Annotated in this window: 40 protein-coding genes, 1 tRNA gene and 1 pseudogene (1 of these 42 only partly in view); 30 read left to right on the top strand and 12 right to left on the bottom strand. The window is 40.8% G+C overall.

Going from position 1 to position 53,474, the window contains the following annotated elements; all coding sequences use genetic code 11:
• Positions 1 to 108, top strand: a pseudogene (locus H6G74_RS31905) (IS982 family transposase); the annotation flags it as partial.
• 420 nt (positions 109 to 528) lie between these two features.
• On the opposite strand, the gene H6G74_RS14875 reads toward H6G74_RS31905, so the two are convergent.
• Together H6G74_RS14875 and H6G74_RS14870 are read right to left on the bottom strand one after the other, a co-directional pair.
• Positions 529 to 601: transfer RNA gene (locus H6G74_RS14875), tRNA-Arg, on the bottom strand.
• 46 nt (positions 602 to 647) lie between these two features.
• Positions 648 to 1,826 (bottom strand): murein hydrolase activator EnvC family protein, encoded by a 1,179-nt coding sequence (locus H6G74_RS14870; protein WP_190968407.1) that lies wholly within the window; start codon positions 1,824 to 1,826, stop codon positions 648 to 650.
• Between the two features lie 248 nt (positions 1,827 to 2,074).
• Between H6G74_RS14870 and H6G74_RS14865 the strand changes: the two genes are divergently transcribed.
• From H6G74_RS14865 to H6G74_RS14830, 8 genes are all read left to right on the top strand, one after another.
• Positions 2,075 to 2,368, top strand: coding sequence for a hypothetical protein (locus H6G74_RS14865; protein WP_190968406.1), 294 nt, complete (start codon positions 2,075 to 2,077; stop codon positions 2,366 to 2,368).
• A 208-nt stretch (positions 2,369 to 2,576) separates the two neighbouring features.
• Complete coding sequence (locus tag H6G74_RS14860; RefSeq protein WP_190968405.1) at positions 2,577 to 3,773, top strand: class I SAM-dependent methyltransferase; 1,197 nt, start codon at positions 2,577 to 2,579, stop codon at positions 3,771 to 3,773.
• Positions 3,774 to 4,242: 469 nt separating this feature from the next.
• A complete protein-coding gene (locus H6G74_RS14855) occupies positions 4,243 to 5,121 on the top strand; it encodes an NAD(P)-dependent oxidoreductase (RefSeq protein ID WP_190968404.1) in 879 nt (292 codons plus the stop codon).
• A 152-nt stretch (positions 5,122 to 5,273) separates the two neighbouring features.
• Positions 5,274 to 6,038, top strand: coding sequence for a serine O-acetyltransferase (cysE, locus tag H6G74_RS14850; protein ID WP_190968403.1), 765 nt, complete (start codon positions 5,274 to 5,276; stop codon positions 6,036 to 6,038).
• A gap of 157 nt (positions 6,039 to 6,195) precedes the next feature.
• A complete protein-coding gene (locus H6G74_RS14845) occupies positions 6,196 to 6,894 on the top strand; it encodes a L,D-transpeptidase family protein (protein WP_190968402.1) in 699 nt (232 codons plus the stop codon).
• Positions 6,895 to 6,968: 74 nt separating this feature from the next.
• A complete protein-coding gene (cynS, locus tag H6G74_RS14840) occupies positions 6,969 to 7,409 on the top strand; it encodes a cyanase (protein WP_190968401.1) in 441 nt (146 codons plus the stop codon).
• A gap of 218 nt (positions 7,410 to 7,627) precedes the next feature.
• Positions 7,628 to 8,227 carry a dephospho-CoA kinase gene (coaE, locus tag H6G74_RS14835; protein ID WP_190968400.1) on the top strand — a complete coding sequence of 200 codons (600 nt, stop codon included), beginning with the start codon at positions 7,628 to 7,630 and terminating at the stop codon, positions 8,225 to 8,227.
• Positions 8,228 to 8,895: 668 nt separating this feature from the next.
• Positions 8,896 to 9,159 (top strand): hypothetical protein, encoded by a 264-nt coding sequence (locus tag H6G74_RS14830; RefSeq protein ID WP_242051235.1) that lies wholly within the window; start codon positions 8,896 to 8,898, stop codon positions 9,157 to 9,159.
• Between the two features lie 41 nt (positions 9,160 to 9,200).
• Here H6G74_RS14830 and H6G74_RS14825 read toward each other — a convergent pair whose 3' ends face one another.
• Together H6G74_RS14825 and H6G74_RS14820 are read right to left on the bottom strand one after the other, a co-directional pair.
• Complete coding sequence (locus H6G74_RS14825) at positions 9,201 to 10,595, bottom strand: TldD/PmbA family protein (protein WP_190968399.1); 1,395 nt, start codon at positions 10,593 to 10,595, stop codon at positions 9,201 to 9,203.
• A 114-nt stretch (positions 10,596 to 10,709) separates the two neighbouring features.
• A complete protein-coding gene (locus tag H6G74_RS14820) occupies positions 10,710 to 11,747 on the bottom strand; it encodes a GGDEF domain-containing response regulator (RefSeq protein WP_190968398.1) in 1,038 nt (345 codons plus the stop codon).
• 336 nt (positions 11,748 to 12,083) lie between these two features.
• Here H6G74_RS14820 and H6G74_RS14815 point away from each other — a divergent pair, with 336 nt between their 5' ends.
• From H6G74_RS14815 to H6G74_RS14795, 5 genes are all read left to right on the top strand, one after another.
• Complete coding sequence (locus H6G74_RS14815) at positions 12,084 to 12,620, top strand: EF-hand domain-containing protein (RefSeq protein ID WP_190968397.1); 537 nt, start codon at positions 12,084 to 12,086, stop codon at positions 12,618 to 12,620.
• Positions 12,621 to 12,965: 345 nt separating this feature from the next.
• Complete coding sequence (gene nifJ, locus H6G74_RS14810) at positions 12,966 to 16,502, top strand: pyruvate:ferredoxin (flavodoxin) oxidoreductase (protein ID WP_190968396.1); 3,537 nt, start codon at positions 12,966 to 12,968, stop codon at positions 16,500 to 16,502.
• A 136-nt stretch (positions 16,503 to 16,638) separates the two neighbouring features.
• Complete coding sequence (locus H6G74_RS14805) at positions 16,639 to 19,224, top strand: cation-translocating P-type ATPase (RefSeq protein WP_190968395.1); 2,586 nt, start codon at positions 16,639 to 16,641, stop codon at positions 19,222 to 19,224.
• A 21-nt stretch (positions 19,225 to 19,245) separates the two neighbouring features.
• A complete protein-coding gene (locus H6G74_RS14800; protein WP_190968394.1) occupies positions 19,246 to 20,277 on the top strand; it encodes a dihydroorotate dehydrogenase-like protein in 1,032 nt (343 codons plus the stop codon).
• 89 nt (positions 20,278 to 20,366) lie between these two features.
• Positions 20,367 to 21,449 carry an ATP-dependent 6-phosphofructokinase gene (locus H6G74_RS14795; RefSeq protein WP_190968393.1) on the top strand — a complete coding sequence of 361 codons (1,083 nt, stop codon included), beginning with the start codon at positions 20,367 to 20,369 and terminating at the stop codon, positions 21,447 to 21,449.
• A gap of 150 nt (positions 21,450 to 21,599) precedes the next feature.
• Here the strand turns inward: H6G74_RS14795 and H6G74_RS14790 are convergent, their stop codons facing one another.
• The 4 genes from H6G74_RS14790 to H6G74_RS14775 all read right to left on the bottom strand — a co-directional run bounded on the left by H6G74_RS14790 (position 21,600) and on the right by H6G74_RS14775 (position 24,982).
• Positions 21,600 to 21,995 carry a VOC family protein gene (locus H6G74_RS14790; protein WP_190968392.1) on the bottom strand — a complete coding sequence of 132 codons (396 nt, stop codon included), beginning with the start codon at positions 21,993 to 21,995 and terminating at the stop codon, positions 21,600 to 21,602.
• 119 nt (positions 21,996 to 22,114) lie between these two features.
• Positions 22,115 to 22,888, bottom strand: coding sequence for a ZIP family metal transporter (locus H6G74_RS14785; RefSeq protein ID WP_190968391.1), 774 nt, complete (start codon positions 22,886 to 22,888; stop codon positions 22,115 to 22,117).
• Between the two features lie 244 nt (positions 22,889 to 23,132).
• Complete coding sequence (locus H6G74_RS14780) at positions 23,133 to 23,906, bottom strand: SDR family oxidoreductase (protein WP_190968390.1); 774 nt, start codon at positions 23,904 to 23,906, stop codon at positions 23,133 to 23,135.
• Positions 23,907 to 24,172: 266 nt separating this feature from the next.
• Complete coding sequence (locus H6G74_RS14775; protein WP_190968389.1) at positions 24,173 to 24,982, bottom strand: nuclear transport factor 2 family protein; 810 nt, start codon at positions 24,980 to 24,982, stop codon at positions 24,173 to 24,175.
• 84 nt (positions 24,983 to 25,066) lie between these two features.
• Between H6G74_RS14775 and murG the strand changes: the two genes are divergently transcribed.
• A complete protein-coding gene (murG, locus tag H6G74_RS14770) occupies positions 25,067 to 26,137 on the top strand; it encodes an undecaprenyldiphospho-muramoylpentapeptide beta-N-acetylglucosaminyltransferase (protein WP_190968388.1) in 1,071 nt (356 codons plus the stop codon).
• Positions 26,138 to 26,208: 71 nt separating this feature from the next.
• Here murG and H6G74_RS14765 read toward each other — a convergent pair whose 3' ends face one another.
• On the bottom strand, positions 26,209 to 26,826 hold the full coding sequence (locus tag H6G74_RS14765) for a hypothetical protein (protein ID WP_190968387.1): 618 nt from the start codon (positions 26,824 to 26,826) through the stop codon (positions 26,209 to 26,211).
• A 496-nt stretch (positions 26,827 to 27,322) separates the two neighbouring features.
• Here H6G74_RS14765 and H6G74_RS14760 point away from each other — a divergent pair, with 496 nt between their 5' ends.
• Positions 27,323 to 31,216: an NACHT domain-containing protein gene (locus H6G74_RS14760; RefSeq protein ID WP_199341002.1), complete on the top strand. Its 3,894-nt coding sequence runs from the start codon at positions 27,323 to 27,325 to the stop codon at positions 31,214 to 31,216.
• A gap of 58 nt (positions 31,217 to 31,274) precedes the next feature.
• Here H6G74_RS14760 and H6G74_RS14755 read toward each other — a convergent pair whose 3' ends face one another.
• Positions 31,275 to 33,683, bottom strand: a complete 2,409-nt coding sequence (locus H6G74_RS14755) for a GH116 family glycosyl hydrolase (protein WP_190968385.1) — start codon at positions 33,681 to 33,683, stop codon at positions 31,275 to 31,277.
• Positions 33,684 to 34,385: 702 nt separating this feature from the next.
• Between H6G74_RS14755 and modA the strand changes: the two genes are divergently transcribed.
• The 13 genes from modA to H6G74_RS14690 all read left to right on the top strand — a co-directional run bounded on the left by modA (position 34,386) and on the right by H6G74_RS14690 (position 50,120).
• Complete coding sequence (modA, locus tag H6G74_RS14750; RefSeq protein ID WP_190968384.1) at positions 34,386 to 35,204, top strand: molybdate ABC transporter substrate-binding protein; 819 nt, start codon at positions 34,386 to 34,388, stop codon at positions 35,202 to 35,204.
• 323 nt (positions 35,205 to 35,527) lie between these two features.
• Positions 35,528 to 37,339 carry a molybdate ABC transporter permease subunit gene (gene modB, locus H6G74_RS14745; protein ID WP_190968383.1) on the top strand — a complete coding sequence of 604 codons (1,812 nt, stop codon included), beginning with the start codon at positions 35,528 to 35,530 and terminating at the stop codon, positions 37,337 to 37,339.
• A gap of 841 nt (positions 37,340 to 38,180) precedes the next feature.
• Positions 38,181 to 38,393: an NAD(P)H-quinone oxidoreductase subunit L gene (ndhL, locus tag H6G74_RS14740; RefSeq protein WP_190591695.1), complete on the top strand. Its 213-nt coding sequence runs from the start codon at positions 38,181 to 38,183 to the stop codon at positions 38,391 to 38,393.
• A 24-nt stretch (positions 38,394 to 38,417) separates the two neighbouring features.
• A complete protein-coding gene (locus H6G74_RS14735) occupies positions 38,418 to 38,732 on the top strand; it encodes a DUF3007 family protein (RefSeq protein ID WP_190968382.1) in 315 nt (104 codons plus the stop codon).
• A gap of 75 nt (positions 38,733 to 38,807) precedes the next feature.
• On the top strand, positions 38,808 to 39,605 hold the full coding sequence (gene trpA / locus H6G74_RS14730) for a tryptophan synthase subunit alpha (protein ID WP_190968381.1): 798 nt from the start codon (positions 38,808 to 38,810) through the stop codon (positions 39,603 to 39,605).
• Between the two features lie 370 nt (positions 39,606 to 39,975).
• A complete protein-coding gene (locus H6G74_RS14725; protein ID WP_190968380.1) occupies positions 39,976 to 40,614 on the top strand; it encodes a cell division protein ZapB in 639 nt (212 codons plus the stop codon).
• Positions 40,615 to 41,482: 868 nt separating this feature from the next.
• Positions 41,483 to 41,647 carry a hypothetical protein gene (locus H6G74_RS14720; protein WP_190968379.1) on the top strand — a complete coding sequence of 55 codons (165 nt, stop codon included), beginning with the start codon at positions 41,483 to 41,485 and terminating at the stop codon, positions 41,645 to 41,647.
• 195 nt (positions 41,648 to 41,842) lie between these two features.
• Complete coding sequence (locus tag H6G74_RS14715; RefSeq protein WP_190968378.1) at positions 41,843 to 43,171, top strand: tetratricopeptide repeat protein; 1,329 nt, start codon at positions 41,843 to 41,845, stop codon at positions 43,169 to 43,171.
• Positions 43,172 to 43,517: 346 nt separating this feature from the next.
• The gene (locus H6G74_RS14710) at positions 43,518 to 44,273 is read left to right on the top strand and encodes a peptidylprolyl isomerase (RefSeq protein ID WP_190968377.1); all 756 of its coding nucleotides are present in this window, start codon (positions 43,518 to 43,520) and stop codon (positions 44,271 to 44,273) included.
• Between the two features lie 677 nt (positions 44,274 to 44,950).
• On the top strand, positions 44,951 to 45,580 hold the full coding sequence (locus H6G74_RS14705) for a helix-turn-helix domain-containing protein (protein ID WP_190968376.1): 630 nt from the start codon (positions 44,951 to 44,953) through the stop codon (positions 45,578 to 45,580).
• A complete protein-coding gene (locus H6G74_RS14700; protein ID WP_190968375.1) occupies positions 45,570 to 48,299 on the top strand; it encodes a peptidase domain-containing ABC transporter in 2,730 nt (909 codons plus the stop codon). The genes H6G74_RS14705 and H6G74_RS14700 overlap by 11 nt, the downstream gene beginning before the upstream one ends.
• A gap of 172 nt (positions 48,300 to 48,471) precedes the next feature.
• Entirely contained in the window at positions 48,472 to 49,986 is a 1,515-nt protein-coding gene (locus H6G74_RS14695; RefSeq protein ID WP_190968374.1) for an HlyD family efflux transporter periplasmic adaptor subunit, read from the top strand.
• Positions 49,983 to 50,120, top strand: coding sequence for a hypothetical protein (locus H6G74_RS14690; RefSeq protein WP_190968373.1), 138 nt, complete (start codon positions 49,983 to 49,985; stop codon positions 50,118 to 50,120). The genes H6G74_RS14695 and H6G74_RS14690 overlap by 4 nt, the downstream gene beginning before the upstream one ends.
• Before the next feature lie 65 nt (positions 50,121 to 50,185).
• Here H6G74_RS14690 and trmB read toward each other — a convergent pair whose 3' ends face one another.
• Together trmB and ribBA are read right to left on the bottom strand one after the other, a co-directional pair.
• Complete coding sequence (gene trmB, locus H6G74_RS14685; protein WP_190968372.1) at positions 50,186 to 50,824, bottom strand: tRNA (guanosine(46)-N7)-methyltransferase TrmB; 639 nt, start codon at positions 50,822 to 50,824, stop codon at positions 50,186 to 50,188.
• A 323-nt stretch (positions 50,825 to 51,147) separates the two neighbouring features.
• Positions 51,148 to 52,923, bottom strand: coding sequence for a bifunctional 3,4-dihydroxy-2-butanone-4-phosphate synthase/GTP cyclohydrolase II (gene ribBA, locus H6G74_RS14680; protein ID WP_190968371.1), 1,776 nt, complete (start codon positions 52,921 to 52,923; stop codon positions 51,148 to 51,150).
• 394 nt (positions 52,924 to 53,317) lie between these two features.
• Between ribBA and argC the strand changes: the two genes are divergently transcribed.
• Positions 53,318 to 53,474 carry the 5' portion of an N-acetyl-gamma-glutamyl-phosphate reductase gene (gene argC / locus H6G74_RS14675; protein ID WP_190968370.1) on the top strand. The gene runs 902 nt beyond the window's last position, so the window shows 157 of its 1,059 coding nt (coding positions 1–157); its start codon is at positions 53,318 to 53,320; its stop codon lies off the right edge, out of view.

The raw sequence follows: 53,474 nt of genomic DNA, 5'->3' as shown, positions 1-53,474 counted from the left end.
CATGTTGCCGCTAAAATCACCAGTCATACTCTACGCCTTTTTCTGCGTCAGCGTTTTGGTATTGATGTGCTTACTTTTGAACAGCATCCTCTGGCTTCATTCACATAAGGCGTATAAAATATCAAACCTAAATATATTAATGAGCAGCAAAAATTTAAGTAATGATTGATATGCCAATATTCCCAAAAGCAACAATAGTTAAACTATAGACATTTTTAAATTGAATAATGATGTCTAAATAAACACTTCAGCAGGATTTAGGCAAAATTTTGAAAAAACTTAGCCGCGCAAGCGTTGAAGCAGTCAAGGCAAACGCATTTAATATTGATATGCTCACCATTGCAATCTGTGCTGGGTTGAAAGGATAAAACAACAGATTCTTTGTTTGAAGAGCTTAATTCTAACTCTAATATCGAAACTGATTAGTTACCCGATAAAATAAGAGTCCTACCATACTTTAAATATTGCTAAGTGTAGTCATGATACACAGTTTGCCAGCGCAGACAACTAATTTGATAATCTACAAAACGAGCGCGGAGGGATTTGAACCCCCGACCCACAGAACCGGAATCTGTTGCTCTATCCACTGAGCCACGCGCCCTTAGTCTTCTGGATTATAGCATAGTTGTGATCAAGTTTGCAGGTGATTAAAGAAAATCAGCCGGATTGATGGGTGTACCACGGCGACGTACTTCAAAATGCAGGTGTGGCCCGGTGGAAAAGCCTGTGGAACCGACAGCCGCGATCGCTTGTCCGCGTTGTACTCCCTGTCCTTCAGAAACAAACAATTCGCTACTATGTCCGTAGAGTGTGGTCAATCCGTTACCGTGGTCGATAATTACGGCTCTACCATAGCCACCATACCACCCGGCAAAAATGACTGTTCCCGAATCGGCGGCGCGAATTGTACTACCATAACTAGCCGCGAAATCCAAACCTGCGTGAAAGCGTCGATAGCCGAGAATTGGGTGTACTCGCCAGCCAAAGGGACTGCTAGTAGGTGCATTGCTGGGATAAGCAAACATGCCTGTTCCGCGAATGATAATACTATTGCGGCTGTTGGTTTTGCTGCGTCCTTCTAAGGCGGCGACTTTTTCTTGAATTAAGTTTTCTAAATTTTGGGAGTCTTTTTCTAATTGATTTTCGGCTGCTTCTAGGGCGAGGCGATCGCTATTTAAGCGTTGAAGTAATTCTGCTTGAGACTGCGCTTGAGCTTGATAATCGGCTTTTTGTAAGAGTAATTGCTGACGAATTAACGCAATTTCATTTTTTTGCTGTTCTACATCAGTTTTTTGCTGATTGATTTGCAGTGCTTGGACATTGAGTTTGGCTAAAATTTTCTGGTCTGCCTGATAAACTAACTTTAATTGATGACGACGGCTGATAAAGTCACTGATATTTTGACTTTGCATTAAAACTGCCCAGCCTTGACTAGCGTGCGATCGCTGGAGATATCGTAACCTAGCAACTGTGGCGACTTGTCTTTCTTCATAAGTACGTTGCGCTACAGCTAAATCAGCTTCTAGCTTTTGCAGGCGTTGAGTTGCTTGGGCTAACCGCGATTCACTATCTTGAATTTGATTATTTGTGGTGTTGATATTTTGATTGATACCTGTTAAACGCTTTTTTGCAGCATTGTGCAAATTTGTCAAGCGATCGCGTTCCTGAATCACATTCTGGCGTTCTTGATTAATTTGTTCTTGCTGTTGTCGCAAAGTATCCACGGAGGCTGATGTTGTTGCGTATCCCGCCGATACGGAGATTAATACCAAACCAACACACAAAACATAAGCAAATCCCAGAAAAATGATTTTTAATGCTCTCATAGCGTGAGCCTAACCAAGCCAATGCTGCGAAACACTATGAGTATTCCCAAAATTCTGGTGTTTTGCTCAAAGTCAGATTTCTAGTACAGGTCGGCGCAAATAAACAGACTATCTGGAATTGCTAAAAGGCTTGTGGTATCGTTATTCTTTCTTTTTCCTACTTTTGCCTTGTTGTACTAGTTTTGTCCCACAGTAGCGATCGCACTAAAGTTAAAGGTGGTGATCATAGTTAGTGTTCCGAAAGTTTTATGAAATCACGCATAGCAATTTTGTTAATTACCTTGGTTTTTCCAGGCTTGGCGGTAGTAGGAACATCACTTTATTGGTTTAACTTAGACTACGCTGCACTGGGTAAAGCTGAGAATTATGTGCAGAAACTAGTAGAAGAAAACAAAGTCAATGACAGACAACTAGAATACGCTTACCATCGCACTTTTATTCATCGCATCAACGTATTCGCCGATGGTACATGGGGGTTGCTGGGAGGTGTGATTACAGCACTGGGAATACATGGATTAGTAACAATTAAGGAAAAGCCATAAGGAAAATATCTACTGTAAATAAGAAGATACCAGACTTATTAATCCTGGATTTCTCACAAGAGAGAAATCCAGGGGGGTGGGAGGTGTGGGAGGATGGTGAAGAAATCTTTCCCCCCACACTCCCCTCTCTCCCCACACTCCCTACTCATACGTGAGAAATTCGGGTTAATGAAGTCGGGGATCTAAAGCCCACTGATCTAACTTGTTTATGAATTCTAACCCAGCGTTGTGTGCGGCCATTAGCGATCGCATTGCTAATAATCCGCAAAAGCGAATTACCTTTGCGGAATACATGGATATGGTGTTATATCACCCTGAATATGGCTACTATGCCAGCAAAGCAGTCAACATTGGGTTTAAAGGTGGTGATTTTTTCACATCTGTTAGTCTTGGCGCTGATTTTGGCGAGTTACTAGCAGAACAATTTGTGCAAATGTGGGAAATTTTAGGACAACCCAGACCTTATTCTTTGGTAGAAATGGGAGCAGGTCAAGGACTGTTGGCGTTACATATCCTCAACTATTATCAACTGCATTATCCTGATTTTTTACCAGCGTTAGATTATGTGATTGTCGAAAAATCTCCCGAATTGCAGCAGGAACAACAGCAACGTTTACAAAATTACCCTGTGCGGTGGTGCAATTTAGCAGATATACCTAGCAATTCCATCACTGGCTGCTTTTTTTCTAACGAACTAGTTGATGCTTTTTCAGTGCATCAAGTTATTTTACAAGCTGGGGAATTGCGAGAAATTTATGTCACCTTATCGTCTAATGTAGAGCAAGATGACAATTATCTGCTGTTAGAAGGGGAGTTTCAAGAAGTTATCGGGGAAATTTCTACACCGCAGCTGACAAAATATTTTGATTTGATAGGTATAGATATAACTGCAAAAATCTACCCCGATGGCTACCGCAGTGAAATTAATTTAGCGGCTTTAGACTGGTTGAGTATAGTAGCAGACCGCTTGCAACGCGGTTATGTGGTAACAGTTGATTATGGCTATCCTGCCCATCGCTACTATAACCCCAGGCGATCGCAAGGAACCCTCCAGTGCTACTACCAGCATCGCTACCATAACAACCCCTATATTAATCTTGGGCGACAAGACATCACCGCCCATGTTGACTTTACCGCCTTAGAATTGTGGGGAGAGCAATGTGGTTTAACTAAAATTGGCTTTACCCAACAAGGTTTATTTTTGATGGCGTTGGGTTTGGGAGACAGAATAGCCTCACTTTCTCATCAAGATATAGCGATCGCTCAGTTGTTGCAACGGCGCGAGTCACTCCACAAACTTATTGATCCCACAGGCGTAGGTGGCTTTGGAGTCCTCGTCCAAAGTAAAGGACTTCAAAATCTAGAAATTTCTCAACCCCTGAAAGGATTAATTGTGCCAAAGTAAAAGTAAGGGAAAAAATTAAAACTCTCTGTAAGTCGGCAGCATCACTGTTATATGGACTAGCATTACTATTGATTACTGCGAAATCCTGTATTTAAAAAAGCAACAAAAACCTATGAATACTCATGACTTGTTGATGCTAGTAATGTTACTTACACCCGGTATCTTACTATCTGTTGTCATTATGGCGACTTTTGCTGCTGGCGGTTGAATTTAAAGTGCTGAGTCACCGAAGTTTGCTCAACGCGGGGAACCCGCGCACGCAACTTCTCGCTGAGTGGCTGAGTTATCATTCTCTACTCCCCACTCCCTACTCCCCACTCCCTATTTACTCAGCAGTATTGGGTGAATTTGAGATTTAGGATGGCATCTTAAGTCTCAAATTACAAATCGCCAGCCAATTACAATCAAAAGATGAAAACGCGATTTCTGTCATAGACATCGCCTCAGCTTTATCAAAGGAACGTGAACAATGAAGGTGGCATTTCTGGGAACTGGACTGATGGGACAACCAATGGCTCAAAGGTTGTTAGCAGCCAATATACAAGTAGTTGCCTACAATCGCACCCCAGAAAAATTAGCCCCATTACAAGCAGCCGGCGCAGAAATCGCCACACAACCCCGTCAGGCCATTCGTGCGGCTGATTGCATTATTTTGATGCTGACTAACGCCGCAGCCATTTATCAAGTCTTACTTTCAGATACAGCTTGGCGCACCCTAGAAGGACGCACAATTATTCAAATGGGGACAATTACACCCACCGAAAGCCAAGAAATTCGAGATACCATAATTGGTGGTGGTGGTGAATATATAGAAGCACCAGTATTAGGCAGCATTCCCGAAGCCAAAAGCGGGCAATTAATTGTCATGGTAGGCGCAACTCCAGATCAATACCAAAGACATTTACAATTACTCCAAAACTTTGGCCCAGAACCTTTACTAATTGGCCCTGTAGGGACAGCCGCCGCCTTAAAATTATCTCTCAATCAATTAATTGCTTCTTTAACAACTAGCTTTGCCCTGAGTCTGGCTTTTTTACAGCGTCAAGGTGTCAATATTGAATCTTTTATGCAGGTTTTACGCCAAAGTTCTTTGTATGCACCGACTTTTGATAAAAAGCTGCAAAGAATGTTAGAAGAAGACTATGCTAACCCCAATTTTCCGACAAAACATTTGCTCAAAGATACAGACTTATTTATCTCCGAAGCCAAAGCTTTGGGTTTAGACCTCAGCAGCATTGAGTCTGTGCGACACATTTTAGCTACAGCCATGAAAATGTCATTTGCTAATGATGATTATTCATCCATCTTTTCCGCAATTAAAGAATGGGGAGATTCTGGGGCTGAGTGAGTGGGAGGGGACAAGGTGGACAAGGGAGACAAGGGAGTAATCTTTCTAGCGTGTCTACCCTCTCAGCACTCAGCACTCAGCACTTTATCAACCAAGCACTGAAAAAGATAATATGGTATGGTAGCTCGTTTGCTTTTCGAGGGTACTATTGCGTGTTATCTACTCTACGTGCCGATTTCCGCATCATTTTTGAACGTGACCCAGCCGCCCGTAACTGGTTAGAGGTTTTGGTTTGTTACCCTGGCTTGCAAGCCCTAATTTTTCACCGACTGGCTCACTGGCTACATCACCTTGGTCTTCCCTTTATTCCTCGCTTCATTTCTCACTTCTCTCGATTTTTGACTGGTATTGAAATTCACCCAGGTGCAACTATTGGGCAAGGGGTATTTATTGACCACGGTATGGGTGTGGTGATTGGTGAGACGGCAATTATAGGTGATTATGCTCTGATTTATCAAGGTGTCACTTTGGGCGGAACTGGTAAACAAAGTGGTAAACGCCATCCTACAGTCGGTGAAAATGTTGTAGTTGGTGCTGGCGCAAAGGTATTAGGCAATATTCACATTGGTAATAACGTCCGCATTGGTGCTGGGTCAGTTGTCCTGAGAGATGTGCCTTCTGATTGTACAGTCGTCGGTATTCCCGGCCGGATTGTCTACCGTTCTGGAGTCCGCGTTGCACCCTTGGAACACAACAACTTACCCGACTCGGAAGCGGAAGTAATTCGCGCTTTAGTCGATCGCATTGAAACTTTAGAACGACAAATTCAAACTCTACAGCAACTACAGACTGCTGCTAAAACTCCTGTATTAGTTGGTTGTGTTGCTGTTAACGAGCCTGAACCAAAACCAGAAGCGCCTTTGTGTAGTCTCAGAGATAAAGCCATACAACAATTTCTTGATGGCGCAGGTATTTAAATTATTTGTACCAAATCGATATGAAGAAGCATATAATTAGCCTGCATTCGGCGTTGCCTTTGCCGATAGGCTAGGCAGGCTTTGTTTGTCTAGACCCAGACTTCAAGTTTTTTGGGTTTATGTGCTGCCTCTTATGGAATTGGTATAACTTAAAGTTATGAAGCAAGAGCCTCTGAAAATAATTTCTCTGCATCGTCAGCAGATCATAATTATCATCTTATTACTAATCAGTGGCTCTTTATTTTATTTGCTTCTAGTTCGCTTGGGCTTTGTTGCTCCCATCCAAGAAATTCCGCAAATTTTGTGTCTGAAAAATTGCCAGTCTGAGCAGAATTTTCATCCCAATTTACCAAGAAATCAATTATTAAATTACGACAAGTCACTTGAACAGTTAATTAACAAAAATTACAACAAAAATAAAATATCTATCCTAATTGAAAAATCTCAGCACAGGCTGACATTGTATTATGACCTCAAACCAGTCAAATCTTACCCAGTGGTTTTTGGGAGTAACTCTGTGGGTGATAAATATGGTGAAGGCGACAGAAGAACACCAGAAGGAATTTTAAAAGTTAGAGATTTGTATCCTCATCCACAATGGTCAAAATTTATCTGGTTAGATTATCCCAATAGTCAATCTTGGCGCAAGCATTTGCAAGCAAAGGTTGATGGTAAGTTAGCTTGGTACATTCCGATTGGTGGGCAAGTTGGTATACATGGTGTCCCAGTCGGTACTGATAAAATGATTAGCGATCGCTACAATTGGACTTTAGGTTGTCCTTCCTTAAAAAATCAAGATGTCGATGAACTGTATCAATGGATAGACAAAGGTACAGTAGTTGAAATTTTACCTTAAACTCAACATACAGACTGTCTGGGCAAAGTATACTATCCCTGGTTCAAAATCTAAAATTAGTATCAGAGTGTACTATGTCAATTCCCGCATTAACTCAAAAGCTGCTTGCTGCAAAACAACTCAAAGGACTAACCTTTACAGATTTAGAACAAGTTTTAGGACGTGATGAAGTCTGGATTGCGGCGTTGTTTTATCGTCAAGCAACAGCTTCTCTAGAAGAAGCACAAAAACTGGCTGATGTGTTAGGGCTTGATTCTGAAGATATTGCAGAACTAATTAGCTATCCCACCAAAGGTTTAGGCCTTGTTGTCCCAACCGATCCCTTAATTTATCGGTTCTACGAAATTATGCAAGTTTACGGTTTCCCAATCAAAGAAGTTATTCAAGAAAAATTTGGTGATGGGATTATGAGTGCAATTGATTTTACTCTAGACATCGAAAAAGTCGAAGACCCCAAAGGCGATCGCGTTAAAGTCACAATGAATGGTAAATTCTTACCTTACAAGAAGTGGTGATACCAATTCACAATTCGCAATTCGCAATTCGCAATTGATAAATTCTGACTTGACAAGGGTTTCTGGGTTTGGATCTGTATCAGAATTTTAGTGAATTGGTATGAGTGCTGAGTATTGAGTGCTAAATTCTCCCTTATCTTCCTTGTCTCCCTTATCTCCCTTATCCCCCAACCCAGAGAATAGGGAGAAAATCATTAATGACCAATGACCATTGACTAATGACCAAACGCATCATCGGTTTAACTGGAGGAATTGCTACAGGTAAAAGCACTGTTGCTAATTATTTAGCCAGTGCTTATAACCTGCCGATTTTTGATGCTGATATTTATGCTAGGGATGCAGTATCTATTGGTTCACCTATTTTAAAGGCGATCGCTCAACGTTATGGTGAACAAATATTACTTCCTGATGGTAATCTCAACCGTCAAAAATTAGGCGAAATTATTTTTCAAAATCAACAAGAACGCCAATGGATAGAAGATTTGATTCACCCTTATGTGAGTCACTGTTTTCTGCAAGCAATTGCAACATCTACCGCAGAAACTTTGGTGTTTGTGATTCCACTGCTGTTTGAAGCAAAAATGACACATTTAGTTACAGAAATTTGGGTAGTAAGTTGTTCGGAAACACAACAGTTGCAAAGATTAATCCAGCGCAATCATCTTCATCCAGCACAAGCACAAGCAAGAATGCAAAGCCAACTACCTTTAGCCGCAAAAATATCCCGTGCAGATGTTGTTTTAGATAACTCTTCTACCCCAGAATCGTTGCTGCTTCAGGTGGATGTGGCTTTCCAAAAAAATCCAAATTTATCATAAACCCCTCAGACTGGAAGTCTAGGGCTATAAAAACAAAGCCTGTCTAGCCTATCAGCAACGGCAAAGCCGAACGCAGGCTAATTATATTCTTAGTTGATGAAGATTTGGAATGTGAATTTCTACCATAAGTAATGAAATAACTTGAAATTTTGGATTTTTGATAAAAATTCAGCTAAATAACACTCGGCTGTCATCCTGAATACACATATTTATATATAATCGAAAGTCAAGTAATCAAGACTTATATCTCAAACGTTCTTAATTGAAATTTTAGTAAATTTGATGTGAACACTACCTTTTATACTTCTATAATTTATGTACTAAACCCATCTTTGAGCAGTCCAAGACAAGAACCTGAATCATGGATAGATTTTATGGTTAGCATCATCAGCAACACGGATATTATCTTTAGATAAAAATTAAACAATTAAAATTCGGAATTAAGTCTACAAAAAATTTGCATCAATTCTGAATCCTGCTTATAAAATGATGAAATGGTTGCTAATTCAACCTATTGGTTCATCTACATAACAAGTTATCTATAGCAGTCGAAGTATACTGCTTTTTCGCTATTTGTTATTACTCAAGATATATCGGCCTATTAGTTTTTTATGAAAAAAGCTATGACTTTAAGTTTTAATTTTTTCAATTGGTTGCCACTATCAGTTATGTCAGTTAATGAACTAAAGCCAAAATATAAAACACATAATTACAGTAAATTTATTCCAGGTGAAGATTATGTATTTGAATGGCTCAATTATGGTTTAGAAGGAAGAATGACAGGCATAGGCCAAGGCATTCAGCCTTGTGATTACATTATTTTACGTTGCGGTTCTGAATTATTGCGATGTCAAGTTGCAGAAATAGATTACTATGCTGATCCGCCAGATATGTGGATGGCTTCACTCAAAAAAGTCATAGATAATGCGTAATGCGTAATTTGTAATTATGAAATTACGCATTACGCATTTAACTAAACTTCTCCGCCTACAACTACATCTCTAATGCGGAGGCTGGGGCCACCACAACCTACAGGTAAACCGTTTTGTCCTCCTTTACCGCAGCCACCAGACTCATCCCAGTAGAAGTCATCGCCAATTGCTTCAATATCAGCCAGGGTTTGGAAAACATTACCCGACAGTGTGACATCTCTGACAGGTTCAGCAATTTTACCGTTTCTAATCATCCATGCTTCCCCGGCGCTAAAAGTGAACATTTCACCATTAGTCATCCCACCGAGCCAGTTACGGGCGTAGACTCCTTCTTTGATGTCTGTAAATAAATCGGCGACTGGCGTTTTTCCTGGTTCTATCCAGGTATTAGTCATTCGGACAATGGGGCTGAAGTGATAATTAAGACAACGTGCGTTACCAGTGGGGGCTTCGTCTAATTTGCCGGCGGTTTCTCGTGAGTGCAACCTTCCGACTAAAACCCCATCTTGGATAAGTTGGGTGGTTGTGGCGGGTGTACCTTCATCATCATAAAAATAACTACCACGGTGTCCGGTTGGGGCTGCACCATCAAAAATTTGCAGTTCTTCTGGCCCAAACCGCCGCCCGATGGTCATAACTTCGAGTAAGTCGGGGTTTTCGTAAGCCATATCGGCTTCGGAAAGATGACCAAAGGCTTCATGAACAAATAAACCTGTGAGGATGGGGTCAATAACTACGGTGTAGGTATTACCTTTAACTGGTGGGAGAGATAAAGCTGCAACTGCTCTTTGAGCTGCACTTTTGACTTGTTCATCTAAATTAATTAAATCTTCGTAGGCTTTGCGAGAACCTGTAGTTTCTCTTCCGGTTTGGAGGGTTTCGCCGTTTCTGGCGGTGGCGGCGAAGCGCATTTCCATATCTACCCAAGATTGGTCAATTAGTGTACCTTCTGAGGTAGCAATGATGATTCGTTGGGCGCTATCACCATAGCGAACGGAGGTTGTAGTAATTTGAGGGTCAACACTTTTTAATAGTTGAGTGTAGCGATCGCACAATTGTTTTTTCTGCGATAGGCTAATTTTACGCGGATCTGTACCCATCAAAGGTAATTGACAGACTGCTTGCACTGGTTCAATGGGTGCTAGTAAAGTTTCTTCATCACCTACCATGCGAGCAGCTGCGATCGCTTCTTCAATTCGTTCTTTAATAGTAGAAAGCTGGTTAAAACTGCTCAAACCCCAGCCACCTTTATAACAAGCGCGAATATGTCCACCAATAGATATACCTTCACTGAGGGTTTCTACCTTGTCGCCACGCAACAAGATATCAGTCCCTTCTGCTTCCTCTAGGCGAATCATCAAATAATCTACACGGGATGAGTAGCGGGAGATGAGGTCAGCAACTAAATTTTGTGCGTCAGCAAGTGTAGTTGGCATTTGTTGGTAGTCACCACAACGAACTACATTTATTGTGCAGTATCTTGTAGGGTAGAGGGTGGAAAGTTTTTTGGAATGCGGCTTTGTTCTGCAATTGCATTGAAAATTTAAATTTTAGACTACCATTTTCATATTTGAAAAAACTCGATTCCGTCCGGCTTCTTTTGCTTGGTAAAGTACCTTGTCTGCATCCATAATTAAATCTAGAGGTGAAGCATCCCAAGTCGGAATTACAGTTGCTACTCCTAAGCTCAAAGTCACGTACTGACTCACTAAAGAACCATCATGAATAATTTGTAAATTTCTGATTTCTGATTGAATTAAATGAGCAATATGGACAGCACCAGCCGCATGGGTATTGGGCATAATCACTGCAAATTCTTCTCCGCCATAACGAGCCACTAAATCTTGATATTTTTGAACTGTAGAGTTTAGGGCATTACCAACTTTTTTTAAACAAACGTCCCCCATCGGATGACCATATTGGTCGTTATACAATTTGAAAAAGTCAATGTCACAAAGAATTAGCGATAAAGGCAATCCTTGCTGGGCTAAATTAATCCACTGAGTATTGAGATAATCATCAAAGCGACGACGATTCGCCAAACCAGTTAAACTGTCTTCGTTTGCTAGTTCTTGCAAAGCCTGATTGGCTGCCTCTAATTGTTTATAAACTTGTGCTTGTTTGAGTAATTGCCGCAACTGCCGACGTAAGACTGTGAGTTGAATTGGTTTAGTAATAAAGTTGATTGCACCTGCATCAAAAGCACGATTGATAGAATCTTCATCATCTAAATTTGTAATCATCAATATTGGTGTATGTTTCCAAAATTTAGAAATCAACAATTCATGTATTTCCAACTCAGAATTAAACTTGTTCATTGCTGATTTTAAACTATTTCTATTAATTTGCAATAACTCTTGACAACATGTAAACCCATCCATTATAGGCATGACAGCATCTAGCAAAATGATATCTGGCTTCACAGTTTCATAAGCATCTAAACATTGCTTACCATTAGCAACCTCAACTACTTGATAGCCTTCATTTTCCATAATTCGTCGCAATGTCATACGGATGACGGGATCATCATCAGCTACGAGAATGACGGGAGATTTTTTGGTAAGAGAAAGTGAGCTTATACTTTTCATGAGCAGAGTTCTACAAGTTGTATCTGGATGCTTTGTCTTGTGATATTGTGTTTGCTGAAAGATTTATCATTCAGACCCCAGGGGTAGAGAGAGGTTCAAGGGAAAGGATTTTAAGGATTCTGCACAGATGTACAGAATCATAACGGGTTACCCGGACATGAGATGAACATCTGGAAATACAGTTGAGTATGCTTAAATTATTCCCAAAATACTGAAAAGACTTTATGTCTATTTCTTATTTTTTATTCTATTTATAAAGTAAATCTTAATTAGTGGCGTGACATGAGAGCATCTATATGCTAAATAATTGCAAATAGTAAGCAAAGGTAAAAAACATTGTTAAGCGAATATCATAGAAAAAAGTTACTACATCACTTTCAATGTCTAGATGCCAATAATTCAGGCTTCATTGGCAAAGAAGATGCTGAAATTTTTGCTGAAAGGTTTACCAAGATCCTTAGTGCAGAGCTTGGTTCAGAGATTCATAAGGATTTGTTGTTGAAGTGGCTTGATATTTGGGAGAAATTTTGGTCGAAAGCGGATTTGGATGGAGATGGTAAGGTCAGTGCTGAAGAATTTTGTCAGGGCATAGAGCAAGCGGTTTCAAATCCAGATTACAATGACCCTGTAATAGAGACTTTGTTTGACATTGTTGATTTAGATAGTGATGGTCACATATCACAACCAGAACATCGACTTTTCTTCAGTGTGTTTGACCTAGATGCTGAAAAATCAGCTTTCGTATTCTCCAAGCTGGATATCGACCAGGACGGTATTCTCTCTAAAGAAGAGTTTGTTTGTGCTAAGAGACAATTTCTCACTGAAAAGGAACCTGGTGCTGTAGGCAACTGGTTTTGGGGTTCTGTGGAGTAATGCAGACTATATTTTTGATAGATTACCTTGATGAATCTTTTAAAAGTAGTTTCTGCTACGAATACACCCTTGTATATTTTCCTCACAAGTTCCTCAAGTTTTTACTCTAATTTTGAGTTAGAAACAGCAAAGTCTTGACGAAAGAGAAGCTAGTACAAAAAGGCAAAAGTAAAAAGGCAAAAGGAAAAAGAAATAATAACAATACCACAAGCCTTGTAGCAATTTCTTATGGTCTGTTCATTTCACGGTAGTGAAAAGCTTGTGATATATGCCTTCTAATTTTTGACTTTTGACTTCCGTGTAGCGGTACTAGCCTCTCTTCTCAACTCAGGGGAACGGAGCAAAATGAACAACAGAACCTTTGCAACCATTGATGGTAACGAAGCTGTTGCCCAAGTTGTCTATAAATTGAACGAAGTTATCGCAATTTATCCCATTACGCCTTCATCACCGATGGCTGAATGGGCGGATGCTTGGGCGAGTGAAAGTAAACCCAATATTTGGGGAACTGTACCAACAGTAGTGCAGATGCAGAGTGAAGGCGGCGTAGCAGGTGCAGTGCATGGTGCTTTACAAACAGGTTCTTTAACAACCACATTCACCGCATCTCAGGGATTATTGTTGATGATCCCGAATATGTACAAAATAGCGGGAGAACTCACACCTACAGTATTTCATATTGCGGCGCGATCGCTCGCTGCCCAAGGTCTATCGATTTTTGGCGATCATAGTGATGTCATGGCTTGTCGTGGTACTGGTTTTGCTATGTTGTGCGCCGCCTCTGTGCAAGAAGCTCATGATTTTGCTTTAATTTCTACCAGAGCAAGTTTAGAATCTCGCCTTCCTTTTTTACATTTCTTTGATGGTTTTCGTACATCCCACGAAGTTGATAAATTAGAACTTTTAGATGAAGAAGATTTACGCGCTTTTATACCCAATGAATTAGTATTTGCTCATCGTTCCCGCGCCTTAACTCCCGATAAACCAGTGTTACGGGGTACAGCCCAAAACCCTGATGTTTATTTTCAAGCCAGAGAAACAGTTAATTCTTACTATGATGCTTGTTCTGAAATCACCCAAAAAATTATGGATGAGTTCGCCCAAATGACAGGGCGACAATATCAATTATTTGAATATTATGGCGATCGCACCGCCGAAAGAATCATTGTTATCATGGGTTCTGGTTGCGAAGCCGTCCAAGAAACCGTAGATTATCTCAACGCCCGTGGTGAAAAAGTTGGTGTAGTCAAAGTGCGGTTGTATCGTCCCTTTGATAGTCAAAGATTTGTTGATGCTTTACCCGCCACTACTCGCACTATCGCCGTATTAGACAGAACTAAAGAACCCGGCGCATCCGGTGAACCATTATATTTAGATGTCATTACAGCCATAACTGAACACCTACTCAGCACTCCCAAAGTTGTTGGCGGAAGATATGGTTTATCTTCCAAAGAATTTACACCAGCGATGATTAAAGCGGTGTTTGATAATTTGGCACAGACTACACCCAAAAATCATTTCACCATTGGGATTAACGATGATGTCACCCATACCAGCTTAGATTATGACCCAGAATTTCACATCGAACCAGATAATATAGTCCGCGCGATTTTTTACGGCTTGGGTTCCGATGGAACTGTGGGTGCAAATAAAAACTCCATTAAAATTATTGGCGAGGAAACTGATAATTACGCCCAAGGTTATTTTGTCTACGACTCGAAAAAATCTGGTTCGGTGACGGTTTCCCATCTCCGCTTCGGTTCTCAACCTATCCACTCTACTTATTTAATTAGCCAAGCCAACTTTGTCGCCTGTCACCAATGGGGATTTTTAGAACAGTTTGATATGTTGGCGCATATTATCCCTGGTGGAACTTTCTTATTAAATAGTCCTTATAGCTTAGAGGATGTTTGGCAGAAATTACCGAGATTAGTCCAAACACAAATTATCGAGAAACAACTCAAATTTTATGTAATTAACGCTTATAAAGTTGCCCGCGAAGCCGGGATGGGTGGCAGAATAAATACGGTAATGCAAGTATGCTTTTTTGCATTGTCTGGTGTATTGCCACGGGAAGAAGCGATCGCCCAAATCAAGCAATCTATCACTAAATCCTACGGCAAAAAGGGCAATGAAATTGTGCAAATGAACCTCAACGCCGTAGACCGCACCTTAGATAATCTCCACGAAGTCCCAGTTCCCAAAGGTGTAGATAGTTACATCGAACTGTGCCCACCTGTACCCGATACTGCACCAGCTTTTGTGCGGGAAGTGTTGGGTAAAATGATTGCTAAATGTGGTGATGATTTACCTGTGAGTGCGTTACCTGTGGATGGAACTTATCCCACTGGAACAGCGAAATGGGAAAAACGCAACATCACCCAAGAAATTCCTGTATGGGACACGGATGTCTGCGTACAGTGTGGCAAATGTGTAATGGTATGTCCCCACAGCGTTATCCGCAGCAAGGTTTACGAACCCCAAGAACTAGAAAATGCACCGCCAACTTTTAAGAGTACCAATGCAAAAGACCATGATTGGCACGGTTTGAAATACACTATCCAAGTAGCGGCTGAAGATTGTACAGGGTGCGGTATTTGTGTTGATGTGTGTCCGGCGAAGAATAAAAGCGAAACGCGCAAAAAAGCCATCAATATGGAACCACAACCCCCATTGCGAGAAGCTGAACGGCAAAATTGGGATTTCTTCTTGAATCTTCCTAACCCTGATAGACGCAACTTGAAGCTAAATCATATTAACCAACAGCAAATGCAAGAACCGCTATTTGAATTTTCTGGTGCTTGCGGCGGTTGCGGGGAAACTCCCTATATTAAATTAGCAACACAGTTGTTTGGCGATCGCATGATTGTTGCTAACGCCACTGGTTGTTCTTCAATTTATGGCGGTAACTTACCCACCACACCGTGGACACAAAACGCCGCAGGACGTGGCCCCGCTTGGTCTAACAGTTTATTTGAAGATAACGCCGAATTTGGATTGGGTTTTCGCATCTCTATTGATAAACAAGCCCAATTCGCCGCCGAATTGCTAACTTTACTCGCGCCAGTGGTAGGAGAGGAACTTGCAAATAGTATTCTGAATGCGGTGCAGAAAGATGAAGCTGATATTTGCGAACAACGCGATCGCATTGCTATCCTCAAACAAAAGCTAGAAATTATTAATCATCCCAAAGCCAAGGAACTGCTGAGTATTGCTGACTACCTCGTGAAAAAGAGCGTTTGGATGATTGGTGGTGATGGTTGGGCGTATGACATCGGCTTTGGCGGACTAGATCACGTCTTCGCCAGTGGTCGGAATGTGAATATTTTAGTGCTGGATACCGAAGTGTATTCCAACACAGGTGGGCAGATGTCCAAATCCACCCCCAAAGCCGCCGTCGCCAAATTTGCGGCTGGCGGTAAAGCTGCACCTAAAAAAGACTTAGGTTTAATTGCCATGACTTACGGTAATGTCTACGTTGCGAGTGTAGCGATGGGTGCGAGAGATGAACATACACTCAAAGCCTTTTTAGAAGCCGAGGCTTATCCTGGAACATCGTTGATTATCGCCTACAGTCATTGCATTGCCCACGGCATAGATTTGAGTCGAGGTATGCAAAATCAAAAAGCCGCAGTAGATTCAGGCCGATGGCTACTGTATCGCTATAACCCCGAACTCCGCAACCTCGGCGAAAATCCCCTACAACTTGATTCGCGTACACCAAAACTCTCGATAGAAGAATCGATGTATCTCGAAAACCGCTTCAAAATGCTGACCAAAATTAACCCCGCAGCAGCAAAGCAGTTACTCCAAGAAGCGCAAGCCGATGTCAATACTCGATGGCAAACCTATCAATATTTAGCAAAAAAGTCTGAAGTGTGAAGTCTGAAATATGAAAGTTCGTTCATCTTTTAACCTTTTGCCTTTTGCCTTTTGCCTTTTGCCTTTTGCCTTTTGCCTTTTGCCTTTTGCCTTCTACCTCCTGTCTTCTGTTGATAGACCACTAAGAGAGATATGTATGCTGAATCAACTCAATCTCGATACTATCACTGGGCTTTCAGAACAGGAAGCAACTTATAAGTTGAAGCGAGAAGGGTTTAATGAACTACCTTCTAGTAAACAGCGTAATATTTTAGCGATCGCGGCGGAGGTATTACAAGAACCAATCTTTTTGTTACTCGTTGGTTGTGGCGCGATTTATATCTTTTTGGGCGAGTTGCAAGATGCGTTGATTTTGCTTGGTTTTGTCTTTTTTATCATGGGCATCACTCTCTATCAAGAGCAGAAAACAGAACACGCCTTAGAAGCATTGCGAGATTTATCTAGTCCGCGTGCTTCGGTAATTCGAGACGGTCAACAAAAACGCATTGCAGGGCGAGAAGTTGTGCGCGGAGACATGATTATTTTAGCTGAAGGCGATCGCGTCCCGGCTGATGCCACCCTGTTATCTTGCACTCACTTCACAGTTGATGAATCTCTCCTTACAGGTGAATCTGTTCCAGTCCGCAAAGTTGTCCAACATGGCAATACTTTTATACAACGTCCTGGTGGTGATGATTTGCCTTTTGTCTACTCTGGAACCTTGATAGTTGCAGGGCAAGGTGTAGCTGAAGTTACCTCCACTGGTATTCATACAGAAATCGGCAAAATTGGTAAAGCTTTGCAAACAGTCACACCAGAAGAAACCTTATTACAAAAAGAAACGGGACAACTGGTAAAAAAATTGGCAATTGTAGCGATCGCAATTTGTGTGGCGATTATAGTTATCTACGGTCTGACTAGAGGCAATTGGCTAAACGGGTTTTTGGCGGGTTTAGCTTTAGCAATGGCGATTCTGCCCAATGAATTTCCCGTTGTCGTAACTATCTTTCTAGCCTTGGGTGCATGGCGAATTTCCCAAAAACGGGTTTTAGCAAGACGAATGCCTGCTGTAGAAACCCTCGGTTCGGCAACGGTACTGTGTGTTGATAAAACCGGGACACTCACCTTTAATCAAATGTCTGTCAATCAGATGTTTGCCCAAGGCGAGGTTTATCACCTGAACCAACATGAACGAGAACCACTACCAGAAACCTTTCATCAACTGGTAGAGTTCAGCATCCTCGCCAGTCAAAAAGACCCCTTTGACCCGATGGAAAAAGCTTTCAAAAACTTGGGAAATGATTACTTAGCTAATACCGAACATCTGCACAATGACTGGAACTTAATCCACGAATATCCCCTATCGCCGCATTTGCTGGCCATGTCCCATGTTTGGCAATCACCAACAGGTGCAGATTACATTATTGCCGCCAAAGGCGCACCAGAAGCGATCGCAGATTTATGCCATTTCGATTCCACCCAAATGCAGCAACTAGCTCAAAAAATCACTCAAATGGCAAATGCAGGCTTACGTATCTTAGGTGTAGCCAAAGCTTACTTTCAACATACTGCCTTGCCTGGTGAACAACACGACTTTAATTTTGAGTTTTTGGGATTGGTGGGATTAGCTGACCCAGTTCGCCCCACTGTCAAAGCTGCTATCCAGGAATGTTACACCGCAGGTATTCAAGTAGTCATGATTACTGGTGACTATCCTGGTACTGCCCAAAATATTGCCCGTCAAATCAGTTTAGAACCATCCAATCAAGTAATTACCGGGTCAGAACTAGAACAGATGGATGATAGCGAATTATCGCGCCGCATCAAGACTGTCAATATTTTTGCGCGTGTTGTACCGGAACAGAAGCTACGTCTAGTCAACGCCCTGAAAAATAATGGTGAAATTGTTGCTATGACAGGAGATGGTGTGAATGATGCCCCCGCACTAAAATCAGCCCACATCGGTATAGCAATGGGGGGAAGGGGAACTGATGTAGCCCGTGAAGCCGCCGACTTGGTATTACTGGATGATGATTTTTCTTCTATTGTTGAGGCTGTTAAATTAGGTCGCCGCATCTTCGACAACCTCAAAAAAGCAATGGCTTATACCTTAGCCGTTCACGTACCTATTGCGGGAATGTCGTTGATTCCGGTGTTATTCAAGTGGCCACTAGTATTATTACCGATTCACATCGCCTTTCTGCACTTAATTATTGACCCGGCTTGTTCAGTAGTATTTGAGGCAGAACCACCCGAAATTAATATCATGCGCCGTCCACCCCGCAACCCAAAAGAGCCATTATTCAGTCAGAGAACTTTGGGTTTGGCTGTGCTGCAAGGTGTAGGAATTTTACTAGTGTTGTTAATAGTTTTTGCAACTGCATTATGTCGCGGTCAAGGAGAACTAGATGCACGCGCCCTCACCTTTACAACTCTAATTATTGCTAACCTCAGTCTGATATTAACTAATCGTTCTTGGTCACGCACAATTTGGGAAATGTTGCGTTCCCGTTCCCGCCGTGTATCTCCAGAACCATCACAAAACGTAGTTTTATGGTGGGTGTTAGGAGGGGCGTTAGTTTTCCTAGCTTTTGTACTTTACTTACCTTTATTGCGTCATCTTTTCCGCTTTTCTATACTGCACCCGATTGATTTAGCCATCTGTTTCACAGCCGGAATTATGAGTATTTTGTGGTTTGAGCAAATGAAGATTTTATACAGAAACAAACGAGCTTCTATTTAATAACTTTAAAGGAGAATAATTATGGATTTAACTACAAATTATCTGGGGATGAAATTGCGATCGCCCCTTGTCCCCTCATCATCTCCATTAACGGAAAATATTGATAACATTCAACGGATGGAAGATGCTGGTGCTGGTGCTGTAGTGATGCACTCACTGTTTGAAGAACAGTTAAGCTTAGAAAGCTACGAACTGCATCATCACTTAACTTATGGGACAGAAAGTTTTGCTGAATCTCTCACTTATTTTCCTGAACCAGAAAGATTTCGCATCGGCCCAGACGAGTATTTAGAACTAATTCACAAAGCCAAAGAAAAAGTCGATATCCCCATTATTGGCAGCTTGAATGGTTCTTCTTTAGATGGCTGGACTGACTACGCTAGGCTTTTAGAACAGGCAGGTATTTCAGCACTAGAATTAAATACTTACTACGTCCAAACTGACACGGAACTTCCAGGAGAAGATATCGAGCAAAGTTACGTCAATATGGTGCAGAATGTCAAAGCCTCTGTGAATATTCCCATTGCAGTCAAGCTGAGTCCCTATTTTACCAATATGGCCAATTTCGCCCAGCGTTTAGATCATGCTGGGGCTGATGCTTTAGTGTTGTTCAATCGGTTTTATCAACCAGATATCAACCTCGAAACCTTGGAAGTGGAACCAAACGTATTGTTAAGCACTCCCCAAGATATCCGCTTACCTCTGCGTTGGATTGCTATTCTTTACGATCGCATCAATGCCAACTTAGCTGCAACTAGTGGTATTCATAACGCTCACGATGTCTTAAAAATGCTCATGGTTGGCGCAAATATTACTATGTTGTGTTCTGTACTGCTGCGTCAAGGCATTAATCACATCCGTTGCATCGAGGAAGAAATGCGCCAATGGATGGAAAAACACGAATATGAATCCGTCCGACAGTTGCAAGGTAGCATGAGTCAGAAAAATTGCCCAAATCCTAGCGCCTTTGAACGCGCCCAATATATGAAAGCTTTGCGGACTTACAAACCTGAATGGGGGCGGATTTATGAACCATCTTATTATCATGGCTAAAGCTGGGAGTGGGGAGTGAGGGTGTTAAGGGAGAACATCTAATAACAAAGGACAAATGACCAATGACCAATGACTATTGACAAATAACTATGAAAAAACGTATTGGTATTCTGACTAGTGGCGGCGACTGTCCGGGTTTGAATTGTGTGATTCGTGCAGTTGTGAGTCATGCCACACTCACCTACGATTGGGAAGTTGTTGGTATTCCTTATGCTACACAAGGTTTATTAGAGCGACAAGCGATCGCACTAAGTGTTCACGGTTGGGATTTGCGCGGTATCGATCCCCTGCTGAATATGGGCGGTACTATTTTAGGGACAATCAATAAAGGCGATACCCTAGCCCGTGCTAGTGAGATGATTGCTGGTTATGCAGAGTTAAAATTAGATGCCTTAATTGCCATTGGTGGTGATGGCAGTATGAATATCATCCATCAACTAGCGACCCTTGGCAATTGGAATTTAATTACGATTCCCAAAACTATAGACAATGATGTTGCTTTAACAGAAAGAGCGATCGGATTTGATACTGCTGTCAATACAATTGTTGATGCTCTCAATCGTCTCACATTTACCGCCGCCAGCCACGATCGCGTCATGATTGTGGAAGTGATGGGACGCACCGCCGGACATTTAGCTTTACATTCCGGTATTGCCGGCGGCGCAGATGTAATTTTAATCCCCGAAGTAACTTACACAATTCCCGGTTTATGCCAACATCTGGACGAACTGCGAAATACTTGGCGGCGAAAATTTGCCATTGTTGTCGTTGCGGAAGGTATTTCACCTTGCGTAGCCGATTTTGGTAACAGTTGCGGTTTAGAACTCAATAACAAATCCCCATCATTAAAATGTGGCATGGGACAATACATTGCAGACCAAATCACTCAATGTACTAACCACGAAGTAGATACACGAGTTTCAGTTTTAGGACATATTCAACGTGGTGGAATTCCTTCTGCATTAGACAGACTCACAGCTACAGTTTTTGGCAAAGCTGCTGTAGATTTAATTGCTCAAGAAAAATACGACCAGATGGTAGCTTGGCAAAATGGGCAAGTTGTCTCTGTTCCCATTGCTGATGTAGTCGCTAAAAGCCCATCACCCGTAGATCCTGGCAGTTATTTGATACATAGCGCCCGTGCTTTAGGTACTTATGTCGGTGAATGGTAAAATTCTGATACCGTAATTTCGTGAATTAGTATCAGAATAAGAGCGTGAGGTAAAACACCACTACTCGCACAGAATTAAATTAGAGAATTCTGGCGAAGTAGCGGATGTATTCTGTTTTGTTAATTCACAAGTAATGCCTAGGAATTATATTTACCTCAGCGCATAATCTAGTTGATATTCTACTAACTCAATTTCATTACCATCGGGGTCATTGACATAGATTCTGTGCTTGGTTTCTGGTGCTGTCAGTGTGTAATATTCAATCCCCGCGTTTTCTAGTAATTTTTGCATTGCTTCACCGTCTTTAATGACAAAGCCGACGTGATTAATACCAATGCTTTCGTAGGGTTGTGACACTCGATTCTGCTCTGAATCATCATTCAAAGTTAAATAAAATTGGTCATTACCAAAATGTAACCAACGACTACCGTTATACACACCTTCAGCACGTACATACCAATCAGGAAATAGAGTTTGATAAAATTTTTGGCTGGCTGCAATGTCTTTGCAAGCAAGGTTAAGATGTTCAAAGCGAGTGAAGTTCATAATTCGCTCCTTTTTAGGAATAGGAAACTGTATTTTTAGCTGTACTGTTTGTTTAGAAATAAAATCAAATTTTTACCAATGACAAATTAACTAGTTATTTAACTTTCTCACTAGCTAAATTATCCCAGGGCAATATCTAAAAACATCATCACTACAAAGCCAAACATGACACCGAATGTTCCTTCTTTTTCTAAGCCTTTGCGATGTGATTCGGGGATGATTTCATCACTAATGACAAATAACATTGCTCCGGCTGCAAATGCCATTGCCCAAGGTAAAACAAAACTAGCAATACTCACTACACCAGCACCAATTAGACCACCAATGGGTTCGACTAAACCTGTGAGTAAAGAAATCCATAAAGCATAAGTGGCTGAATATTTCTCAGCAACTAATGATAAGGCAACTACTAAACCTTCGGGAATATTTTGTAAGCCAATTCCCAAGGCTACGGGAATGCCATCACTAATATTATTAGTGCCAAAATTCACGCCGACGGCTAGTCCTTCGGGGAAGTTGTGAATAGTAATTGCGGCAATAAAAAGCCAAATTCGCTTCAGATTATTGCCACGACAGTTTTCTTTGCCTTTAAAAAAGTGTTCATGGGGTAAAAAACGATGAGCTAGTTGGAGGAATGCTCCTCCTAACAACATCCCTGCAACAATAATTAATGCTGCATTTGTTTGGGATAAACCTTGAGCCATCGCGGCTTCTGTTCCTGGAATAATTAATGAAAAGGATGTGGCCGCTAACATCACTCCCCCACCAAACCCCAGCATGATTCCCTGTACTCGTTGCGTCAAGTTAATTGGGAGTAAAACAGGTAAGGCTCCGATGGCTGTAGCTAGTCCGGCTCCTAGACTAGCAAATACACCGATAACAAGGCTCTCCATAGCTGGGATGATTTATTTGATTTATTTAAATAAATCATAGTCGAAATGAGTATGAGTTGCAAGTAGTTACTAAAATTTTAAGTATAATGTTAATAAATATACTGATTTTAAATAATACAAATGTAGGTTGATAAACAAAAGCCAAAAGTTTAAACAATGTATTTGTTATGTTCGGCTTCGTTTCAAGCAACCTACATATCTAGTAAATTTCTAAGTATAAAATTTTGGCTGTATTATAAATTACTTAACTATGACGATGAACGAGAGTGGCGCTGGCTTGATCTACTGGCATAAGGATGACTTCGTTAATGTTAACGTGGGGCGATCGCGTGGTGCAGAAAAATATCACATCAGCAATATCATCAGCCGTTAAGGGATTTACGCCTTGATAAACTCGCTTGGCGCGTTCTGCGTCGCCATGAAACCGCACTTCACTAAATTCTGTTTCTACCATCCCAGGATCAACAGAAGTGATGCGGACTGGAGTACCTAACAAGTCTTGTTTTAAACCTTCGGAAATTGCCTTAACCGCAGCTTTGGTTGCACAGTAAACATTACCACCGGGATAAGTTTGATGTCCGGCGATGGAACCAAGATTGACCACATGACCACGACCACGGCTGACCATTCCGGGAACAACGTAGCGGGTGAGGTAAAGCAAACCTTTGATATTGGTATCAATCATTTCTTCCCAGTCTTGAAAGTCGCCTTCATGCAGCTTATCTAAACTGCGACTCAAACCAGCATTGTTGATGAGAATATCTATATTCGACCATTCAGCAGGCAGATGATTAATTGCTGATTCTACCGCAGAGCGATCGCGCACATCTAGCTGTAACAAATGAGTTGCTGTCCCCAATTCTTGGTTTAAGTTATCTGCTAACTGCTGCAAACGTTCCAGCCGCCGCGCCGCTAAAATCAACTTTGCACCAGCACCAGCAAAAACTTTGGCACAAGCAGTACCAATTCCACTGCTTGCGCCAGTAATTAACACAATTTGATTTTGTAGAGAAATCATTGTTAGTCAAAAGTCAATAGTCCAGTGTCCATTGTCCAATAATTCTGAACTATTGACCAAGGTGAAGATTGAAGGATATCAAACCCGCGCAGGCGGGTTTAGTTTGTATAGCCCCAGACTTCATACCAATTCACAATTCGCAATTCGCAATTTGCAATTGATAAATCCTAACCTGACAAGGGTTTCTGGGTTTGGATCTGTATCAGAATTTTAGTGAATTGGTATCAGTCTGAGGGCTATGTGCTTCAGACTTCAGACTTCAGACTTTATTTCACCACTCTTAAACGCTGACTTACCATTGTGATTCCTTCACCGCGAACAACTACGGCGGAAATCCAATGATTACCGGGTGTTGCTGGGGCGCGTCCAACTTTAAAGATGCCGCCGGATGTGAGTAATTGCAAATCTAAAGGTGCGGGATTGAGATATTTTTCGATTTTGACTGGTTCTTCCATTGCTGCCCCTAGCAGAAAATCCTCTCCCAATGGTTCTTTCACAATGGCATCAAAACTATACTGCTGCCCAACTTTTACCTGCTGGGGTAATTTAATGTCTAGTTGGGGTGGCTGATTACCTCTAGTAATCAAAGTCCGTTCGCCTAAGATTTCTTGACTGACAATTTTGCCGCCTGCAATTCTTTGACGAGATGTAATTGTGGCATTTAGCGACAAGTTATTAGCGTTAGTGGATGGGGCGCTAGAAATGTTAGTGACTGTTTCGGCAATAATGGCATTACCTTCAGATTTCCACGATTGCAGTTTGGTGGTGTAGCGTAATTGGGGGTATTGTTTCCACAGACTCACCAGGGCTTTTTCCAAGTTTGTACGGTTTAAGCCATCTCCATTGGTAAAATTGGGACTATAAAATTGAAGTACGGCTTGAGCATTGCTTTTACTAGCGGCTGTATCAATTTGCGTTAGTAAATTATTTATTTCTGCTGGTGCAGCTTGGGGAGTAGCGGCTTGCACACTGTGTAAACTGCTAGTTAAACCAAGTGTGAGTAGCGATAATAACAGCCAACTTGGAGTTAAAAATCGGGGTTGGCGTTTGCAGAATATAGGAATAATGTTAGTCATTGGTAACAGTTTACTGATTTTATTCATGAAGGTCGGGAAATTGTTTTATCTTAGTTAAGCTAGGCGCTAAACGGTAGAGGTTTGATGACAAACGCACCGATAAGATTACTCATAGCTGCCAGTGGGACTGGTGGACATTTGTTTCCGGCGATCGCACTGGCAGAAAAACTGCCAAACTATGAAATTGAATGGTTGGGTGTGCCGAATCGACTAGAAACGCAACTTGTTCCCAAACAGTATCCCTTGAATATTATTGAAGTTGAAGGGTTCCAGCAAGGGTTCGGACTTGCATCTCTAAAGATTTTGGGTAAACTCACTGGTTCGATTATAGAAGTTCGACGAATTCTCAAACAGGGGAAATTTCAAGGGGTGTTTACTACAGGCGGTTATATTGCTGGGCCTGCGGTAATTGCGGCGCGTTCTTTGGGTTTACCTGTAATTTTTCACGAATCTAACGCTTTACCAGGAAAGGTAACAAGGTTTTTTGGCCCTTGGTGCAATGCAATGGCGCTGGGGTTTGAAGCGGCTGCTAAGTATTTACCCAAGGCTAAAAATGTGTGTGTTGGTACACCAGTGCGATCGCAATTTTTAGCAGCAGAAGTTCCCCCGCTAGATTTAGCTATCCCGGAGAATGCGCCGTTAATTGTGGTTTTTGGGGGTAGTCAAGGCGCTGTGGCTGTAAATAAATTCGTCCGTCAAGCGGCGAGTGCTTGGTTAGATAAGGGTGCTTATATTGTGCATTTAACGGGCGATCGCGATCCCGACGCAGGGATTTTTAAACATCCGCAATATATAGAGTTACCCTTTTATGACAATATGGCGGCGCTGTTGCGACGTGCAACTTTAGCAATTAGTCGTTCTGGTGCTGGTAGCTTAACAGAATTAGCCGTGTGTGGCACACCCGCAATTTTGATTCCTTACCCCTTTGCGGCAGAAGATCATCAATCTTATAACGCCGAGGTATTTACCAAAGCTGGCGCAGCAATTACTGATAAACAATCAGAGTTAACCGCCGAAAAATTGCAAACTCAAGTTTTACAGTTATTGCAAAATCCCGCCGAGTTAACGAAAATGGGGGAAAATGCCAAAGCGATCGCAGTTCCTGATAGTGCGGATAAATTAGCTTCTTTATTGCGAGAAGTCTTGGAAACTTAAACAATTCCGTCGAGAAGGTTTGCTGTAAAGACACGAAATTTCGTGTCTTTTTTTGTTTTATATTGTCTTTATTATACAGCAGGTTTCCCCAGCAACCCTAGTAATATTTTGAACAATATTTCTAGCTGATCTGGTACTATGTAAAAATTTAAATCCTCATAAATTAAATTATTTTGCTGCTCTAGAAAACCAAACTTCCAGATATTACCAATTGTTACCGCACCATAAATCTTGGTTGATTCCGACTCATTAATTTTTGCCAATGCTATCAACTCTACAGCTAGTTGAGTAAAACCCCTGGTCAAGTCAGCATTTTTAGCTTCCACCACTAACAATTCTTTGCTGTTTTTGATGTAATAATCTAATGTGCCTTTTAAGTATTCACCGGCATTCACCGGATACTCAATGTTCAGCTTAGTTTGATAATAATCGCACACCTCGAATAATATCGGAGCGATCGCCGCTTGTTTTCTGGCATCCTCTGTCAACAAACTAGTCAGCCGCAGATTTCTGTTGATAGTTGTATTTAACTGCTCAAAGCTACTGGGAAGATTCTCGACAACAGGTAAGTCTAATTTTTGACTAGTATAATTGTAGTCAAGCTCTTTTAATATATCTTCTACTGGAAAGGACATTTGGAAGTAATTACTAAAAGTGTAGCTTTGTCCTGGTTGTAATATTTTAGTCATATTCCAACTCCTCAATATGTGGATTTTAACCCAGGAATCGACTTTAGACGGCGGGCGTAGTATGAATGAGTGATTTTGGGTGGTACGGATTTTTTTCAGAAATTCAATATTAGTCCAATAGCATTGCTATAAACATATCTTGCACCTAGCCCTTGGGTCTTGGAGTAAATTGCTCGACATTCCGAGTTCAAAAGGCGAAATTCCTAGTAAAAAACTTGGTGTTCCGAGTTCAAAGGTTAAAAGCTGAAGTTAAATAGGCGATCGCAGCGCAGCAGTATTTTATACAAAAAATCTGATTACTAAACCGTAAACACTGAAAACTTAGTGAAGTTAGTATAGTAAAAATGTTCTCATTCTCTTAACGGTAAAAATGCCAAGTCAAGATTACGGATGGAAACGGTTTTGGTGTCCTCGGTCAAGTCAGATAAATTTGTCTTGTGGTGGTTATCTGTGTGACCCCGAAACTGAATGGGGAAAACTCCATAATCCAGACCTAGTGACTTTTGAAGCTATATCAGGCTTACCATGTTTAGCACTGCTGGGTGAGCCAGGAATTGGCAAAAGCCATGCTTTAGAAGCAGAACAAAAAGGAATTTTCAGTAAAATTCAACAACAAGGTGGTCAGGTACTTGCCCTAGATATCAATGCTTTTGGAAATGAAATCACACTAAACGAAGAATTATTTAAAAGTCTAGAATTTAATGAATGGTTAAAAGGTAATCATCAATTACATATCTTTTTAGACAGTTTTGATGAGTGTAGGCTACGTATAGATAACTTAGCAACTTTCTTGGTTTATAAATTTAAACGCTATCGTAATGAAATTAACCGATTAAATCTGCGTATTGCCTGCCGAACGGCGGTTTGGCCAGCCGTTTTGGAAGAAGGACTAAAAGAAATTTGGGGTCAAGATAATGTAGGAATTTATGAACTAGCTCCGCTTCGCCGTGTGGATGTTAGTCAAGCAGCAAAAATTGCAGGTATCCAAGACTCTGAAGCATTTCTAGAAGAAATTAACCAGAAAAATGTTGTACCTTTAGCCATTAAGCCTATTACATTAGAGTTTATTATCAAAACTTATCATCGCAACGGCGGTCAATTTCTTCCTAATCAAAGGCTACATGAACTTTATTTTGAAGGATGTCTCTGGCTTTGTGAAGAACGCAATAAAAGCCGCATTTCTTCAAAATTAATAGGTAATATTGAGCGACAAAAACGTTTAATTGTTGCCGCCAGGATTGCAGCAATAACAATTTTTGGTAATAAATTCGCTATTTGGACTGATGTAGATTGGGGTGATGTTTCAGATGATGACGTGCTGATTGAGAAGATATGCAAGGGAACAGAAAGTTTTGAGGGTAGAGAGTTTGAAATTTGTCGAAAAACTATTGAAGAAGTTTTAGACACTGGTTTATTTTCATCTCGTGGTGAATTAAACCGTATAGGATGGGCGCATCAAACTTATGCTGAGTTTCTAGCTGCATGGTACTTGATTCAGCACAACACACCTTTAAATCAAGTTCTGAAATTGATTAGTTCTCCTGAAGATTCTGGAAATAGGCTTATTCCTCAACTTCATGAAACAGCAGCATGGCTGTCTAGCATGAGAAAGGATGTGCTTGAGGAAATTATGAAAACAGATCCTGATGTATTATTGCAAAGCGATATACCCGCAGATGATGAGATTCGATCTGCAATCGTTGAGAATTTACTCAAAAAATATGAACAGGAAAAGCTAAATTTATACGGAAAAAGTTATCCAAGATATGATAAGCTTCAACATTCTGGACTGGCTACGCAATTACTTCCTTATATTTATGATTCCAGTAAACCAAATGATGCAAGAGATGTAGCGATAGATATTGCTGAAGCTTGTAATGTAAATGAACTTCAAGATGAACTAGTCAACCTAGCCCTTGATTCATCTCAATATATAAATATTAGAGCTAGTGCAGCAAACGCAATTGTCACACTTGGCAATGCAAGTATAAAATTGCGATTAAAACCTCTAGCTATTGGTCAAATTCCAGAAGATGAGGATGATCAGCTTAAAGGATATGCTTTGAGAGCAACTTGGCCAGAACATCTTACAGCAGAAGAATTGTTTAATATTCTCACTCCACCTAAACGGAGAAATTTCGCAGGAGCATATTGCGTATTTCTTGACTTTGAACTTGCAGAAAAACTCCAGCCAACTGACTTACTAGTTGCTCTTAGCTGGGTTGTAAAACAAGACATAAGGTGCTTTGAAGACCCATTTGAAAGACTGGCTGATGTGATTATGCTAAAAGCTTGGGAACATTTTGAGCTACCTGGCATAGCAGAATACTTTGTTCAAGCATCCCTAATACAATGGAAAGAATATCAAGAAATAATGACTAGCGATAATGAACTTAAAAATATATTTAAAGCTTGTATTATTAATGATGTTGATAAGCGCCGCAATTTTATTAATCAGGCGGTTATACAAATTTTATTATCTGGAGAGGATTCCTATTTTGTCCTGAGTGGATTAACAGACAATATTCTTCAAAGTGAAGATGTATTATGGATGCTAGGCAAACTTCAAAATATTGATTCTCAAGAAGAGCGCATTTGGTCAAGGCTAATGCAGTGGTCATTTAACCGTAAAGATGAAGACCAAGTATATGCTATCTACATAGCAACTCAAACTAATAACATATTATGTGAAGAGTTTGCTTTTTATTTCAGTGCTATTGATTTGGATTCAGAGGTAGCTCAAATCGAGAAGGCTGAGTATCAAAGGAGGCAGCAATTATCAGAAGACCGACAAAATTCTCCTCTCAGTCCACCACCTAAAGAGCGAATAATTCTGCTGTTAGAGCAAATGGATTTAGGCAATCTATCAGCTTGGTGGCAACTTCATCTAGAAATGTCTCTGAAACCAGATAGTAGATTTTATAATCATGAGTTTGAATCAGATTTAACTAAACTTCCAGGATGGGAAGAAGCCGATGTCAAAACCCGTAAAAGAATTATTAACGGGGCTAAAAAATATATTAAAGAATATAACCAAGTTGTTTATAACTGGATAGGAACAAATACTTTTGATCGACCAGCATTATCAGGCTGTAGAGCTTTACAGTTACTTTTAAAGGAAACTCCCGAATTTCTCGATACTCTGTCATCTGAAGTTTGGCAAAGATGGGCATCCGTTATAGTTGCTTTTCCGAACAACTCCCAAAGAGAACAATATTATATCGAGCTAGTCAAACTTGCATATATTAATGCGCCAACTGAAACCTTGAATACGCTGATGTTGATTATTGATAAAGAGAATGAAGAACATGACTATATATCTATTATTTATAGATTTGAAAAATGCTGGGATGAACGTTTTAAAGCTGCTGTTTTGGAGAAAGCAAAGGATGTAGTACTTAAGCCTAAATGCTTGACTCAGTTACTTGAAGAACTGTTAAAACATGAATCAACTGAGGCTAGAAAATTTGCTCAATCGCTAGTTTATATTCCCCTCCCGTTAGAAGAAGAAGCATATCAGAAAGCGGTGTTGGCAGCTAAGGAATTAGTAGGATGTGCAGAACCTGTCAGTTGGGAGATTGTTTGGTCAGCTATTCAGCAAGATACAAATTTTGGAAGAGAAGTGTTTGAAGCAGTTGCTAACCGCTACTCGCATGGTGTTTATTTGCCCATAACAGAAAAGCAGTTAGCTGATCTATATATTTGGCTAGTACAGCAATATCCTCATGCTGAAGATCCCAGACATGATGGTGTTCATTTGGTAGGAGTCCGAGAAAGCATAGCTGGTTTTAGAGACAACGTTCTGACACAACTTAGAGAAACTGGTACATCTCAAGCTTGTAGTGAAATTGAGCGTATTTCTGAGCAGTTCCATGAATTAACATGGCTGAAAAGAACTTTGTTCAATGCAAAAAATGTTATGCGACGCAAAAATTGGCAACAACTTCAACCAGAAGAAATTCTCCAGATTGTCAGTAATAAAATAGAATCTCAACCTACACACATTCAGGCAATTAATTTAATTATGCAAGACGCAAACAACCCAATTATCAACTTTAATAATCTTGTAAACGCTGCTAATATTAACAGCACTATCAATGGAGATCAGATTCAACACAATTACGCTCCAAAACAAAATCTCGTAGACGCTTTTGATGAAATTCAACAAATCTTCAACCGTCTCACGGAGAATCATCAACCTTCAACTGAAATTGAAAAACAAAAAGTCGTCACAGCAGCCATAGAACAAGTAAATCAAAACCCAACTCTGAAAAACCGCTTAAAAGCTGGAGGACAAGCATTTATATTTGAGGCACTTCAGAAAGCTTCAGATCAGTGGTGGGTCAGTCCATTTGTAAAAGCAATCGAAGCTGGGATTAAAGGAGAATAACAAGATATGTGGTAGAGACGTTATATATAACGTCTCTACATTGATCTTCACCAGATGTCTATTTAACCATCACTAAATAAACACCCCAAATCGCCATCGCGCGGAGGTAAGTACTAGCGCGGAAAGTCCCGGCGGCGGTAATTGCTTCTGGTGTGCGGAATTGCAAGCCGTTGGTGTAAATTTGCTGAACAACAGCTTGTGTGACTCGCAAAGCTTCATCCTGCATTCCCATTTGTACCAGAAACGCCGCTAGTCCAAAATTGATTCCTGTCCACACTTCTAAAGGATGGGTGGCTTTAGGATTCTCTGGAGAACCATCGGGAAGTACACCATTCGCCGCACCAAATTCACCGTTTTGGAACTTCAAGAAGCAAGCATCATAAACAGTCTTGAGAGCAGAAAGGGCGCGATCGCTCGGTACAATATCTGGTAGTTCTAGTAATCTGGCATAAAATTGCCCACATAATTGATCTGCCATCACCACAGCAGAACCACTGCCACTATCTAACCTGTAATACTGTCCGTTCCACAACTTTTCTTCATAGATAGGACGAGATTGCGCTAACCAACCCTCATAGATAGACTTTTGTTTCTCTGCGCTCTCTACTACTTTTTGGTTCGTTATTAAAATATCACTAATTGCGATCACCGCCTCCAAAGCCGCCAACCACAACCCGCCACAATAAGCACTCACGCCCTGTAACCGCCAATCATCAAAAGTTTGATCTGGTGCGCCAGAATTTTCTGGAATACCATCGCCATCTTTGTCGAAAGTTTTCAGATAATCCAGAGTTTGGACAATTGCATCCCAACAATCTGCCAAAAATTCTACATCATCAGCACCAGTCAACAAATAATCGCGGTAAACTTGCAAAACAAAATCAGACCCTAAATCTTTCCACAAATTACAGTCTTGATAACAGGTGTAATTCGTCTTCTCCCAGACGTGTTCATTGGGTGCGCCTAAATCGTGGGGTGTTGCACCTGCAACTTTCCGGGCGGCGGTGGTTGTATCTGCACCAATGGTATAGTAATAGCCAATAATCCGTTGATGGTCATCACTTTGAGGAATTGCCCTAGCAAAAGCCCGCATCACCGACTTTTCTAGTTCTGGGAACAGCAACAGCAACCCAAAGGAACCGTATAACCGTACATCTAAACTTTCATACCAACGGTAATCTAAACATTCCAGCACAGCAAATTGGCCGATAGGGTCGAGTTCTGAAGCTGCACTCCAGAGAGTACCACCGCTAGTTAAGTCGTATAATTCGTTAAATAACGCCATTTTGAACCAATCTGGCAAATCTTCGCGGTTGAGAATTGGCGCTTGCCAACTTTGAATTTGCGATCGCCATATTTGATAATTGTCTAAAGCAGTAGTCGCAATTTCCCAAGCATGATTGCCATTTTTACCAAAGAAATCTGTATATCTGCGGTAATAATTTACTCCCGCCGCAAATTCTGTTACCGGGAGATCCCAAGCCAACACAAAAGGAATTTCTAAAGTTTCCCCTGGTTGGAGAGTAAAACGAACTGCGATCGCACTTCCTAACTGTTGATTTTCTACCGTCGGATTTGTATCCAGATAATTAGGCAAAGAACCATCACTCGCAAAACTTTGCCATACCTCCTCACCTGTACCTCCAGGATGCCATTTACTGTGGTGAAAAACTTCTACCTGTGGATGTTTCACCGTTGCAATACACCAACTCCCGTCACCTTCCTGCACAGGTTCCGTAATTCCCACCCTGCCTAAAAAACAACCAAAGTATTGAGAATTTTCCACTACTTGATTGTAATTACCCTGACTTTCACCCCAGCGCGGCTGATACTCATAAACTGGACTACCATCATCACGAATCTTGACTTCCGGCGACTTCAACGCATTAGTAAACCAACCCACCATATTTTCCCAAGTCAACATAATGCTGAGAGTGATTGGTGCATTGCTGGGGTTATGCGCCTTCCAAACAAACACCGCCACAGGATAGCTAGTTTCTTGATAATTATTTGCCCAAATCGGCGAAAACTGCTCACAAGTTAATTCTGCTTGAAAGACATTTTCATACACAAACCAACTACGCGGGTATAAAGCATGATAACTCCCGGTGGAAGTTGACTCACTACTAGCTGGATACCATTGCCAAGCCTGGAGACTACCATCTTCCGGTGATTGAGTCGATAAAGCATAAACTTGAGAAGATGTGCCATTCGACTCAAACACACTGAATTGACAAGCCGGCACATTTTTAAAGATATGTTCACCGCCATCGATGTGCCACAGGTTAAAATCTCCCCTCGAAGAACGCCCAATGCAACCTGCACCAAAACCACCCAAAGGCATTCCATGCCAAGGGCCGTCATCAATATTACTGGCATAGCGGACGGTATAAGGTTTGTCCCAGCCTAAACCGATGGGACGATTCCAAGTACAAGGGGGAATTTCGCGGGAGTTTTGATTTGTCATTACCTGATGTCACAGCGTGCAGTTACGCTAAGGAAGCTTAACGCGATGTGTAATTTTTCTCAAGTTTTTTCTCTAAGTCCAAATGACTTCCTTTAGAGGGATGAACTGTCAAGCTAATATTTCTACATTAATCACGGATGTCTGCTTAAGCACTAGGACATTTTAAGGCTTAACAAAACGTTAAGCCTTTTTTTTTAAATGACTTGACGCAGTGAGATGAAAAATCAAGCGTTTTGGCGTGTACGTATCTCAAACCCATACACCCAACACCCTTTTACCCAGTCTCCACAGACAATCTTTTTGCGTAAGTTCTAACCTTTACACTCCATACCCAGACCTGATTATGCAAAAATTTCATTAAAAATATGCAATTATTGCATGAATGCGGATGCAATAAACTCTGATAAGTGCGATTCTCTTTGATGTAGGAATAGGTTGATGCTGATAGAGATAGATACCCCTGGTAAACACCGGGGGCTTTTTATTGGCAGTTTAGGTGTAATCAAGTTTTCAGCACTAGATCCCCGACTTCTTAGAGAAGTCGGGGATCTGAACAGATGTAATCATTGCCGGGTAATAGGTTAAGATGTGGAATTCTTCGTTACAGAAATTCCAGATTTTCGTGTATTTAAATAATTTACTGTTATTTACCAACTTTTTCCGTGTTAGGTTGGTAAATAACAGATGAATTAAACACTGGCAATGAGTTTTAAACGCATTTTAGCTTTTAGTTGTTGGTTATTGTTCGCTTGCCTATTAGTTGTTGGTTGTAATCAAGCAAATACACCCAACTCAGCCACAACTGCTAGTCCAACAGCCCAAACCACAACTTTAACTATTTCAGCCGCCGCTAGTCTCAAAGATGCACTCGACGCAATCAAACCAATTTACAATCAGGCAAAACCAAGCGTGAACCTAGCTTACAACTTTGGTTCATCGGGTGCTTTACAGCAGCAAATTGAACAAGGTGCAAAAGTTGATGTTTTTATCTCCGCCGCAACTAAACAAATAGATGCACTGGATAAAAAGGGTTTGTTAGTTGATGGTACAAAGAAGGATTTATTAAAAAATCAACTAGTATTAATTGCACCACAAAACTCTACAAATATATCAGATTTTCAAGATTTAGCTTCACCTCAAATTAAGAAAATTGCTTTAGGTGAACCAAAAAGTGTCCCTGCGGGACAGTATGCTCAACAAGTTTTGACTTCGTTAAAACTTGCTGACAAACTCAAAGGGAAGGTTGTTTACGCTAAAGATGTACGCCAAGCTTTAAATTATGTAGAATCCGGTAATGTTGATGCTGGTTTAGTTTATCTTTCCGATGCCAAAAGTAGTTCAAAAGTTAAAGTGATAACTACTGCACCTGAAAATAGTCATTCTCCTATAGTATATCCTATTGCAGTGATTAAAAGTAGTAAAAATATTGATGTTGCTAAAGATTTTGAGCAGTTTTTATCTAGTAATAATGAAGCTAAAAATGTATTTGAAAAGCAGGGATTTGTGTGGGCTGGAAGTTGATTTTAGAGGTTGGTTCGACTGGGAGCATCCACTTTTGGAAGAAACACCGGGCGATTGGAAATCGCGGCTACACAAACCAAGTCCGCCTACGCGGACTATCTCAAAACCCGCGCAGGCGGGTTTAGTTTGTATAGCCCCAGACTTCAGTCTGTTCGCGTAGCGTGCGCCTTAGCGCAGGGCTATTTGCCGAAAGTGGATGCACACGGTTCGACTTCGCTCACCAACCAGATGCAAGATTTGGAATACATCAAGTAATAAAATATTGCTGCTATTTTTTGTCATTATCTCTTTGTAAAAGTTGAAAATATTTGATTATATAAACTATGCCACAGGATTTATCACCGCTTTGGATATCGCTCAAAACTTCGTTATTGGCAACATTTATTACTTTTTTTGTGGGCATTGCGGCGGCTTATTGGATGCTCAGTTATCAGGGTAAGGCTAAATCTTTAATTGAGAGTATTTTTGTTGCGCCGCTAATTTTGCCACCAACAGTTGTAGGCTTTTTATTACTGTTATTTTTTGGTAAGAATGGGCCTGTGGGGAAATTCATGGAGCCTTTTGATTTCACGATTGTTTTTACTTGGTATGGTGCAGCGATCGCAGCGACGGTGGTTGCTTTTCCATTAATGTATAAAACTGCCCTGGGTGCTTTTGAACAAATTGATGGTAATTTGCTAAGGGTGGCGAGAACCCTTGGTGCAAGTGAATCGAGAATTTTTTGGCGAATTAGTTTACCTTTAGCCTTACCGGGCATTCTAGCAGCGACGACCTTGGCTTTTGCCCGTGCTTTGGGTGAATTCGGTGCAACCTTAATGCTGGCTGGGAATATTCCTGGACAAACCCAGACGATTCCAATGGCGATTTATTTTGCTGTGGAAGCAGGCGCAATGGATGAAGCTTGGTTTTGGGCGATCGCAATTATGGTAATTTCCCTGTCGGGGATTATTGCGGTGAATTTTTGGCAAGAAGTCAAAGAAAAGGGAAGACGCAAGGAAACAGGAACAAGAAAATCAGAAAAACGAGTCGCTCAATCTTATACCGTGTCTGCGCCAACTTCCGAAATCGGACTGTTTATAGACATTGAAAAAAAATTACCCAGTTTTCATTTGCAAATTTCCTTTAGTACCAACGAACAACCACTAGGCTTGTTGGGCGGTTCCGGCGCAGGTAAAAGCATGATTCTGCGTTGCATTGCGGGAATCGAAACCCCAACTAGAGGGCGGATAGTGTTGAATGGTAGAGTCTTGTTTGATTCTGAAAAAGGCATTAATGTACCTAGCCGCGATCGCCGCATTGGTTTTTTAGTCCAAAATTATGCTTTGTTCCCGAATATGACAGTGGCGGAAAACATCGCATTTGGCTTACCCAAGGGATTATCTGCGTCAAGTGTGCGCGTGCAAATCGAAGCACAACTCATAGCAATGCAGTTATCAGGATTGGGCGATCGCTATCCCCACCAACTTTCCGGCGGTCAACAGCAACGGGTGGCTTTAGCCAGAGCCTTAGCCAGTCAACCAGAAGCATTACTTCTCGATGAGCCATTTTCCGCCCTCGATACTCATCTGCGGAGTCAATTAGAACAGCAGATGACCGAAACTTTAGCAGATTACCAAGGTGTGGCTTTATTTGTCACCCACAACATGGATGAAGCTTACCGCGTTTGTCCAAATTTATTAGTCTTGGAACAAGGTCAAGCAGTTCATCATGGTTCCAAATATGAAATTTTCGAGCGTCCTGCTAGTGTGAGTGTGGCTCAATTAACTGGCTGTAAAAACTTGTCTCGCGCTGTCGTTCAACAAACGCAAACAATCCAAGCCCTAGATTGGGATTGTCATTTGCAAGTTGTCCAACCAATTCCTGATGAACTCTCTCACGTCGGGATTCGCGCTCATCAACTAATCTTTTCTTCGGATGAATCTCCAGTTAATACCTTTCCCTGTTGGTTAGTGCGAACCAGTGAAACACCCCATCGAATGACATTATTTTTAAAACTACACACTACCCCCAATAATCCGCAAGACTATCACCTACAAGCTGAGGTATTCAAAGAGAAATGGGTCAATATCAAAGACCAACCTTTCCCTTGGTATGTGCGTTTAGACCCTCTGCGTTTGATGTTGATGGAAAACTAGTATTGTTTACTCAGCGTTTAAATGGATTTTTGCGCTGTGTGGATGCAGAAAACAAATAAGTTAGACCTTAAGATTTGTTGATTTTTAACTTTGTACAATTAAGCCTGCTTAGTATTAACTAAGCAGGCTTTGTTTGATTTTGTTTTTTAATGGGGGTGGAGGGACTTGAACCCTCACGACCGTTTAAGGTCAACGGATTTTCATTCTCTTGCAGCTTTCACTACTACCTAGCAGTTTTACCCACTTTTAGGTTTTGAGAATTGGACTCTCCCTTTACCCTCGCCTTTACGTTAGGGTAGCTCCCGTCGAGTCTCTGCACCTTCCTAAAACTTTGAGTTTAAATTTACTCAGCACTTTTAACTCAGTACTTGTTTTAGGCTTGGCTCAGGATTGCCTTGTCTGGAAACAGATTTAGGTTTCCCTGAGTTTGAGAGCTTCCACTTGAAGAATTTCTTCATCAAGGCTCAGTTGTCTAAGTCCGTAGCGTCTGCCATTCCGCCACACCCCCAAGTTTACTTAGGAGTCAGTTATTTTTTGGAGGTAACAAATACCCCCTCATCTATTCCACCATCAATTGTGCATTTTGTGAACTAGGTAAAAAAAATTTTGTCTGTGTTTGGCGATCGCAATGTTTTCTTAGCAATCTCTCACTTCGGACAAGCATCTTTACCTTGGTGTTACAAGTACACACATCAGACACTGGCTTTGCTATTGTAGCACTCTCCGAAAATTTGTCTAGTAAAAGTGCAGAATTTTTGGAAAGTTACATAAAATAGGACTCTTCAGCCTATGATGAAAAACAGATGCACCAAATGGCCTTGTCTACAAAGAGAGAAAACCTATGATCGTAGCCCTGCTGTATCTGATTTTGGCTGGCGCTTATTTATTAGTCCTTCCTGTGGCTGTAATGTTTTACATGAAGCTGCGATGGTATGTGGCTACTTCTATTGAGCGTGCTTTTATGTACTTTTTGGTTTTCTTCTTCTTTCCCGGTTTGTTGGTTCTGTCGCCCTTTGTAAACCTGCGACCACAACCGCGCAAAATTGAAGCTTAACAAGATTGGTAGGTCATAACTCTCATGCGACGCATCGACGCTCTTGTAATTGGTTTAGGCATTTTTATTGCTGGTGGCTTGGCTTATGTGGGATTACAACTTGTGGGCTTAGATGCTCAACAAGCTGGGATATGGAGCCAAGCTGTGCTAGTGGTGATTGGCTTGGTTGGTTGGGTAAGCACTTATGTTTACCGCGCTGTGAATAAAAATATGACCTACCATCAGCAACGGGAAGACTATGAACAAGCGTTTTTCCAAAAGCGGTTGGAAGAACTTACGCCAGAAGAACTAGCCAAAATTCAAGCCGAGGTTGAACAAGAAAAACAATCTCAGGTTTAAAGTGATCATTTTATGAGTCAATAGTCAATAGTCATTGCTTTTGACTGTTGACCCTTGACTTTTGATTTTTGACTAATGACTGCCATTTCCGATCGCTTTGAAACCTTAAAACGGAATCAAGAGTGCGCTCTGATTCCGTTTATTACTGCTGGTGATCCAGATTTAGCAACCACCGCATCCGCTTTGAAAATTTTAGATAGTAGCGGTGCTGACTTGATTGAATTGGGTGTACCTTATTCTGATCCTCTGGCGGATGGGCCAGTGATTCAGGCGGCTGCTACCCGCGCTTTGCAACAGGGAACGAAGTTAGAAGACGTTCTGGAAATGTTGCAAGATATTACCCCCAGCTTGCAAGCGCCAATTATTTTGTTTGCTTATTACAACCCAATTCTGCACCGGGGGATTGAAAATTTTCTCCAGCAAATTGCAAAGGCTGGGGTGTCAGGATTGGTAGTACCTGATTTACCTTTAGAAGAAGCGGCTGGCTTGCTCAAACCTGCTGGCGAAATCGGGATTGATTTAACTTTATTGGTAGCGCCTACTAGTTCTACTGATAGAATCGAAGCGATCGCCCGTGCTTCCCAAGGATTTATTTATTTGGTGAGTGTGACTGGTGTAACTGGGATGCGATCGCAAATGGAAACACGAGTATCTGATTTACTCCAACAAATTCGTAATGTTACTCATAAACCCATCGGGGTGGGTTTTGGAATTTCTCAAATTGAACAAGCCCGTCAGGTCAGAGATTGGGGAGCGGATGCCGCAATTGTTGGTAGTGCTTTTGTCAAACGTTTAGCAGAAGGTACTCCTGAAGAGGGATTAAATGCGATCGGTCAATTTTGCCAAAGCCTAAAAGCTGCTCTACGCACTTAATCGAGAGTAGGGATTTAGTTTCCAATCTAAAATCCCCAAACTGTATCCACTTCTGGAATACAGTCAATCTAAAATCCAAAATCCAAAATCTAAAATTGTTTGACCGTTGACTTTTAACTCATGACTTTCTTGCCACCTCAGAAAAAGTAGATTAAGAATGTATAACAGTATAGTTTTTTTACCCTAATTTAGTAGACAATTCGACCTTTATGGTCTTGAATATTAACAGCAGATGGCAGGCTGTAAAAAAACTAGCTGATACTGTCGCTTATACTTTAAGTGTTTAGGTGAATTTTAGTAAGTAAAAGATTATGAGTGTGAGAGTGTGTCAGTCACAAAATAATTACGTCGCAGCTGAGGGACAAAAGCGATGAGTGAAAGTATGGCATTTATCGGTGGAGTCGCTGTGGCTGGGCTGGCGGCGCTTGTTTTGCTCAAGGGAGCAAATAATCCCTTACAACCTAACTTTACTGTCACCCCCCAAATGCCCACTGTAGTTGCACCCCAGCTACAGCCACCTGTGCAGTATCCATCTAATTACGGACAACCTTATCCCAACCCTCAGCCACCTACTGCATCCAACCCTGAGCTACGTGCAGAGTTTGAGCAATTAAAAGCTGAATTAAATCGTTTAAGAACCGACAATGAACAGCTAAAAGGGGCAAACCAACGACTATTGGACAATCAAAACGCCCAACAGTTGTTATTAGCACAGCAAAATAGCCAAAAAGCTGCATCTGAAGTATTACAACCTCAAAACGCTTGGTGGACTTCACCAATTGTTTGGGCTGTGGGAGGCGCAACGTTGACTGTTGGTGGCGGTATTGTAGTTGCTGGAGTATTGGCTTTATTTGGGCCGCGCAGCCGTCCGACTCGTACAGTGCAGGTAATTCATCCCTATCAAGGTTCAACTCCGCCTTTAGTTCCTGTCAGAAGAGCTGAATTTCTCCCCCCTTCTCGTCAAGAAGCTAGACGAGTTGAAGCGCCAGAATACGACGAAATGCACTAGTACAATAAGGCAAAAGTAAAAGGTCAAAAGGAAAAAGAAGGAATAGTGAGTCATACTACCAGCCTTTTAGTAATTCCAGATGGTCTGTTTATTTACGCCAATCTATACTAGTCAGGACACAGGAATTCAGAAATATAGAATTCAGCAGACTTCACCCACCCCAGGATGAAGCTTTTACAAAGAATCAAATTTAATACTCATTTTGCCTATCAAGAGCAAGGTTTGAAACTTAATATTTTCAGATACTCAAAGACGATTTCGTGATAAATTCGTTATAGACGCTGGCTCTGAGTTCTGAATTCTTATTTAGAAAATGCTTGCCTTGTTAGATAAAACATTTAGATAAAGCATGAGGTGAAGTTTTTGCCTTGATGCTTAATTTTTTTTATTTTTGTTCTAATGGTAATCAAAAAAATAAGTTTCTCCCTGATCTTCCTTGTTAGCAGATAATGGGAGATTTTTTGCTTGGAAGTCCCTAATGAGAATCAGCTAAGGACAAGAGAAGGAAGAAAAAGAGACATAATTAATTCTATTCTGCCGACATACTGCACTAATAATACCGTTTCTTGATGAAGATGCTATTTATCGAGGCTCAGATACCCGACTTCTTAGAGAAGTCGGGTATCTTTTGGTTCAGGAATGATTTAAATTAGTTCTTGTTCTTCTGCTCCAGCCTAAATTTTTTGTACCTTAATTAGTAAATATCAACTTAAATTTTTAATTTTAGCTCCAGAAAATGCGATATTTATGTCCCAATTCATACCGGACTTTCCCTTGCATTCCAAGATTCAAGAAAGCATGATGTTAATAGGAAGAGACAAAACAAAGTTTCTTCGTCAAAACAACTTGAATCTTGAGGTTTATTATCATGGCTGAAATTAAAATTACCCAACTGAAATCTGAAAAAGCTGCTGATGAAATCGTTGACTTAAAGTCTAAATCTGCAAAAGATTCTCCAGAGTTTACAGCTTTCACAACTGTACGTGGTGGTGTAGCTTTTGCAGTTGCTAAATGGTCTTCTTTCTTAGCGTAAGATAGGAAAAATTTCCCAAATAGTTCTGAAATACACAATCTTGGTTGCTGATTTCAGAACTATTTTAAAAGCAACTTTTCACAGTGACATAGTTAATTTTATAACCGAATGTCACTGTGATTCATCTCATGTCTACCTACTTGATTTTTGTAGTGGTGCAATAACTACATAATAATAAACATCAGGAGAGATATTATGCTAACTCTTAATAGTTCACCTATTGCTTGGTTAAATCGACAATATTTTGATTTAGGCCCCCTCAATGGCGGTAAACCTCATCATTATGGAATTGAATTTAGTTATAATAGTTTAATTAATAACACTACGCTTCCCTATACAGTTCAAGTTAATGTCTCGCCTTTCTTTCGAGAATCTCTGGTAAAAGAAACTGGAATGTTTCAATACCATGTTAATCATCCACTACAGTTAGCAAAAGAATTACGCACTGAGCGTTGGGAAAAGCTTTGTGATTATTTATCTAACTATCAAGAATTACCCAATATCACCAAATTACGGGTGATGAATTTATTGCGAAGCTTGTGCTTTCATCGAGTCGTAAAAGAGTATATCCCAGAAATATCTAGTGATGAAATTGCCAGTAATGTGGAACTTGCTACTCTTGCATGGTGTAGGGCGCTTTCTAGCTTAATTACTCACTTTGACGATCGCACCTTTGATTATATTCAAGAAATTGCTGCGATCGCTACTCATGCACCATCAGGAAGTAAGGTGAAAATCAACGCTGGCTTACAAATGGTAGTTGAATATTCCAAAATATTTGGCGATTTAGCTGCGGCTGAGTTTTGGCGTGAAGAAGTTACCAAAGATATTGAAATATTAAGACCTTCACTCAATGAGTTTGAATATAACTTGTTGATGAGTATGTACTATCGTTCTGTTTCTTTTGTGCCGTTTTTACGCAGAGATAAACAGAAGGTAGTTGAAGAAATGGATTTATGCGAGTCTCACGCCAGAAGTTTAAATCCTGAGAATGAATTGCAACAAATTGTTGCACGCGAAAATCTCAGCTTGTGTATGGAAAGCCGTTCTAAAGAGTCTATATGGCTAAAGGATCTCGATTTAGCAGAAGAACGAGTACGTCTGATAGTCCAACTAGAGCCTCTAGAACCGAGATATCATTTAGAATTGGCGGAAGTTTTAACCAAACGTGGCAAACTTGAAGAAGCCGCCAAAGTTTATCGTTCTGCTACAAGATTAGGCCCTCCAGGAACTCCAGTAGCTTGGTTTATGGCTGGTCAATGTCATGAAAAAATGGGTGAATTAGAATTAGCTAGTGATTGTTATCTGGCTTCTCTAGAAATCGAACCAGAAGCTATCTCAGTTGTTCAACACTTAGCTAATATAGCGCCTAGTTTGGGAAATCCCGGACTGATAAATTGGAGTAATTTACGTTTAGCAGAACTGGAAGAACAAAAGCAACAATTACAACCAAAAGCCGCGCCTAACTTCCAAAGTGAATCCTTGTCTGCATTAAAGCGATCGGCTGATAAAGTATTAGTTTAAGATGACAATTAACACATATTTTGCACCTAGCCCCGACGAATGGAATTCGCGGCTATAAAAACGAAGTCCGCCTACGCGGACTAACGTAAAATTAAGGGTTTTGTCTTTCCAGCCACGACTTCAGTCGCTTGGTGCAAGATGTGAATCAAGCTATGGCAGTTCTCAATGATTAGTAATTCTATTTGTCAGGCTAAACTGCCATACTATACTCTTACAAATTTATCAATCAAAGAGAACTGCTATAGCAATCTTAAGTAATTTACAAACATCTCTACCTTGTCTTCCTGTCCTCCCTTGTCTCTTTCATTGACATATCAAATAAAACTGTTACATATCCCTATTTAAAATGACAGACGCTATTTTAATTACCAGTCAGGATATTTTACATCAACTAAAACTATCTTGTAAGCTGCCAGAAATTATTGAGCAAATTACTGCTGATCATATTGTGAAAGCTGTTGCTTTAGAAAATGGAATTAAGGTAGAAACAGAGGAATTGCAACAAGCAGCAGATAAAATACGATTAGCTAACAATCTTGATAGTGCGGCTGAAACATGGCAATGGCTGGAAAAAAATTATCTGTCTCTTGATGATTTTGAAAAAATTACTTATAGTAGTCTCATTTTTGGTAAGTTAGCAGCACATTTGTTTGAAAATAAAGTTGAAGAATACTTTTTTGCACACCAACTCGACTATGCTGGTGTGATTATGTACGAAGTAATTTTAGAAGATGAAGATTTAGCCTTAGAACTTTATTACGCTATTAAAGAAGGTGAAATTAGCTTTTATGAAGTGGCTCACCAATATATCGAAAATATCGAATTACGTCGTGCTTGTGGATATCGTGGGTTAGTTCGTCGACGAGATTTATTACCAGAAATATCTGCGGCTATTTTTACAGTTCAGCCTCCCCAACTTCTCAAACCAATTTTTACATCAAGAGGAATTCACTTGATTTTGGTGGAGGAAATTATTCAGCCAGAGTTAAATGCTCAATTGCGCCAACAAATTGTGGCATATTTATTTGCAGAATGGCTGAAGCAGCAAACGCAGCAAGTTACATATCAGCTTCAGCTTGAGTCTGTAGGTAGTGCTATTTGATATCTGAACAATCAAGGTAAGAGAGAGTTAGGAGAGACAAGGGAGAATTGGGACTTTGTGTACAACTTACTTATCTACAACAACTGATAAATTGCATCTTCATCCAAAAAGGCTTTCGGATAAACTGCTTTTATTTATACTTTACTTAGTATAAATATGTTATGACGCATATAGACATTCATGGAAAACCATGTTTATCATATTGATATCAATTTGTAAATAATAGTGATATAAAAATTAGTTTTAAATCTAAATATCGAAGCTATTTAACTGCGGAATCATCTTCTGAAAAAGTATCTAGGTTCAATTAAGGAATCTAGCAAAGCCAAGTCTAGCAAGCAAATCTAGCTAGAAATGTGTTTGTGATGAAGATAAATTTAAGGAGTTAATTTGATAAATTTTTGGGACATAAATGTTTCAGTTTATGTCCCAAAAAATTTTGTGCAAAGAAGCGATCGCCTGATCGTCTGCACCAGAGATATCACATAGATTTCATCGTTGAATGACAATTTCATTGAGAAAAATATTTAATTGTTTTTACGGAAATTTATTTTTTGTATATGTATTTATAGCCCGGTGCAATTTAATCTGCACTGCTGATTGTTATTTACCTGCTGTCTAATTTGCATTGGGTAAATAACAACAAACATACCAATTTGTAGTGCATTTTTACCGTTATGTCGTACAACCAAGCACAATATGACATTGACAGAGCGCAAGCTCCTACAGGTAAGTATTTAACAAAGTTTCAACGCAAACTACTGCAAGAAAATTTGCAAAAAGATTTATCTGATTCCTATCGTCAGCGCATTGAAATTATGTTGTTGACAGATGAAGGAAAGTCACAAACGGAAATTTGTCAAATTTTGGGATGTTGTGCGGCTACAGCACGACATTGGATGCACATTGCGCGAATCGGTATGGCGCATCAATGGCAAGATTTCCCTATTGGTCGCCCAAAAGCAGTGAACGAGCAGTATTTAGAGCGATTGAGAGAACTTGTGAGTAATAGCCCCCGCGACTATGGCTATTCTTTTCGGCGCTGGACAGTTAACTGGCTGCAAAAACATCTCGCCAAAGAATTAGGGATGGAAATTAGCGATCGCCATATTAAGCGACTCCTGAAACAAATGGGGTTATCTACATTACCAAAATCCCAAAATGCTGAAGCAACTCAACCTCAGCCAACTCATGGTGCCAAAATTTTGATTAAAGATTTGCGATCGGCAAGATTAACCGATGATAGCGACTTTTCGCCGATGAAGTTCACAAAATTAGGAAGAAATGTAGATATCTATGGTGCATAATCTATCCGTTCAGTTGATCACTCCCGAACAACTCAACGAGACTTTGGGCTGTTCCCTATCGGTAGAAGAATTTCAGTACTGTCTTCAACAAGCTAAATCCCTAAATCCAAAAGTTGGTAAATTCTGGCAAGGTGCAAATGTAGAACCTGGTATCTATATTGTGGTGACAGGTAAAGTCAGGCTACTAGATGATGTTGATGAATTAATTGCCACATTAGAAACAGGAACTTCCTTCGGGGAATTTACCTTATTTCCAGAAGCTAACCTCACACCATATTCTGCTAGGGCTTCTGTTAATTTGCAACTATGTTTTATTCCTGGTGATGTGTTGCAGTCATTGATGGCTAAACACCCACAAATGCGGGATCATCTCTGGACTAAAGCCTTATCCCGTTCGCCACAACCAACCAGCGCAGATACTTCTTCTCTTCAGACATCTGAGGTACATCCACATCATCAAATAGATATTGTTGCGCCGCCTATTGAACCTCCAGACAGCAAAAAGATTAGTAAAGCTTATTTTCCCAACCCTAGCCAACGAGTCGGACATTTATGGCAGAGGGTAACTCGACGCTATCCGTTTTTTGCTCAACAAAGTGCTTCTGACTGCGGTGCTGCTTGTTTGGTGATGGTGTCGCGTTATTGGGGTAAACGTTTTAGTGTGAATCGTTTACGAGATATCGCTAATGTTGACCGCAACGGTGCATCATTGCGAGGCTTAGTCATGGCGGCGGAAAGCCTCGGTTTTAACACTAGACCGGTGAAAGCTAGTTTTAATCAGTTAGCCAAGCAAAAATTACCTGCGATCGCTCATTGGGAAGGCAAACATTATATAGTTGTTTACGAAATTACCCCCAACGATGTGATTATTGGCGACCCCGCCATTGGGCAAAAAACCCTCAGCCACAGCGAATTTAAAGCTAACTGGACTGGTTATGCTTTGCTGTTGCAACCAACAGCTGCTTTTAAAGATGCCAAAGAAGCCTCTACACCTTTTTGGCAATTTTTTGGATTAATGAAACCTCATTCGTTGGTGATAGTTGAGGTGTTGATTGCTTCTGTATTCATCCAAATCTTTGGGTTGATTACCCCGTTATTTACCCAGTTAATTTTAGACCGTGTGGTTGTGCAGCGATCGGAACTGACATTAACAGCCGTGGGTTTAGGGTTGCTAATGTTTAACTTGTTTCGCGTCGCTATGATGGGGTTACGTCAATATCTCTTAGACCACACAGCCAACAAAATTGACTTAGTATTAATTGTTGGTTTTATTCGCCATACATTGCGGCTACCGTTGAGTTTTTTCGAGTCGCGTTATGTAGGTGATATTGTCTCCCGTATTCAAGAGAACCGCAAAATTCAAAGATTTCTTTCTGGTGAAGCATTATCTATTTTATTAGATTTATTCACCGTCTTTATTTATGTCGGTTTGATGTTTTGGTATAGCTGGCGTATGGCTTTGCTAGTATTAATCATTGTGCCGCCATTCGCCTTATTAGCATTAATCGCCACACCATTTTTACAGAGAATTTCGCGGGAAATATTTAATGCTGTTGCCAAAGAAAGCAGTTACTTAATTGAAGCTTTAACTGGTGTGCGAACAGTCAAAGCTACAGCAGTGGAAAAAAATGTGCGTTGGCATTGGGAAGAGTTATTAAACCAAGAAGTTAAAACAAACTTCGCCAGCCAAGTTATTAGTAATCGACTGCAAATTATTAGTAATACAATTCAAGCCTTGGTAACTACTGCCTTGCTCTGGTTTGGGGCGCACTTGGTAATTCAAAATCAATTAACAATTGGGCAGTTGGTAGCATTTAATTTGCTTTTAGTCAATATTATTACCCCATTTCAAAGATTAACCGTTTTGTGGAACCAATTGCAAGAAGTCGTGATTGCTGTAGAACGGATTAATGATGTTTTAGATGCCGAGCCAGAAGAAGATTTACAACATCAATTAAGGCAAAATATCCCCCAACTCCAAGGTAGTATCCGGTTTGAAAATGTGACCTTTCGCTATCATCCAGATAGTGATGTGAATATTTTAGAAAATCTTTCCTTTGAAATCAAACCAGGGCAGATGGTAGCTTTAGTAGGGCGGAGTGGTTCAGGTAAAACTACTATTTCCAAGTTAGTTTTAGGGTTATATCCGCCTACTGATGGCAAGGTCTTAATTGATGGACAAGATATTACTAGTATTTCCTTAAGTTCTCTACGTTCTTGTGTGGGAGTAGTTGACCAAGATACCTTTTTATTTGGTGGCACAATTCGAGAGAATATTAGTTTAGGATATCCAGGAGCAACCTTAGCAGAATTAATCGAAGCTGCTAAATTAGCTGGTGCTGATGAGTTTATTAAAAAGCTGCCATTGGGATATGAAACTCAAATAGGTGAAGGTGGTGGGTTGTTATCTGGTGGACAGCGACAGCGAATTGCGATCGCTAGAGCTTTGTTAGGTAATCCACAGCTATTGATTTTAGATGAAGCTACCTCCCATTTAGATACTGAATCAGAAAGAATTATTCAACAGAATTTAAATAAGATTCTCAAAGGAAGAACCACATTAGTTATCGCCCACCGCCTTTCTACAGTACGAAATGCAGATTTAATTTTAGTCCTAGATCGAGGGCTATTAATTGAAAGTGGAACTCATGCAGAACTAATGGCTAAACGTGGACATTATTTCTATTTAAATCAACAGCAAATGCAAATTAATGCTTAGTTCTTAGTCATTGGTAATCATAATTTACGCAAGATTATGAAAAAACTAACCGCAAAGGATGCAAAGGACACGAAGTTATAAGAGTTTGAGAGAGTTATTACATAAGTCTGAATAATTTGTGACTTGTTTAATTATCTCTTCATTTATAACCCCTAATCTCCCAGGAAAAACTATGACAAATACATTGAATGGTAAAGTATCACATTCAAAAGATATATCTGAACCAGAAATTATCGAGGAAACTGTATTACCAAAAACTGATGATTGGTCTGATGTTACCAGAGAAACTCTTGATAACTTACCCCAAGTTTGGACGCGAGGAATACTCTATTTGTTAGTTGTGTTTGTCTCGATAATTCTTCCTTGGACAATGTTTGCTAAAATTGATGAAACTGGTACAGCGACAGGTAGAGTAGAAACTCAAGATAAAACAGTTAAACTCGATGCGGCTGTTGCGGGAACGGTTGCAGAAATTCGAGTCCAAGAAGGAGATACAGTCAAAGCTGGGCAAACTTTATTAATATTAGACTCGGAATTAGTCAAATCAGAATTACAACAAGCCCAAGATAAATTAGAAGGACAGTTAAATCGACTCACGCAGTTAAATTCTGCAAAAAATCAACTTTTGGTTTCTTTAGCTACCCAAGAGCAACAAAATCAATCACAACAATTAGAAAAACAAGCACAAATTGAGCAATTTCGCCAAAATCTTCAACTATCTACTAATACTTTTAATTTACAAAAAGCCGCAGGCATAGCGCAATTAAATCAAGCGAAGCAAACTATTATCCAAAACGAAAAAGCGAAAAAGTTAGCGGAAGTCAGCTTGGCGATCGCCCAACGCGAACTAGAGCGTTATCAAAAAGCCTTTAAAGACGGAATTGCGGCGGAAGTTAACGTTGTGGAAAAAGAAGATGCTCTCCAAGAACGAATAAAACTATATGAACAAACAAAGGCAGATATTCAACAGGCAAAATTACGTTTAACTGAACAACAAAGTAGTTATGAACGGAATATTCGCCAAGCAAATGCCGAAATTGAACAAGCACAGTTACGGCTAAAAGAACAAGAAAGCAGTTATCAAACTTTAACTCGTTCTGGTAAACTAGCCATTTTAAGAATTGCCGAACAACAAAAAAATCTCGAAACTGAAATTACATCTTTACAATCAGATATCGCTCAAACTAAAAGTCAAATTACAGCTTGGCAATTTCAATTACAACAAAGAGAAATTAAAGCTACTAGCAACGGAATTTTATTTCAACTACCAATCCAAAAACCTGGAGCCGTTGTTCAATCTGGAACAATGTTAGCAGAGATAGCACCTGCAAATTCACCTTTTATCATTCGCGCCACAATGGCCACAACAGAAAGTGGTTCTTTACACACAGGATTACCAGTGAAACTAAAATTTGATGCTTATCCATTTCAAGATTATGGCGTAATCTCAGGTGAGCTAATTAAGATTTCTCCTACTACTACAGAAATAGACACACCCAATGGCAAAGTTGCCGCTTATAACTTAGATATTGCCCTCAAACAAACTTGTTTACCTGCTGCTAATAAATGTATACCCTTGCGTCCTGGTGATACAGCCACAGCCGAAGTCGTTATCCGCCAACGCCGAATCATCGATTTTCTACTTGATCCATTTAAGCAGTTGCAACAAGGAGGGGTGAAGCTTTGAGAAGCCAGGAGTTGAAAGCAATTAAGCACCTAGCCCCGACGAATGGAATGCGCGGCTATAAAAACGTAGACGCACAAGCGGCTTCCCGCAGGGTAGTCCGCGTAGGCGGACTAACTGAACATAAAGGGTTTTGAACCCGCGTAGGCGGGTTTAGTTTGTATAGCCCAAGACTTCAGTCTGAAGGGCTATTTGCTTAATATCACCCTTGTTTCACAAATAAAGCGCGATAAACTGGTTCACCTTTATTTTGAGTCGCAATTTCTCGTTCTGTAGGGACTGGTAGGGGATTTTCGGTTAACCATTCATCTGTACCGACTTTTGTAAAAGCTGAGTTTTCGGTAAAGCGATCGCACATTTCCACGGCGATAAACTTCATATCTGATTGCAGAAATACAACTCCACCCACTGCTAAATATTCTGCTAATTCTGCCACTAGTTCTGGTTGGACTACACGCCGTTTAGCATGACGAGTTTTAAACCAAGGATCAGGAAACTGAATTGTCACCCGTTGTAAAAGTCCGGGTGCTAAACCAGATAACAGAGGTTGCAAGGAGTTGTTCGCATTGCAGTACAAATAATACAGGTTGGTTAAACCCAACTCAGAACGCAACTGATTCGCTTCGACTACCAATGGTTCCCGAATCTCTAAACCGAGAAAATTCCAGTTAGGTTCTACCTGCGCCATTTGCAACACAAATCTACCTCTAGCACAACCAATATCTAAATGTAGTGGTTGGTTTGGTTGTGCATAGACCTTTTCCCACTCTAGGGGATTAACTGGTGTACGATATTTGCGGGCTAATGGGTTAACGTGTTGGCGGACTCTCACAGGTGCCAAAGCTGATACTCCTCGTCAGGACATGCAGATAGAAAATTAAGCATACAATTATATATTAAATTTAATTAACTCCCCTTCGGACGAGGCAGCTATGCTGAGAGCAGAAGGCTGTGGTTCGACAGGCTCACCAATCAGGGAGGATATTTAATCAATGGTAAAGCCTTTTTGTCTCGCCCATTTGGGTTTAAGTCCGGCGCTCTAATCTGAGATTTGGCGGGCTTCCCTACGGGAACGATGAGAGGTGGGTTTGAATCCTCCTCTCATCGGCATCCAAAACACCTATACCCTTACACCCATTTTTTACTAAAAACTTGGGTGCAACTTTAGAGTGACTTGGTAAAACTATAAATCTTCTGTTTTTCTAGGCGATCGCTAATTGCAGAAGGCAAAGTATCTGAAGACAAGATTTGTCGATCAAGTTGAATTTGCAAGTTGCTCAGGGGATCACTACCAGAGGAAATCAGAAATTCTAGTTTCTGAATATAAGGTAAGGTGGTGAGATGATCCAAAATTTGGCAGACAGCTTGCACATAAGGATGACCGTTTTGCTGGTACCAATCACAGCTCGCTACCTTTGGTTGGTCAAAGCCTAAGTGTACTGTTAAAGATGGCTCATCGAATAATGCGATCGCCAAAGGACGGGCTTCTTCTTGCAATAATAAATCGTTGCTTTTGGCTAAATGGCGTAATTTTTCCAACCTTTCATAGCGTTTGGTTACTGATTGGGGATCATCTTGCCAATGAATGGCAATTGTCACGAGATAAGTCTGCAACAGCATGTGACCTAGTTTTTTCGCCTTGGTTGCGAGGTAATAAGAATTGTAGTCGTTGGACTCAATTAACAACGGTACGCGGTCTACGACTTCCAACCCATAGCCTTTAACCCCCGCAATTTTCCGAGGATTATTAGTAATTAGGCGAATTTTTTTAACACCTAAATCCATGAGCATTTGCGCTCCCATACCGTAGTCACGCAGGTCAGCCGGAAATCCTAAACGCTCGTTAGCTTCTACGGTATCTAGTCCCATATCCTGTAAGGAGTAGGCTTTGAGTTTATTAATTAAACCAATACCTCGGCCTTCTTGACGCAGGTAAACAACGACACCTTGTCCAGCAGTTTCAATCATTTTCAAAGCGGCTTGCAACTGCATCCGACAATCACAGCGCAAAGACCCCAACGCATCGCCAGTTAAACATTCTGAGTGCATCCGCACCATGACTGGTTCATCTTTGAAATTTGCGGGGTCACCTTTGACAATAGCAACGTGTTCGCAATTATCGAGGGTGTGACGGTAAGCGTAAATTTTGAAATGACCAAACTGAGTGGGTAACTCAGCAATACTTTCCCGGACTACGAGGCGGTCATGTTGCAGGCGATAACTGATTAAGTCCGCAATACTGATAATTTTTAAATTGTGGTTTCTGGCGTAGTCAATTAACTGGGGTAACCGCGCCATTGAACCATCGGAGTTTTGAATTTCACAAATCACTCCAGCCGGGTACAGTCCAGCCAAGCGAGATAAATCTACAGCCGCTTCTGTATGTCCGGCGCGTTTGAGGACACCGCCAGCCTTGGCACGAATCGGAAAAATATGTCCAGGACGACGTAAATCTAAAGGTTTGGTGGCGGGGTTGAGGGCGACTTGAATAGTCCTAGCGCGGTCTTCGGCAGAAATCCCGGTGCTAACGCCTAAATGGGGGCCTGCGTCGATACTAACAGTGAAGGCCGTTTGGTTAGTGTCCGTAATGTTAGTAACCATTAACGGCAAATCTAGCTCGTCTAGGCGATCGCCTGTCATCGCCAAACAAATCAGCCCTCTAGCTTGCACCGCCATGAAATTAATCATGTCAGGTGTAGCAAATTGAGCCGCACAAATCAAATCACCTTCATTTTCCCGGTTTTCGTCATCTACCACCACAATGACACGACCTGCTTTGAGATCCGCCAAAGCAGCATCTATGGAATCAAATTTAAAAGTTGGTTGAGATGCAGCACTGTAATCAGTGGTTTCTCCAGCTTGCGGCGCTACACTCATTTGCGAGTTTTCACCTTCAGATGGAGTGTTATCAGACTGCCATGTAGGTTTAGGCATTGACACAAAAAACTTCCAGTTAGTGATAGTAAATTTTTTTTAACAATTTCTATATTGTGATTGTAACTCCTTTATACGGTGGAGAATACACTAGTACCGCTACGCGGAAGTCAAAAGTCAAAAGTCAAAAGTCAAAAATCTTATATCACAAGCTTTTCACCAAATTTCTGCCGCGTTGTACTAGCAATGATTCGATAACATGGCCTAGCCTCTACCGTTAAAATTGGGGTTCAGCACGAAAGTGCAATCATAGTTAACGTAGTCAAGGGGATAGGGAAATTCAAAAAGAACAAATTCATCGTGCTGAGGTAACAAAGGACAAAGGACAAATGACAAATGACTCTTGACCTTTGACCATTGACTGATAAATTAATCAAAAGCGGATAAGGATTTCAAAATCATGGGCAATTTTAGGCGCGTACCCGTTGGGATTGTTGGCGCGTCAGGCTATGGTGGAGTGCAGCTAGTTCGATTACTGATGGAACATCCAGAAGTGGAACTAGTTTATTTAGGCGGTGAAAGCAGTGCGGGAAAATCTTTTGGGGATTTGTACCCAC

The sequence above is a fragment of the Nostoc spongiaeforme FACHB-130 genome, assembly GCF_014698475.1.
GTDB lineage: Bacteria > Cyanobacteriota > Cyanobacteriia > Cyanobacteriales > Nostocaceae > Nostoc_B > Nostoc_B spongiaeforme.
The sequence above is the reverse complement of the archived record's forward strand: the minus strand, read 5'-3'. Positions and strand labels throughout refer to the sequence as shown.

Coding starts and splice junctions, on each gene's coding strand:
- coaE (WP_190968400.1), top strand. CDS start 7,628: ATGACCAAACGCATCATCGGTTTAACTGGAGGAATTGCTACAGGTAAA.
- H6G74_RS14755 (WP_190968385.1), bottom strand. CDS start 33,683: ATGACAAATCAAAACTCCCGCGAAATTCCCCCTTGTACTTGGAATCGT.
- H6G74_RS14805 (WP_190968395.1), top strand. CDS start 16,639: ATGCTGAATCAACTCAATCTCGATACTATCACTGGGCTTTCAGAACAG.
- murG (WP_190968388.1), top strand. CDS start 25,067: ATGACAAACGCACCGATAAGATTACTCATAGCTGCCAGTGGGACTGGT.
- H6G74_RS14845 (WP_190968402.1), top strand. CDS start 6,196: ATGAAGCAAGAGCCTCTGAAAATAATTTCTCTGCATCGTCAGCAGATC.
- cynS (WP_190968401.1), top strand. CDS start 6,969: ATGTCAATTCCCGCATTAACTCAAAAGCTGCTTGCTGCAAAACAACTC.
- H6G74_RS14865 (WP_190968406.1), top strand. CDS start 2,075: ATGAAATCACGCATAGCAATTTTGTTAATTACCTTGGTTTTTCCAGGC.
- H6G74_RS14695 (WP_190968374.1), top strand. CDS start 48,472: ATGACAAATACATTGAATGGTAAAGTATCACATTCAAAAGATATATCT.
- H6G74_RS14780 (WP_190968390.1), bottom strand. CDS start 23,906: ATGATTTCTCTACAAAATCAAATTGTGTTAATTACTGGCGCAAGCAGT.
- H6G74_RS14860 (WP_190968405.1), top strand. CDS start 2,577: ATGAATTCTAACCCAGCGTTGTGTGCGGCCATTAGCGATCGCATTGCT.
- modB (WP_190968383.1), top strand. CDS start 35,528: ATGCCACAGGATTTATCACCGCTTTGGATATCGCTCAAAACTTCGTTA.
- trpA (WP_190968381.1), top strand. CDS start 38,808: ATGACTGCCATTTCCGATCGCTTTGAAACCTTAAAACGGAATCAAGAG.
- modA (WP_190968384.1), top strand. CDS start 34,386: ATGAGTTTTAAACGCATTTTAGCTTTTAGTTGTTGGTTATTGTTCGCT.
- H6G74_RS14710 (WP_190968377.1), top strand. CDS start 43,518: ATGACAGACGCTATTTTAATTACCAGTCAGGATATTTTACATCAACTA.
- H6G74_RS14790 (WP_190968392.1), bottom strand. CDS start 21,995: ATGAACTTCACTCGCTTTGAACATCTTAACCTTGCTTGCAAAGACATT.
- H6G74_RS14720 (WP_190968379.1), top strand. CDS start 41,483: ATGGCTGAAATTAAAATTACCCAACTGAAATCTGAAAAAGCTGCTGAT.
- H6G74_RS14725 (WP_190968380.1), top strand. CDS start 39,976: ATGAGTGAAAGTATGGCATTTATCGGTGGAGTCGCTGTGGCTGGGCTG.
- H6G74_RS14735 (WP_190968382.1), top strand. CDS start 38,418: ATGCGACGCATCGACGCTCTTGTAATTGGTTTAGGCATTTTTATTGCT.
- H6G74_RS14785 (WP_190968391.1), bottom strand. CDS start 22,888: ATGGAGAGCCTTGTTATCGGTGTATTTGCTAGTCTAGGAGCCGGACTA.
- nifJ (WP_190968396.1), top strand. CDS start 12,966: ATGAACAACAGAACCTTTGCAACCATTGATGGTAACGAAGCTGTTGCC.
- H6G74_RS14825 (WP_190968399.1), bottom strand. CDS start 10,595: ATGCCAACTACACTTGCTGACGCACAAAATTTAGTTGCTGACCTCATC.
- H6G74_RS14800 (WP_190968394.1), top strand. CDS start 19,246: ATGGATTTAACTACAAATTATCTGGGGATGAAATTGCGATCGCCCCTT.
- H6G74_RS14700 (WP_190968375.1), top strand. CDS start 45,570: ATGGTGCATAATCTATCCGTTCAGTTGATCACTCCCGAACAACTCAAC.
- H6G74_RS14820 (WP_190968398.1), bottom strand. CDS start 11,747: ATGAAAAGTATAAGCTCACTTTCTCTTACCAAAAAATCTCCCGTCATT.
- H6G74_RS14830 (WP_242051235.1), top strand. CDS start 8,896: ATGTCAGTTAATGAACTAAAGCCAAAATATAAAACACATAATTACAGT.
- H6G74_RS14705 (WP_190968376.1), top strand. CDS start 44,951: ATGTCGTACAACCAAGCACAATATGACATTGACAGAGCGCAAGCTCCT.
- H6G74_RS14795 (WP_190968393.1), top strand. CDS start 20,367: ATGAAAAAACGTATTGGTATTCTGACTAGTGGCGGCGACTGTCCGGGT.
- H6G74_RS14870 (WP_190968407.1), bottom strand. CDS start 1,826: ATGAGAGCATTAAAAATCATTTTTCTGGGATTTGCTTATGTTTTGTGT.
- H6G74_RS14715 (WP_190968378.1), top strand. CDS start 41,843: ATGCTAACTCTTAATAGTTCACCTATTGCTTGGTTAAATCGACAATAT.
- ndhL (WP_190591695.1), top strand. CDS start 38,181: ATGATCGTAGCCCTGCTGTATCTGATTTTGGCTGGCGCTTATTTATTA.
- H6G74_RS14775 (WP_190968389.1), bottom strand. CDS start 24,982: ATGACTAACATTATTCCTATATTCTGCAAACGCCAACCCCGATTTTTA.
- H6G74_RS14765 (WP_190968387.1), bottom strand. CDS start 26,826: ATGACTAAAATATTACAACCAGGACAAAGCTACACTTTTAGTAATTAC.
- H6G74_RS14855 (WP_190968404.1), top strand. CDS start 4,243: ATGAAGGTGGCATTTCTGGGAACTGGACTGATGGGACAACCAATGGCT.